Origin of the sequence: Helicobacter himalayensis, from assembly GCF_001602095.1 — a bacterium.
GTDB lineage: Bacteria > Campylobacterota > Campylobacteria > Campylobacterales > Helicobacteraceae > Helicobacter_F > Helicobacter_F himalayensis.
The window spans coordinates 1,553,878-1,611,548 of sequence record NZ_CP014991.1; the positions used below are offsets into that span (position 1 = coordinate 1,553,878).

Here is a 57,671-nt window from a genome sequence, read left to right on the forward strand (position 1 = left end):
AATGATATTTCACCACCATATCTTTTAGGATTTTATTTAACGCGTGCCCGATGTGTAAATGTCCGTTTGCATAAGGCGGACCATCGTGGAGGTTAAAGCTTATTTTAGCGCTTGCATTGCGCGCCTTTATATCTTTGTAGAGATGATTTGCCTGCCATTGTGCATAGAGTTTTGGCTCATTTTGTGTGAGATTCCCACGCATAGGAAAAGGCGTATTTGGTAAAATAAGAGTGTCTTTGTAATCCATCGCACTACCTTTAAAAAAGTGATGATTGTTTAGATGTTGCTGTTTTAAGTGCGTGCGATTATAGCAAAAGAAAGTTTAAAGCTTATGGTCTTAATGTCTATGTTTTAGACGTAGATGAACTTTTAGAAAATTTTATTTTTAATCTGTGCGATAATGCGACTAAACACAATCACAAAGGTGGCTTTGTTAAAGTGAAACAAGAATTTTGGGCAAAAATGTAGAACTCCGCATTAAGGATAATGGCATAAGAATCCCCAAAGAATTACAAGAGTGCATACCTGAATGCTTCTTTTGCGTAGATAAAAATCATAGTAAATGGCGGAAGCGGGCTGAAGTTTTCTATTGCAAAATCCGTTTTAAAATCGCACAATGCCACTATAAGCGTCAAGAGCGACATAAGCAAGGGGAGTGAATTTTACACACATTTCACTCCAAAAGCCCCGCATAAAATTAAGGATTAATCAAAAGTGCTTGGCGGATTGGTGGATTAAGCAAAAACAAATTACTCAAATCCACAAAAGGAATACTACTATCCACATCACAAGGGCGTATCCCTATGCCTCTACCACTTGGAAGCGTAGGATTATTAAACACAGTCATACACTCATTTTTTTCAAGCACGAAGGAGCGGATTTGCACTGCTGGAGTGGTTGTTGGGATAATCGTATAAAGGGTTTCGTATTTTTTAGATTCCAAATCCTTTTGACAAGATTTACGCGTAAAAAACCCACTCTCATCAATCGCCAAACAAGTATCTTGCGTTCCAAGCTGGACAAACTGCACAGCCCCTAAATGAAAATCCTTAAAAGGGTCATCTCTTAGCATATCATCGGTTAAAGGAATATCACGCAATACCCAATTCCTATCCTCTCCAAATCCTACAATATCCCCAGAATACGCACTTCTTATAGAAACAGGCGGTGTGAATTCCTCAAGATCTGGAATCTCAGGACCTTCCCCATAAACATTAAGCACCAGTAATAAAGCTATAAATAATCTTTGCATAATATTCCTCTCCTAAAATTTACCAAAACGCACAGGAAAATGGTCTGAAGATAAATGTGAGCGCACACTAGTAGCCATTAATAATGCAGTAATAGCAGGTGGGGCAAAACGCGCTCTTGCATCTGGGGAACTTCTTCCAACCACAGCATAATCTAGAATCCTATTTGCACCTGTTCCGCTAAAATGTGTCGCAGAGTTTTGCGTAACAATATGCGTGTGATTTGTAATCCTTGTATCAAGCCCTGCCAATAAGCTCGCAGGGTCACGGTTAAAATCCCCAGCAATTATCCAATTAAGATTCGTGCGGTTAAGAAAATTATCATGCACAGCTGTAACTAAAGCCGTGGCATCTCCTCCACCACTTGCAAGAGCATGGATATTAAAAAACGCATCATTTCCGACTCTAATCCCAATAACAGGACGCGAAACATTTGGTGCAACCGTATTTTGAGAGATGACAAAAACCTCGTCAGCCTGACTTCCGCTTACAATGGCTAGATTCACCCTTCTAGCCCCAACATCAATATTTGCATAATAAATATAAACCATTCTTGGTCTTGAACGCGTCCCCAAATCCCAGATGTATTCTTGTATGGGCGTTCCACCGGGCTGTATAGCTCTACCAGTAGGTCTAGCACTTGCTGGAACGCTTCCTGCTTCTTGCACCATTAAAATATCCACAGGATTATCTCCTGTGATAAGCTGCCTAACACTAACATTCCATTTATTTTCTGTGCTTGCTGAAGAACCTTGCAGATTCCAAGTCCCAATAATATAATCCTCAATCTTCCCAAAAAGTAGGACAAAACTTAAAAGCATTAACATAAAAATTTTCATCACGAGCCCTTAATTATTCTCTATGCTAAAGACTAGCCCCGCATTAACAGGAGGCGCGATAATAAACCATTGTTGGTCGCTATTTAGCGTATTTGAGCGCACACAATCTGTTAAAAAAATACTAAAAAATCTTGTTGCTTGATTGTTTGGTGTTTGCAAACACTGCTTGGTTGCGACATTTTGAATTTGCACGGCTTGATTATCAAAAAGATTAAAAGTCCATAATTGACTAGGATCGTCCATATTGCAATAAGAGTGAATCACTCCATTTTTATACGCGCTCAAACAAGTGTTTTGTTTGATATTTTGGATAGCAACACTTCCATTTGCTTTAGTAAAAATCCGCCAAATCCTAGCCTCACCAAAGTCAAGACTATCTATCAGGGAATAGCCCCAAACCCAATTCCCGACATTTAATGCCCAAAGCGTTAGTACGCCACCTTCTGGACTCATAATAGACAAAGAATCAGAAGCTACACCACTAAGTCCGCTACTTCCTAACAAAGGCATTCTTGTATATTGTTTGTATTTTTGTTGCCCTTTTGCTTTGGTGCTTGGAGGCATTAATTTTTGAGATAAATCAGGTCCTTGCACTAAGCTTACTCGCTTTTGAGCATCAGCTTTTTTAGATTTAACAGGTGGGGTTGGGTATTTGCCAATCCCTAAATCTAAGCTTTTTGCACAGCCCACAAACAATAACACCATTAAAAGGATAAAAACCTTATACATAAAAAACCCCTTAATATAGTTTAGTAAATTTTTAGCTTTATTAGTCTTAAAGTTTCGTAAAAAAGGCTTGAAAGTTTAAAGGTAGTAAATTTGCTATAGATTTTTAAAAACATTGAAAAGAGTATGAAACTAGCTTACGTTACAAGCATTTTAAAGGATAAAAATTTATCTTTAAGCTTTGAAAATATTTTATCTGAGAAGTAAGATTTTTATAAAATATCCTTTAAAAAATCTTTCAATACTTCATAAATTTCTTGTTTTCTTTGCTCTATATCTTCTTTATCCCAATTGTGTTTTTCTCTCAGGCTAAGTTCTTTTGCTTCTTGGAATTTGAATTTTTTATATTCTATTTTGTTGCCGATTTGTTCTAAATATTCTTTGTGTGTTTCTTTATCCTAGCCATCAAAGTTAGCATTTTGCCATGGTTTTGGTAAAATATGCTCCACTTCAAGTTTTAAATCATTGGTTTCTTTAAACCCATTATAAAATATAAGCATATAAAAATAAAATATATTTCAGTTTCTTTGTATCATTTTACTTAAACATAGTATAAAAACTTTCAAATATCAAATATAGGGAATGTGTATTTTTTATTATGCTTTGTAAATATCATTCAGAATATCTGCATTGATTTTAAAAACCCTCTCCAAAATGAGTTTTGTTCCTGTTTGTCTGTTTAGAAATGGTAAAATAATGAGTTTGAGTCAAATTCCTTGCCCTTAAAATATTGTTTATTTTTCCACACCAAACAACTAACAAAAGATTTCCAACTTGCATAAAGAAATTTATCTAAAATAGTATCATTGTCGTCTATATCAAGATATTTTTCATCTTCTTTTGTGAAAAACACCACAATGCTAGATATGGTAGTATCATGTTAGCTGCCTCAGCTTTGGCAATATACGTCAATTGTGTGAATAAAAAATCTAAGCTATTGATTTTTCATTTTCTTCTTTAGCTTCTAATTCTTTCCAACACTGCGCGAATTCTTCGAGATTTTCCTCTAGAGTTTAAAAGCATTAAATATAGTATCGCGGATGTTTGACTATCACAAACTATAAGCAAAATAAAAAAAACATTGCTCTCGCTTCTTGTTGATAAACATTTTGCAAAAATTCTCCCAATCAAGCGTTCTGTCTTGTTTAAATTCTGAAAGTTCGTTATAAAAGAAAAGGTAATTTTTTACATAATTGTTTTTAAGTAAAGTTTTGTTATTTTCAAGCTCGATTGAGTCAATTTTTTCACCGAGCAAAACCTTTAAATTTTCTGAATCTCTCTGTAATTACTTTACTTTGAAGGTGGGGATTTTCAAATAAGAAATTTTCCTCATCAATATCATATTCCCATAGACATTTTCCAAAGCCTTCAAAATAACTCCGCTTTGCCATTTGTTTTTCATTTTTAAAGCTTTCGTAAAAAGCTCTAAAGAGTAGGCTTAAGGTTGTAGGTCTTTGTTGTCATCGATAATATCTAAGGTGTTTTTATCACCTTTACTTCTGTAAGCAACGATAGAACCTAAAAAGTATTCTTCAAGTTCTCCGAATTTCTATTGTCAAAAACTCTTATAATATCATCCCACAAATCCTCACGCTCTTTAGTCCCCCAATGATAAGGTCTTTGATATTGAGGGATTACAAAGCTATACCCTCCACTTAATAATTGAGTGACAAACTGTTTCTGCGAATCAAATTACATTAACTCTCCTTATATTTATTTTAAAGCCTGCACCATATCAAAAAAACAAATCAAGGGTTTTAAGCCCATATTTTGACTTAGAATTTCACAAAAGCCTTATAATTTTACTCGCTAAAACTCCTTTATCAAAGGGCAAAACAAAAAGATTCATTTTTAAACAAGACATTAGAACAATTAAGTCTTGTCTCTTCGAAAATTACTAAATCAAGCTTTTACTTGCTTGCTTCATTCTCACTTTACTTTCCACGCAATAAAGCCTCTATCCTTTGTTTTTCCTTACTTTGAGTAGTGTTTAGCCGTAAAAGAGGGATATGGTATTTTTCTAAAATACTATCTTTAATTTTATCTCTTTTGCTTTGTTTTTCTTCTTTATGATAGTTATAACCATCTACCTCAATACAAGCAACCAAGCCTTTATCAAAGCGGTTGTAAATCACAAAATCAATATGACTTAAAGGATTGAGCGCGAATTTTCTCTCTATTTCATTGAGTTTTTGTGTGTTGTTTAAGATTCTAGCCAAAGGGATATGAGTAACAAAATCTAAATGCGAAAATTCTGCTTTTGTAAAAATTTCATTGAGTAAAGCCGCTATAAGCTTTTCACTCTCATATACTAAATTAAAATCTTTAGCCTTAAGATGTTTTTTTAAATACGCCATTCTAGCCTTTGCATTTTCTTTATAAAGTAAGTCAAAGATTGATTGTATCTGGCTTTTAGAGATTTGAAAATTATGATATTGTATGAATTTTGCTAAATCACTTAGATGATTTTGACTTTGGAGCAAATCTTGTGAAATCACAAGTTTAAAATACCTTTTAGCACGGCTTACAGCTACATTTAAAATCTGTGCATCATTAAGAAAATCATTGATTTTATTATCCACAGCACTAAAGATTATAGTTTCCTTTTCTCTGCCTTGAAATTTATGTATGGTGTCGATTTCAAGTTGTGGCTCTGAGTTTTGAAGGGCATTTTTTTGCTCATTATAAGGGGTAATAATCCCAATATCTGTTGTTTGTTTTTTAAGTGTAGGGAGAATTTCTCTTTGTATGATTTCTATTTCTCTTAGATTAAACTTAGCCCTTGCGTGATTTCCTGAAGTTGTGATAAGCTCTAAAACATCTTTTTCATTTTTATCTTTTGAACGGATTATAAGCTCATTGTTATAAAATTTTTGATTGCAAAAGCTTATGATTTTAGGATGGCAACGATAATGCTCTTTTAGCAAAACCACAGGGCATTCTTTAAAAGTTTGCAAAGCAGAGCTAAGAAAATTATGCCTTAAATAATCATAATTTAATGCGGGCTTATACTGCTCATTTAACTCAAGAATTTTTAGCCTATGTTCATTTGTAATCACATTTCCAAGCTGCTTTTCATCGCCTACTATGAGGGCATTTTTTGCACAAGAAAGGCTTAAAATCCCTGTGAGTATATCCACGCAAGAAGCCTCATCGATAATAAGCCAATCAAATTCACAATTTAAAGTGTTTTTAATAGAATGCGTCGTGCTTAGCACTATGGGATATTGCTTTAAGAATGCTTTGGGGTCTTTTTGCATATCCTCCAAGCTAAAATGCCTTTTTGAAACATTTGCTTTTAAATGTGAATAAAGAAAATTTTCTAAGTAAATCAGCGATTCTTCTTTAAATTTTAAAAGCATATCTTCACTTTTTAAAAGCTCTAATCTTTTTTGAATCTGCTTATTAGCCCTATAAAGCTCCAAAATTTTAAAGCGATAATACAAATAATCTAAATGTTTTAAAATTTCGAGTTTTTCTTGTTTATAAAACGCAAAATCCCCTACACCCACCCAAAAAATCAAACGACATTTATCCCAAAAGCTTAGTTTTTGCTTGTGTTCTAAACACATTTTTTCTTTTAAGATTCTTTTAGAATGCAAATTTTTGCGTCTTTTGAAATTTAGAGCCTTAAAACTTGCTTTAAAATACCTAAATTCAAGCTTAAAGCTTGATAAAAGGTTTTGATTTTGCGCCTTTTGATTTTCTAAATCAAAGATAGTATTGACGCTTTGGCTAAGCACTTGCAATGCTTTTTCTTCCAAGCTATTTTTGAATCTAAAGGCAGGAGAAATAAGCTTTTGATTTTGTATGAATTTTTCTTTATTTTCTCTGCTTCCTAAAAACGCACACAAACAATCAAAACCATAGCTTTCTAATTTATCTAAGATATTTTTTAACGCAGCATTATTGTTTGAAACTACGGCTATGCTTTGTTTATGCAAGAGGACATTTGCGATGACATTTAAAATACTTTGTGTTTTACCCGTACCCGGCGGTCCTTTGATAATGCTTATTTGATGAGTCATCGCATTTTGCACGGCTTTGTATTGACTTTCATTAGAGCCAAAAGGGAAAATCAAAGGCTTTTTTAAACTCCTTTTTCTAGTAGCTTTTGGATAAAGATAAAATTCTAAAGCATTTAAATGGGTAATCTTTTGCAAAGCTCTTTGCAGTAAGGATTCTTCATTGGTATTTTTAAGAGAAACGATTTTTGCAATAGCCTTAAAATAATCCATATCTATTTTTGTATCACGAAATACAAGCTCTTTAGTCAAAACAAGCAAGCTTTCATTTTTGAAAAAAACCTTGCTATAGGTATCAAAACACAAAATTTTTTGCGCCCCAAAAAGCTTTGACTTCTCAAAATCAACCTGCATACTTATATCTCTAGCTTGTGAATGAAAATAAAAAATTTCCTTTGTGTAACTATAAATTTTAGGATTTTGATAAAACTGAACCAAAAGCTTAAAATCTTTAAATTCAAAGCTTTGGATTTGCTTTGTTTTATCTTGCTTTTTAAGCAGAATCAAATATTTTTGTTCATTCATTCTTGCCCTTTTGCAAGCAATTTAAGCAAGAAAAAACTTAAAAACTTCTTATCATTGTGCTTGTAAATAGCTTTTAAGGATTATAGTTTTTTGGCTTTCTAAAAGTTTGCAAGTGGAATCTAAATTTGTGATTTTGGATTCTACGAGGCTTGATTTCTAAAAAATATCCACCTTTCACAAAGTTCCTTAAAATTCCTAAATAGCCTACTTTTGCTCACTCGCACAAAAGAAGCTTTCCAAATTTCCGCACGCTTAGCTTCGCTATAAAGGCATTTTGGCACAAAAACAGGCACAATGGCGCAAAAAAGAACGCATTTAAAAAAAGGTGTGGAAAATCCTTTGGACTGGTATGATGAGTCTGGGCTTATGGGTGTTAAACTTGAACTTATACTTAAGGGAGAGGAGCAAGAGTTTTTAGACAATGGAGCTTGGATATATAAATATAAAGACATTAGAGAAGCAATACAAAAAGCTTTAAACATAACGCCTAATAAAGACTTTGGAACAAATTATGCAGAATATTATCACGATGGAAAAAATGCAGTTGAAAAACTCCTAGCAGAAGCAAAGGACTTTAAAGAAAGAGGGCAAAAAGGAGAATTTAGCGGGCAAGTTTATGGTGCGTTTTATCGCAAAGACTTAGAAGAGTTAAGCGGAAATGGAGATATTAGCCTTGTTTGGGGAGATTCTAACTTTGGATTAAAGCATATTTTAGACAAACACGAGGGAGAGTTTAAAGACCTACCTACGCAATTAAATAAGATTGTAGAAAGAGGAGAGTTAGAAAAAGGGCAAGATAACAAATACACAATTAAAACACTAGAGCATACTTTAGTTTTAGGAAGCAGAGACGGAGAATTTATTATAACTGCTTATAAAGATAGGAGAAACAAGAAGTTAGGAAATCACCAGACCGTTGTCAGTGGTGATTTCACAGATGAACCGCTAGGCAATAGCCATCTTCCACCAAACCTAACCAACACTTTACCACTTTTTGCTTTAAATGAAGTTAAACCTAAACCCAAAACAACAAGGGAGATTTTAAACGAACATAAAGAGCAAGGCTTAAGCGCAAAAGAAACATTAAAAAAGATAAAAGAAAATAAAGAGTTAAGGGAGAAAGCAGAAAAAACCGCGCAAGATTTAACACCAACCCACGAAACAAGCGCACAAGCATAAAATAAAGCCCAAGAGCTTGAAGCAAAAATACAGGCTTTGCGTAATGAAATGGACAAAAATTTTAAAAAAAGACAAGTTGAGAAGTTTAATAAAAATAAAGCAGAAGTAGATAAATTAGAAAAAGAGCTAGAAGCCTTAAAGTTAGGAAGCTTAAAAGATGAAACCTTTACAGACCAAAAGGGACAAGAGCATATTTTAAGTAAAGACGCACAAGAGCTATGGCTAAAAACCTTTAAACTTGATAGCTTAGAACAGGATTTTATCCCATTCCATAACGAAAGAATAAAAAAGGCTTTAGGAGGTAAGGAGTTTAGACTAACCAAAGGCAGTTTATATAAAATTGTAGAGAAAAACCACGAACAATACATAGAGCAAATTAAAGAAACACTAGAAGAACCCGACGCAATAATAAAAGATATTGATAATATGTTTATTTTTGCAAAAGAGTTAGATAATAAATTGTATTTTACTAGCGTAAATTTAGAGACTAAAGATTATTTTATAAGTATTTCTAATGCACCCAAAAAAGAAAGTGTTTTAAAAAATAAGCTTGAAGCAGGTGCGAAAATTGTTTATCGATCTCCAAACGCCAAGACAATTTTTTACACTGAAACGCTTTTACAGGCTAACAAATCTTTAGCCAACGAGACCGACAAAGGCAGTTTATCAATTGAACAATTAAAAGAATATGAAAAATTAGCGCAAATAAATCCAAAAGAGCTACAAGAAAATTTCAATATAGCTAAAATCATAAAGCATACTGAGACAGAAAACCCCCAAGAGCAAGAATCCTTAAAAAAGGAATTGCTAGAATCTAGCAACACACTTAAAAAGATGTTAGATTTTATAGAACTAACAATAAAAGATAAAATAGACGCAATAGAATATGCAACTTATCCACAAAGTGAAATGGAAGCAAAAATACAAGAGCTAAGAGCTAGAGGTATAGGTGAAAAATACCTAGAATCCCAAGCAAGAGCAGAGCTAGAGAACGAATATTATGGGTTAGAGTTAGCACAGCTTAGGAAAAAAGAATCTGAGTTAAGAAAAGCGCAATTTTTTGAAAATTTGGAAATTATACTAAGCCCAAAATTTAAAGAAAAGGGTGAATTGGGACAAGCAAACTATTATGACTTGATAAAAAGAAAAATGAACATAGCCTTTAAGATTCTAAACAATGAAAGCAAACTTGCAAAACAAGAAAAGAACCTTACTTACAAGCTTAATACAAAAGAGGGCGAAAAAGTAGTGAGAAAGATTTTCAATGATTATAAGCCCGATTTGGAACAAAGGGAACTTTTTGAAAAAGTTTTACCAATGGCACAAAAGCTAGAAGTTACTTTTATCCACGCTTTGCATAATGGAGACAAAACTGCTAGCGGACTTTATGAAGTGCATAGTAATACCGCAAGGCTAAAACATAACCATACAAATGCACAAGAAAAAGGCAGAACCCTTTTACACGAGCTTATCCACTCTACATCATCAAGGGCTTTATTACTTTATGAAAGAAATCCAAGCGTGCTAAATGATATGCAAAAAACCGCAATTAAAATATCAAGGCGATTTATAAAGAGCTTACAGAAAAAACAGAGGAATTAGGATTTAAAAAGAGGATTATGGATTAAGAAACGAACACGAGCTATTAGCTGAGCTTAGCAACAGGGAATTTAGAGAAAAACTTAAAAAGGTCGGTGTGTTTGAAAAGCTTATAGAGAATGTTTTAAGGATAGTTTTAAGTGTAAAAGACTTCATAAGTGCGAAAAAGGCAACACTTACGAAGAATTAAAAAAAGAATCTTTTTGACTTGATAGACAACACAGAAAACAAACAATTTGAAAATTTTAGTGGGAATTTAAGTTTAAGCTTAAAGTAATATCCCCTTTTTTTTGTTATATTGAGCGCGAAATATCTCTTTTAGATTCTTCGCTGCGCTCAGAATGACAAAGGGAGGCTCAGAATGATAAAAAAGGTTCGCCCAAAGGCGCAAGTAATAACAATGGAAGCTTAAAAGCTAATGACAAGGTAGATAGGTTAAAGCTAATGCAAAAGCTCTCTTAGCACATATCCTTTACACTAATTTGCATTGTTTTCTTAGCCATTTTTTGCGCTTGTGTTTGTGTAGGCGCTTTAGTTTCTTCGCTTTGTTCAGTTTGACAAGGTGGCTCAGTTTGAGAGGCAAGCTGTGCCTCTTGTTTCATTTGCTCTTGCATTTGTCCCATAACCTCGCTTTGAGATTCTAGCTTTTAGCTCTCTTTTTGTAGTTTTTGTATTTGTGCTTGAAGTTTTGCTATTTCTAGCTCTTGCATTTTCTGCGTTATCGGCGCGTTTGCTTTGCTTTGTTCCTCTTATGCTTTATCCGCATTTGCTAAAACTTCCTCGATGTCTTCTATAATCTGCGAGTCTGTGTCTTTTAACATTAAAGGAAGAAGTTGCGTAACAATATCAGGGCGGATACCCGAGATAGTTTTAAAAATCTCACTCCAATGCACGAATCGTTCCTCTCGCCCTTGCTGCTTAAGTTGGGATTTAAAAGTCAAGTCAAAAGCACTCAACTTTATTTTATTACCTGCATTAGTATTAATGCTAAAGTATCATTCCACTTTCTTTTTATCTACCATTCTAAACATCTGCGGTTTTGTGAAATAGTGCTGATAAAGCTTAATACTTTTTCATAAAGTAGCCTATCTGCGGTATCCGCGCTATTTACATAATACTGCAAGCCCAAAAGCCCACTTTCTCGCCTTTGTGCGATAGCGATTCCACTTTGTCTATTTGTCGCCATTGCCAAAGCTTCGTCATTAAGCCCGCTTAGGATTTTTGCCATATTTTTCTTTTGCTCGCTCTTTTGGCTTAGGGCTGCAATATCTGCGTGGTGTTGCACAAATTGAATTTTATTCTCTTGTAATGCTCCACTTCTAACACCTACAACCGCAGCTTCTTTGTATCCGCTTAAAGCGCGTTCATTAGCAAAGCTGTCATTAGTTAGCATTGTGTTAAGTTCGTAGAGTGAGAGCATTTTTGTCCTTTTAATAGAAGTTAAAAAGTGGATTAAACACAAAAAAAGAAAAAATGCTAATGTCCTTGTTGTTTTTTGCAATCTTTACATTTTCTGCTTTTGTGATAATGTGCTTAGTGGGGAGAAAAAAACAAGATTCTAACCAAAAAGACGACCACTCAAATATCGCATCGAGCAGTTGCCTTAACTATGATAAACATTGTCATTCTGAGCCTTGAGGGCGAAGAATCTAAAAAGGGGATATTTCGCTTGCGCTCAATATGACAAAAACATTTAAAGTTGCCCATTACAAAGCATTTTAAAGCTTACTTTCATAAATTCCTCCGCCTTGAAGTTTGTATTCATATAAAAATTTAATATGTCTTTTGAAATGCCTCCATAGCTTCTTGGCTTGTAATTGTAAGTGTTATTAAGTATCCCTATGGCTTCATCTTTGCTCATTTTTTTGCGATATATCATTTCTCCATAACTCGCGCATTTTTTTCTGAAAAAATCCCATAAGGCATAAAGAAAACTTCTCTATCATTAAGCTACACTTTCTCACTATACGCAAACCTAGCATCGCCTATCTCAAATCGTTCTATCTGCTCTTGTGTGCAATCGCTTTTCCAAAGCATTTCATGCGGGAGTGAATCCCGCTTCGGCTCCGCTTGCGCGTTCATACTCGGCGTTTTTTGGTTGATTAGAATCTAAGATTCTCAAGCTAAAATTTACGCCGAGGGAGACTCGGCTTTAGGTTTGGAATATGTATTAAATCTAAGGGGTTAGACTATACTCTTAAAACACATAACCAAAAATCACAGAAACACGGTAGTATGGGACTTGGAAGTCTTTTGTTTTAATATCACTATTAAGCGCGTTGAAATTCTCGCTTGTTGGTGTTCTTGTGGTGTTTGTGAGGTTACCCATTATATAGCGCACACCCATACTAAAGGTATTATTAAGCCGCCAACCTACACCGCCACCATAGATGATTCCTTGATATGCAGTATCTGCACTCCAATCATTTTCTACTTCGCTTTTGTAAAATGTATCAGTGATTGAGTGATACGCATAGCCCCCCATTGCCTGTGCATAAAACGAGCCAGCTTGCACACCTATGACGACAGGCACTTGCACACCCCAACCTCTAAATCCTGTCTCACCCAACAAACCGCGCCCATTTGGAAGCTGGCTGGAAGGATTTGCAAAAATATTGCTATCACCGCGTGCTTGCAAATAAATAGGTGCAGTGATTTCTAAGCCAACATAAGGATGCAAACCTCGCGCGCTACGAATCGCCATAATATAGCTAGAATAGCCGATGTCAGCGGAATTTAAAATCGTGCTTCCGAGCTTTGAATACGAATACCCCAAATGCCCTTCATTATAAAACACCCAAGTTGCAGAATTCGCCTTTGTGCTTGCTTTGATAACCCTACCATTGCCAAAATTTGACAAAAGTGAGCTTTCATAACCTTTGTATTGCTGGAAATAATTGTTGTTGCTCGCTGCACTTAGATTCCCAACACAAAGCGCACTAAGCACACCGGCAAAAGCAAGTTTTTTTAAAAATTGTGCTTTCATTTTCAAACTCCTTCTTTGAAACTAAAAATTTAGAATCTCGCATTATACTACGAGAAACCCTAAAATCGTCCCAAACCCAAAAACTCTTTAAAATTCTGCAAAAAATACGCGCCAAAAAAGCTATAATTACACAGAATCAACACCGCAAAATAGAGAATCTAAGGACAGCTAGTAATGTTTTTTCGCTTTATCACGCAATATTATTTGAAGTATTTTTTAATCGTGTTTCTCGCACTCGAACTCTTTTTTGTGGGAATTGACACGCTGAAATATGTTGATGATTTGCCAGATTCTGCAAACCTTTTTATCCTTTTTTTGTTTTATGATAGCGTGTATGCGATGAGCTACACATTGCCTATTTCACTGGTGTTAAGCTCGATTATGTTTTTCATCACTTTTTTGAAAAGCAACCAACTCACCGCACTTTTGGCGCTTGGATTCTCTCGTTTTAGCATTTTAAAGCCAATTTTACTTGTGGCGACTTTGGTGACATGTTTGCATATCGGGCTAAATTGCACACCTTTTGCCTACGCACAAGAAAGCGCAGAATCTATCATCAATAATCAAGCCGTGCTTAATGTCCGTCAAGATGTGCTTTTAAAATTTAATGATAAATACATCTTTATGGGAAAAATTTTCCCACTCGAAAATGGCGGTGCGCGGGCTGAGAATATTAAAATTTTTGAGCTAGAAAACAGGGAATTAAGAAGCTATTACACCGCTAAAAGTGCGTTTTTTACAAATGATTCTTGGAGGCTAGAAAATGCTGTATTTTTGGATATTAATAAAAATTTGCAACTTGGCAAACCAGCGCTTAAACGCGAGGAATTAACGCATTTAGAAGTGCTAAATGGATTTCGCCCAAAGGTGCTTGATACTTTTTCGCAAGATAAGCCCACCGTTTCAATCGTTGATGCAATTGACACACTCAAAATCTCTCTGCAACAAGGCACAAGCTCGACTAAAATGCGCGCGATTCTCTATGGACTAATGATTGTGCCTTTCTTTGTGCCATTAAGCATTCTAATCATCGCTTCTTTTATCCCATCTCTGGCGCGTTATGGGAATCTCGCGCTTATTAGTTTTGCCTGTATTGTGGGTGCATTGATCGTGTGGGGGCTGTTTTTCTCTTTTTCAGAATTAAGCATTAGCGGTTTATTACAACCAGAAGCAGGTGTGCTTAGTCCATTTTTATTGCTTTTTTTCGTCAGCCTTTATTTCCTGCGTAAAATCAACACAAAGTTTATCTAGCTCTAAAATTTCTTTAATTCTTGCAAAGTTTAATATTTCTTTTACTCAAAACTAGGCATAATAATCAAAAATTTAAAATAAGGGTATAGATATGGAAGAGAGAGTTTTCACCTTTGCAGGTTTGCTGTATTCGCACACATTTGAGGAGTTTTTTTCTCATCAGGATTTCGTCATCGGGCTTTATACGCTTTTAATCACTTTGTTAATTCTGCTCTTTGCTAAACTTGCCACAAGTAAGATGCAACTCGTACCTAGCGGGATTCAGAATGTGTATGAGACATTGCTTAGTGGCGTGATAAGTTTTTCAAAAGACATTGTGGGTGAGGAAGTCGCAAGGAAGTATTTTCCGCTTGCTGGGACGATTGGTTTTATGGTGCTTTTTGCTAACTTGATTGGTATTATCCCCGGATTTGAAGCACCATCTTCAAGCCTTAGTTTTACGCTTGTGCTAGCGCTTGTGGTGTTTTTTTATTACCATTTTGAAGGCATTAGAGCGCAGGGCGTGTTTAGCTATTTCAAGCATTTTGCTGGTCCGGTGTGGTGGCTTACTCCGTTAATGTTGCCAGTTGAGATTATTTCGCATTTTTCGCGCATTATCTCGCTTTCATTTCGTTTGTTTGGGAATATCAAGGGCGATGATATGTTTTTGCTTATTATCCTAATGCTCGCACCTTGGGTTGTGCCAGCCGTGCCATTTGCAATTCTTACTTTTATGGCGTTTTTGCAAGCCTTTGTTTTTATGATCCTTACTTATGTTTATTTGCATGGTGCTGTGGTGGTAGATTCTGACCACTAGGCATTTGCAGTCTTATCTCATCACCCCAAACCCTACGCGCGCATATTTGCGCGATTTTCCACAGATTCTCTCTACTTTCAAGCCAAATCTTGCAATGTTTCGGTTAGATTCCCACAATTTAGAGAATCTAGATTCTGAAATTTTCCCTCTTGGGCTTGAATTTGCAAAGCTTTGCAAAAAAAATGGGGTTTTAAGCTTTCTTAATCTCCCAAATATCACGCAGATTTTTCAAGACACACAAACACAAGAGAAGCTTTTCGCTTACTTTGATGGCGTGCATTTAAAAGGCATACAAAGAGATTTATTGCCCATTTTGCGTGATTTGCCAAAAGATTTTAATCTAGGCTTTAGCGCACATAGCATCACAGAGTTAGAATCCGCACTCACGCTTGGAGCGCAATATTGCACACTTAGCCCCATTTTTTCCACACCAAATAAGGGCGCACCACTAGGAATAAAAACACTTTTAAGCTTAGATTCTACGCTTTTGTCGCGTATTTTTGCACTTGGTGGGATAGACACGCCACAAAAACGCACAGAGTTAGAATCCGCACTCAAAGCTAACTTTGATAATGTATGCAATTTGCGAGGTTTCGCCTCAATCCGCTATTTTTTAAATCTGCAAAATATCTAGATTCGCAAAAGCTTTCGCCCAAAAAACCCTAATGCCTAAGAATATCAACGCCCTTTGGCACAACAAAGACGAACACAGAATCTGCTATTTTTGGATTTACCTTGATATTTTCCAATATGATGATTGTCGTATTTTCCAAGCTATCACTATATTCTATGCGTTTTGGCAAGCCTTTAGAATCTAGATAAATATCATACGCAATGTCATCAATTTTAGCCCTCAAGTGCTTTTTACCCTCAACTTCCTCTGCCTTACTAAGAATCTCAAAAAAATCCTGCTGCGTGCTAAGATTTTGAATATGGACTTGTTGCAGTGCTGGCTCATAGACGATGAGTTCTTTATTATTGACAAAAACCTCTTTTTGCATTGGCGGCTCATAGCTCCACTTTGCCTTATTTGGCGCTTTTGCCTGCAATTTGCCACTATAATTCAAAGTCATCTCTTCTTGCGTACTTACCATCTGCACGAAATCTGCCTCCAAACTCTTAAGATTTTTTAGCTCAAATTCCGCCCCAAAGCCAAAAACCAAAAAGCCCGAAAATACAAAAATACACACCCTCATCACGCGCTTCATTGAAATATTTGTCCCAAAATTCATTTTACAATTTCTCCAAAGATTTTCATACCAAAATCCCAAAATCTTAAGTAAAAAATGTAAATATGTTCAAACTTAGGCGCGGTTTCAGACAAAAGGCTTTAATAAAATATGCTAAAATCACCACTCTAATTCAAGCAACGACCACCTAACTTAAAACCAGCGAGGAAACAATGCTAAAAATGATACTTAATAAAATTTTAGGCTCACGAAATACCAAAATGCTTAAAATCTATCAAAAACGCGTAAATGCCATAAACGCGCTAGAATCTAGCCTACAACCTTTAAGCGATGAGGAATTACAAGCAAAATTTCAATCACTCAAAAATGCCGTGCAAAATGAAGGAAAAAGCCTAGATTCTGTGCTAGACGAAAGCTTTGCAATCACACGCGAGGCGAGCAAAAGGGTGCTAGGAATGAGACATTTTGATGTCCAGCTCATTGGCGGTATGGTATTACACGAAGGGAAAATTGCTGAAATGCGCACAGGTGAGGGAAAAACACTTGTGGCAACCTTAGCGGTCGCGCTCAATGCGCTAAGTGGCAAGAGCGTGCATGTGATAACGGTGAATGACTATCTAGCGAACCGCGATGGCACCGAGCTTACACCTCTTTATAATTTTTTGGGCTTAAGCGTTGGTATTATCACTTCAGATTTGCGTGATGATGAACTCAAGCTTAGTGCATACGCAAGCAATGTCGTGTATGGCACGAATAATGAATTTGGCTTTGACTACCTGCGCGATAATATGAAATACGACCTCGCGCAAAAGGTGCAAAAGCACCATTTTTTCGCCATTGTTGATGAGGTGGATTCTATCCTTATTGACGAGGCGCGCACGCCTTTGATTATTTCAGCCCCTGTAAATCGCACTATGCAAAATTACCAGCTTGCAAATTCTGTGGCGCAGAAGCTCAAAGCAGAATCTGATTTTAATATTGATGAAAAAAACCGCGTGATTTTGCTTACAGAAGAAGGCATTAAAAATGCCGAGCTGCTTTTTAAGGTTGATAATCTTTACAGCATTGAAAATGCCGCGCTATCCCACCATCTAGACCAAGCACTCAAGGCAAATTACCTCTTTTTGAAAGATAAAGATTATGTGGTGCGTGAGGGTGAAGTGGTGATTGTCGATGAATTTACAGGGCGACTAAGTGAGGGCAGGCGTTTTAGCGAGGGCTTACATCAAGCTATTGAAGCCAAAGAAAATGTCGCGATTAAAGAAGAATCCCAAACACTTGCGGATATTACTTTCCAAAATTACTTCCGCTTATATGGTAAGCTTGCCGGAATGACTGGCACAGCGCAAACTGAGGCAAGCGAATTTTTGCAAATTTATAACCTTGATGTCGTCTCAATCCCCACAAATGTCCCAATCAAGCGCAATGATTTAAACGACTTAATTTATAAAAGCGAGAGAGAAAAATTTAATGCTGTTGTGACAAAAATCATCGAGCTTTACAAAAGCACACAGCCGGTGCTTGTGGGGACTGCTAGCATTGAAAAAAGCGAAGTATTGCACGAACTGCTAAAAAAAGCCAGAATCCCGCATAATGTGCTTAATGCAAAACAACATGCCAAAGAAGCTGAAATCATCAAAGACGCGGGCAAAAAAGGCTCGGTTACAATCGCTACAAATATGGCTGGACGCGGCGTGGATATTAAAATTGATGATGAAGTGCGCGCTCTTGGTGGGTTGTATATCATCGGCACAGAGCGCCACGAAAGCCGCCGCATTGATAATCAATTGCGCGGGCGTGCCGGTAGGCAGGGCGATCCGGGCGTTAGTCAATTTTATTTAAGCTTAGAAGATTCTTTGCTTAGAATCTTTGGGAGTGATAAGCTAAAAAATATTATGGAGCGCTTGGGGCTTAAAGATGGCGAGTACATAGAATCGAGCCTTGTAACGCACTCAGTCGAAAACGCGCAAAAAAAGGTGGAAAGTCTGCATTTTGAATCTCGCAAGCATTTGCTTGAATATGATGATGTCGCAAACGAGCAAAGAAAGGCGATTTATCGCTTGCGCGATGATTTATTAAATGCGGAATTTGATATGAGCGAAAAAATCACGCAAAACCGCACCACCACACTTAGCCACTTGCTAGAGCGCGCGCAGATTTTCCCAAATGAAGATAGCGCAAATTTTGATTTAAACACACTGCGAGCAATTTTAAAAGAGGAGTTAGGCATTGCCTCTGTGCAAAATTTAGAAGGTTTAGAATACGAAGAATTGCAAGAAACACTCAATGCCAAAATCACGCAGGAATATGAAGCTAAAATGGCACTTTTAAGCAAAGAGCAACGTAATGAAATCGAGCGCATCATCTATCTGCAAGTGCTTGATAACTCGTGGCGCGAGCATCTCTACACGATGGACAATCTCAAAACTGGCATTGGCTTGCGTGGCTATAACCAAAAAGATCCGCTTGTAGAATACAAAAAAGAGAGTTACAACCTCTTTTTAGAGTTTGTTGAAAATCTCAAAATTGATACCACTAAAACCCTGCAAATTGTGCGCTTGAAATCTCAAGAGGATGAGAAACAAGCCGCGCAAAAGGTGCTAGATTCTCTAGAATCTAGCGAAGAGAATTTTTCATTCAACAAAGATGAAAGCGCGATAAACGCACCAAAAGCAAAAATCTCGCGCAATGATCCTTGTCCGTGCGGAAGTGGTAAAAAATACAAACTTTGCCACGGCAAAAGTGGTCCCAAAAAAGGATTGCTAGCTTAAAGTATGTAGTTTGATTATGTCCTATTCAAGCGGTCAAATCACCCTACACTCCGCCTCACCATATTCCCACGCGTATATTTCACCTCGTTTGATTGGTGAGATTGTAGGATTCTTGCCTTAGCTATCGCGCACATACTCAACATTTTCTAGTTGATAAGATTGCTAAATTCTGTCGCGTTGTTGGGAGATTTAAAATCTAAAGCACAAGAGCGGAAGAAGCGGAAGCGCAATTCTAGTGATTTTTGGCTTTGATAGCTTAAATTAAGCAGAATCTAGCTAAAATCGCAACTCTTAAAAATTCTGCTTTTGGGAGCTTTATAAATGGATATTATTAAAACCTTATTACCCCCCCCCCTATTAGGAATTTAGCAAATAAATTTCATCTTAAAAAGTCTTTCTCGCAATTTCTGCAGTTTCTTCACTCAAAACAATTTCTCTTGATTCTTTGTTTGATTGTTTTTATCTTTGCGCTTTTTTTGCGTTTGTATTTTGCTTATAAAAAAGATACCTTTCATATTGACGAAAGTCTTTCGGTTGCGATTAGTGCGAATAGTGGCTATATGTGGGGCAAGCCTTTACCAAATGGAGAGTTTTTTGGTAAAGAATTGAAGGGTATAGCATATTGGCACGATAGAAGTTTTGCTGATGCGATTTCTGATATTAAGGGTTTGTGGAAAAATAATCAGTGGGACCTTGACCACCCAAATTTATATTACATACTTTATAGATTATGGCATATTGGCGTGCAAACCGGCGATTTTGAATGGATCAAGCAACGTGGAATTGGATTAAATCTAGTCTTTTTTGCTTATGGTTTTATTTTTGCCTTTTTCCTTGCCCGCAGACTTTTTGGCTTTAATTTCTTGATTCCATTATTTTTAGCTCTTGCTTTTTTTAATTCAGCAAGTGTTTCAAATACTATTTTCATTCGAGAATATGCCTTGCAAGAAGCTTTGGCTCTTTTATTTGTCCTTAATCTCTTGTTGTTTTTTCAGAATCCAAGGCGAGGTTTTTGGTTTCTAGTTTATTTTGCTTTCTGCACAGCACTTTTTCTGCTTTCTGGTTATTTTACATTGTTTTTTGTCCTGCCATGTGTCATAGTTCTGCTATGTGTACATTTTAGAAATGGCTTAAAAATTATTTTTGCAACTGCATTAAGTTTTGGATTCTGTAAAATTTTTTATCAAAGTTATTTTCTAGGTTTAGACCAAGGAGGACGCTCTAAACAAGCCTTAGACAAACTCCAGTTACAAGTATTTTTTGAAAATCTCCAAAAATCTTTTGATGCCTTAATAGATATTCTACACACGCACCTGATAAATATTTTTATACTTGTGCTTTTAATTTTTTTATGTTCTCTTTTGCTATGCAAATACAAAACACTCAAAAAATACCTAAATCGTAACCTTGCTTTCACATTGGGTGTTTTTATTTTTAGTATTCTTTGGATTTGCGGAATTTTATATCTCGCTCCTTATAAAACCTTGCGCTATATTATGCCCATATTCCCTTTTTTGTTTTTGGGTATATGTGTTGGGATTTTACTACTTTCTTATAGAATCCCAAAAATAAGTGTATTGTTATCTTTATGCTTTGTTGGCTCACTTTTTTATCATTACAAACTTGATACGCTTAAAAAATCTCTGCCAGATTCAATTTTTAGTCAAGTAAAAACACCTGTTGTGATTCATTTGCCAAATTGGAATTGGCAGTGGGCATACTTTTTGTATCAGCTCAATGACTTACAACTCTACACAATAGAATCTGACAAAAACAAACTTAAAACAGCTATTGCAGACAAATCAAGATTTTATTTCATAAGTTCTAATGGACTACCTTTAGAAAATATAGAAATCATCGAGCAAAAAAGTGTTAGTAATGGAATCGATATTTTCTTGTTGCAAAACAAAAATACTACACAATAGGCAAAACCTATTACTTTAGAATCCAGTGAAACTTGCAAAAAGTGTTTAAAAATGGGTATTAAAAACTAGCCTTAGGCTAGTTTTAGGTAGGCTCGAGATTATCTGTCTTTGAGTTTTAGTGCGCTGATAAGCTTTGCATAGCGCTCGTACTGCGTGCGTTTGAGATATGCAAGAAGCGATTTTCTCTGCCCTACGAGCTTAAGTAGTCCTAAGCGACTTGAATGATCCTTTGGATTTGCTTTCAAATGCTCTGTTAAATCAGCGATACGTTGCGTCAAAAGCGCCACTTGCACTTCTGATGAACCCGTATCCTTAGAATCTCTTGCAAAATTTGCAATAATCTCTTTCTTTTTCGCCATATCTAAAGCCATAATGACCTCCTTGTAATGGTATAAGATTTTTAAGTGTCATCTAGCTTAGACTTAGCTTTCAAAGCCAAACAACACAAAAAGGACGCGATTTTACACAAAAAACGCGCAAAAAGCAAGCACTTGCTTCTTTTGCCCCACAGAAATAGCCTCCAAGAACATAAAAAACTTAAATAATCGCCCAAAGCTACTTAGCCACATATATTTATCGAGCATCGATTTTATCCTGTGAGAATCCCGAAAGATTGCTATGTTATTCTTACTTTGTTTCTTTGTTAAGCTATAATTATGAGAATTTTAAAACAAGCTAAGGGGAAAATCCTATGATGGTGAGCAATACGAGATTAGAAACACTTGATGCGATTTTAGAGCGGTTGCGTGGGGATATTAAAAAAAATGGTTTAAAAAATTCTAAGCAACGCGAGGAAATCATCACCGTTCTTTATAAAAGTGGCACACACTTAAGCCCAGAAGAAATCACAAACCAAATCCGCACGCACGACAAGAATGCTAGCATTTCATCAGTGTATAGAATCTTAAGCTTTTTGGAAAAAGAAGGATTTATCACAGCCCTTGAAGCCGATAAAAGTGGCAGACGCTATGAAATCGCTGCAAAAGAGCATCACGATCACATCATTTGCCTAAATTGCGGAGATATTATTGAGTTTGTCAATCCACAAATTGAAGAAATACAAATCAAAATCTGCCAAGAAATCGGTGCAAAGCTCATCAGCCACGATATGCGCCTTTTTGTCAAATGCTCAAAATGCCAAGGACAAGGGCTATAAAATCTCTTATGATTTTTTATTGCTTGTGCGAAATTGCCCATACAAATTCACACTTACAATCTACTTTCCACAAACACCAAACTACAATCCCGCTTTTTAAAGTCATTGCAAGCATTAGCAAAGAGATTCTAAAAAAGTCAAATAAATTTCTAGATTCTTAAAAAACACGAAGTGCTCTGATAGAATCTTGTAGCCTTACCATTTTTTAAAAAATGATGTGTGTAGTGCGCAAAAGCGGAATGCACTTCTGCGCGGATAATGTCAATCAACAAAAACACTAGCCCTGCGTGCGCAGGATTTTTATACTTGTATGCAGAGAATCTACAAGAGATTCTATATCTTCTAAAGTATGTGTGTAATGCAAACTCACACGTACCCAGCCGGGACGTTTTTGCGGATTGCGGTATAAGTCATTTAAAAGTTTAAATTGAGAATCTGCGTCCTTTTCGCATACCAAATGCTCTAAATCCATCAAATAATGCCCATAACCTCCAGCACACGAACAGCCTGCGCGCGTTTGGATTCCAAATTTTTCACTCAAAATCCTGCTAAGACTTGTAGGCGATACACACGCGACATTAAAGCTAATAATTCCTAGATTTTCACTCGCGTGCGCACTTTTCCAATCTCCATAAAGGCTAAGTGCAGGGATTGATTTAAGCTCGTTAAGTAAGATTTGTGTGAGTACCTTTTTGCGCCGTGCAATGAATGCAAAGCCCACCTCATTGCGCAACTGATACGCCAAACTTGCGCGCAAAAGCCCTAAAATCGGTGGTGTGCCAGCCTCCTCTCTATGTGTTACATCATTAATATACATATGCCCCTTATCGCTCACATACTCCACCACGCCCCCACCGCTAAAGCTAGGCTTTGCAGAATCTAAAAAACTCTTGCGCAACGCCAGCACGCCACACGCGCCAATCCCGCCAAGCAGCTTATGAGGCGCAAGAAAAAGCGCATCAAAACATTCTTTTGGGATATTAAAATACGGCGAGCTACTCGCAGCATCAAATGCAAGTGGTGCATTTGTGGCAGATTCTCTAAAAAGCTTTGCGATTTCTTTAAATGGTGTGCAAATCCCACTCACATTTGATGCAAGGCAAAATGCACCAATCACGCGCGCGCTAGATTCTGCATTAAGAGTTTGCAATTTTTTAGCTAAATCATCTAAGTTAAAGCGCCCATTGGAATCCAAACCTATCTTTTCAATCTCACAAAGCCCCTCACGCAGGGAAAGTTCATTCGAATGATGTTCATATGAGCTTATAAAAACTTTTGCAAGTTTTGCCTTCTCTTGCGTGCTTAAATTACGCAAAAGCCCGCTATTTTGCAGAATCTCAAGTGTTTTTGGCGGGATATAAAGCCCGAGCAATTCTTGAAACTTCCTAATCGCCCCACTCGCCCCACTCCCGCACGCAATAAGCGCAAACTCACTATCTAAACCTAAACTCGCACTAAGCCTTGCGCGCGCCTCCTCATACAGCGCTGAAGTGAGCTTTGCGTGCGTAGCGAAAAAGGAATGCGTATTTGCATAAAAAGGTAGAATCTCATTTATACGCTTCTCAATAAGCCAAAAACCAAGCCCACTTGCCGTCCAGTCAAAATAGTGCGCACCCTTCTCTAAAATAATATTCTCACGCAAAAGCTCTAAAACCTCGCGCTCGCTAGCATTTTCATTTATAAAAGGCGCAAAAAATTTCTCAAGAATTGGTGCAATTTGCAAACATTTCCCTTTTTCATAACTTAATCGCGCTCGATAATGTAAGGCACACCACGCACGCCACTTGCACTAATTTCTTTAGTGTATTGCATAACTTGATTTGTCTTAGAGCTAAAGCCGATGTTATCTCGTTCTTTGTTGTAGTATTTTTTTAGCAAAATAAGATTCTTGGCTTCATCATTGCTTTTTTCTTCCAAAATCTTTGCAGCCTTATGCACGGAACTTAAATCCAAAAATCCCACGACAATCATCTCAACATTTCCAGATTCCAAACGCTCATCAAGATGTTCTAGCTCCGAATGGCAATAAGGACAATTTGCATCAGAGACAATATAGAAAGTTTTATGATTTTTCACATGTGGCTTTGCCTTGAAGGTGATAACAGCCTCTTTGTGTTTGGAAAAAATCTCTAAAATTTTGGATTCTATCCTTTCTCTTTTTTCTTGTTGAAATTGTGAGCGCACACTTTCTAGCTTTTGGGAAAACTCCTTATCATCACTCCACACATCACTTGCAGGCATTATCACCGCGCCATTATTTGTCACCAGCAGCGGCATTCTCTCACCTTGCTTCTCCTCTTGCACGATAACAAAATCTAGCCCATTGCCTAGATTTTGCACCTCTAGCACCTCAACATTTACACCACGTTCTTTGAAAATATCCTCTATTCGCTTACTTTGCGCACTAGATTCTTGAAATTGTGATTGCAAAGCTTGGATAATGCCACTCTCTCCAAACGCCAAACTCATACAAAACGCGCATATTGTTAGAATCTTCACTCCCCTGCTCCTTGCAAATTTGGGCTTAATTATATACTAGAATAAAAAAGTTTCTGGAACTTGCTAAAAAACTTTTATAAAATTTAGCGTATAGCCATTATTTGGGGTTACACCAACGCTTAGAGCGATATTTTTAGAATCTAACTTTGAAGCAAACAAATATGAAAGTCCATAGCCTAAAAGCGCGCCAGCGATGACTTGCGTGGTGGTGTGGCGCTGGGCATAGATTCTTGAAATGCCTGTAAGTGTAGAAAGCACACCTAAAGGAAGTGCACTCCTCCACCCATAGTGCTTGTGCGCAAAGCCCACACTTGAAAAGCTAAAAGAAGTATGCCCACTTGGGAATCCATCAAAACTCCCATTGTTTGGACGCTGCGAAATGCGTGCAAGACCCTCATCGCTGCGAGAAAGTATCACAAAACCCTGCTTTATCGCGTGCGTGGTTAGCAATGTCGCGCCAGCGCCAAGTGCCTGCTCTTTCACCCCTTGCATATCATCGATATAATAGCTATATGCCATCATCATAAATGGAAGCACCTGCATTCCATCGCCAAAATATTCAAAACCACTTTTTGCGTGTGAAATATGCGGAAATAGCGCGCAAAGCAGAATCAAGCAATATTTTTTCATTTACTGCGCTATGTTTTCTAAAATCGTGAGATTAAGCGGGGCTAGGAATGGGAAATGCGCGCCGATTAAGCGCGTGTCTTTATAAAGTTCTAGCATATCGCGCCTTGTCTGCGCTGCTTGGAGTTTATCAATATCATAACTCACAAAAATACCCGGCTCAAGACATTGCAACTCAGAAAGATTCACCAAATCCGCGATAAAGAGAATCTTTTGCTCACCTTTTTGAAACAAAATCATACTATGCCCTTGCGTAAGGATTATATGCGCTATATCCTTTGGCGTGAGCTTGAAATTTTGCAACACATTTTCTAGCGCAAAAAAAGTCTCTTTGTAGCCCGTATCCACGAGCGCCTCCTCAAAAAAAATTAATCCCTAAAAATCCCACGAGTAGTAAAATCTCACAATATGCGAGGTGTTTTTGGGTTCATAGAGCGCCACACTTTTGCCGGTGTAATCTGTAAGTGCAGTGAGATTTGAACCCTCCAAACTCCAAAACTCATACATTATACCAAAAGAGTTTTTCTCGCCAACTTTATTGAAAAAAGAAAATCCTATTTTTGCGACTCCCCCAAAGCCTTTTGTCTGTGTGATATTAAGTGCACCGCTAAAGCCATAGATATAGACATTTGTGTAGTGATTTCCAAATAAAAAAATGTAGCTAAGCATACAATCAAAGTATCAGAATCTGACGTGTAAGAATATATAAGAATCTGCTACGTTGGGGCTTTGTGGCGCATAGATATGGCTTAATACAAACTCTTTACTAAGCTTATAACTTAGTAGAACCAAGTTCAAAGCCAATGCCACTAGGGATTGCGCTTGCGTTGCTATTTGCGTGATAAAAGTAGCCTGAATTGAAACTTGCCTCGCCATAGAATCCGCTTTTAGCTTCCAAGCCAAAACCTTGCGCACAGAGCAAAAATGCGCATAACAAGAGCTTTTTAAAATGCCTTTTCAACACAACTTTGCTTAGGGGAAATTTCGAGCACTCTACCAAATGTTTTTAAATAACTGCACCTATTTAATGGCAACTCGTAGCAGCAACATAGCCATAAGAAAGAATGCGCTCTACATCTTTTTTAGGCGTCTCACCCTGCGTGGTAAGATAATCGCCCAGCACTACGGCATTTATCCCGCATTCAAACAATGCCTTTTGCTCCTCACCAAAAATATGCTCCCTTCCGCCTGCTATCATCAAACGCGTATTTGGCAAAAACTCGCGCGCTAGCACCACACATTCTAGCGCCTCTTCTTTGGTGAGCTTTTGCGCGGAAAGTGGCAAGTTTGGATTTGCGATAAAAAAATTTATCGGACTTGAATGCGGAGTGAGAATCTGCAAGGTTTTTAGCATATCAATCCTATCGCTCCAGCTCTCCCCTAGCCCAAAAATCCCGCCACTACAAAGCCCAAGCTCAGCTTTTAGTGTATTTTCGCAGGTTTCAAAACGCTCATTCCAAGTGTGCGTACTACACACTTGCGGGAAAAAGTTCTTTGAAGTCTCTAAATTGTGGTTGTAGCTATCCACGCCATTTTTTTTGAGATATTTTAGAGAATCTAAATCCGCACGCCCACAGCACGCGATAATATGTAAGCCTAAATCTGCTTCTTTTATCGCACTTGCGGCTTTTGCGATATATTCGCATTTATGAGAATCTAGCCCGCGCCCAGAAGTCACTAGACAAAATCCAAGCGCGCCATATTCTTTTAATGTCCTTGCTTCTTGTAAGATTCTTTCAATCGGTTTGTTTTTATAAGTTGCAATTTGCGTGTTGTATTTCGCACTTTGCGTGCAATATTTGCAGTCCTCCGCGCAATTTCCAGAAGTCACATTACAAATACTGCAAAGAAAAATTTCATTTTGAGCACTCACTTTTTTTCTCCTATTTTTTTAAAACTTATCGTTGTGTTATTTTTATATTATGTGCTTAGTTACCACGAGAGGGGGCTATAAGATTTTGTATCTTATTTGCCACAAGCATAGCGTTTTTGCCATCATTTTCATTTGGTGCTTTTGGGCTACTTTTGCCACTGCGACACATATTTGCAAAATCTAGCAATTCCAAAAGTAGCGCTTCTTGCGGGCGCACTTCGATAGATTCACTCCGACTTGAAATTGAGATATTATGCAAATGTTGCTCAATAGTTTGCTTATTTACAAGCACTTCTTTGCTTAAAAGATTGCAATCCACATACATATCTTCGCAAGTTACGCTTATTTGGCGGATTCTCTTCTCTGTAACGCGTGAGGCTGTGATGGTGCTAAATGCGCCATTTGCGTGCGTTATCATCGCGCGCGCGTATTCTATCATACCATTTATCACCACGCCGTGAGCTTCTATCTTTTCAGCAGCCCCGTTAAAAAGCAAACTCAAATCAATATCGTGTATCATCAAATCCATCACTACATCAACATCTGTGATGCGGTTGCTCATCTTATTTGTGCGTGTCAAATCGATATTAAAAATTCGCTTTGAGTTTTTTAGCAATTCTTGCAACGCACAAATCGCAGGATTATAGCGCTCGATAAAGCCCACTTGGATATTGAGATTCTTTGTTTTTGCAGCATTGACGATAATTTCAGTCGTATCAAGCGTATCGGTTAGGGGCTTTTCGACAAAGATATTTTTGATATGGCTACTCACTTTTTGAATATAGTCAAAATGCGTAAATGTCGGCGTCACGATAATCACGCCATCGCTTGCCTTAAGCGCGTCCTCTAGCTCACTATCGCCTTTAAGTGCGTAGATTCCAAACTCTTTGGCAGTTCTTTGCAAAAGCTCAACATTTGCGTCATAGATAAAGCTTACTTCGACATTTTTTAGCATATCGAGATTTCGCAAGTGGTTTTGCCCCATCTTGCCAATGCCTAGCAAACCGATTTTTACAAGTTTATTTTCCATAAGAAATTGCCTTTCTAAAGTTTGTGAATTTGAGAATCTAACGTTTCTATAATGTAGTCTTGCTCCTCGTGCGTGAGAAACGCGCTAAAAGGAAGCGAGAAAATTTCGCTTGAGATTTTCTCGCTGATTGGGAAATCGCCGAGTTTATAATCAAGATAGCGCAAAGATTCTTGTAAATGCAGTGGGATAGGATAATGCACGGCTGTTGGGATACCTTTAGCGTTGAGCGCATTGAGGAAAGTTTCTCTTTTTTGCGCGCGATTTTTGAGTGCAGTTTCATCAAGTGGCGCGCTTTGGTTAAAATCTTTGGAATCTACCAAACGCAAGGAATACTGCGCATACACACTCACGCAGTTATTTGGCACAAAAGGCAAAATAAGGCGCGGATTAGAATCTGCACTTTGCGCGGAAATGCTGCTTTGCGCGGGCGGGCTTTTTTGCGTGGATTCCAAGAAAGCAGATTCTGGCAAGTTTAGAGGCGCAAAGCCTTCATTATAACGCTTTGCTAGAATCTGGCGCGTAGCAAGTTCAGATTCAAAATATTTGAGTTTTGCATTCAATACCGCACACTGCAAGGAATCTAGCCTCGCATTAAGCCCGATATATTTATGTACATAGCGCCCAATTTGCCCGTGATTAAGGATTGAAGCGATTTTAGAATCTAGCTCTTTATCATTGCAAAATATCGCCCCGCCATCGCCATAACACCCAAGCGGTTTTGAAGGAAAAAAGCTTGTCACGCCAATACTCACAACACCTTCCTTACCTAAATTGCAACTTTTGCGCCCTTTATAAAGCGCACCAAAGCTCTGGCACGCATCTTCAATTACTGCGAGATTATGCGTTTTAGCGATTTCATTAATCCTGTCCATATCCGCTGGCAAGCCATACAAGCTTACAGGGATTATGGCTTTGGTTTGTGGCGTGATTGCTTCTTCGATTTTTTTTGGGTCAATATTATAAGTGCGCTCATCAATATCCACAAACACCGGCTTTGCGCCAAGTAGTGCTATCATCTCGGCTGTGGCGATAAAAGTAAAAGGCGTTGTAATCACCTCATCACCGCGTGTGATACCAAGTGCCATAAGTGCCACCAATAAAGAATCTGTCCCACTAGAAATCGCCCTTGCATACGTACTTCCTACAAACTTCGCAAGATTAGATTCTAGCTCTTGCACACTTTTGCCTAAAATATAACTGCTAGATTCTAAAACTTCCACCATATGAGAATCTATATCCGCTTTATAGGCGCTGTATTGGGCTTTGAGATTGATAAACTCAATGCGCTTCGTATTCATTTCATAAGCCTTTTTGTTTAGATTTTCAAGCAAATTCTACCAAAAAAGTATTAAAGTTTTTCGCGACTTTCCGATTTAACTTTCAACCTATCGCAAGGACGCGAAGGAATAACTACAAGGAGTAACACATGGCTTTCCAAGTCAATACAAACATCAATGCACTTAACTCACATGTGCAAGGGGTTTTCACACAAAACAACTTAAAGAGTTCTTTGGAAAAATTAAGCTCAGGTTTAAGAATCAACAAAGCAGCAGATGACGCATCAGGTATGACGATTGCTGATAGTTTGAGAAGTCAAGCTAGCGCATTAGGACAAGCAATCAGAAACACAAATGATGGTATGGGTATTATCCAAATTGCCGATAAAGCAATGGATGAGCAACTTAAAATCCTTGATACAATCAAGGTAAAAGCCGTGCAAGCAGCACAAGATGGACAAACAACACAATCTCGTCAAGCAATCCAAGCTGACATTAAAAGACTTATTGAGGGGCTTGATAATATTGGTAACACAACCACTTACAACGGACAAGCATTGCTTTCTGGTGCATTCTCTAATAAAGAATTCCAGGTGGGTGCGTATTCTAACCAAACTATTAAAGCATCTATTGGCTCAACAACTTCTGATAAAATCGGTCAAGTGCGTATTGAAACAGGTCAGAATGTAACCGCAACAGGTGAAGTGAAAATGAAATTCATCAATGTTGATGGTGTCAATGATGTCGAGCTAGAATCTGTAAAAATCTCTACTTCAGCAGGCACAGGTTTAGGAAACCTTGCAGAAGTTATTAACAAAAACTCTGATAAAACAGGTGTCCGCGCACAAGCAAATGTTATCACCACTTCAGATGAGGCAATTAAAGCTGGGTCACTTGGTGGCGTGGTATTGAATGGCATAACAATTGGTGATATTATCGACATTAGAGATAATGACAGCGATGGGCGCTTGGTGCAAGCAATCAATGCTGCTACTCAAGATACAGGTGTGGAAGCCTACACAGACAATCTTGGTCGCTTAAATCTACGTAGCACAGATGGACGCGGTATTAGCTTTGTCTCAACAGGTGCGGTAAATCAACCCGGTGCAGGACAACAAGGAGGACAAGGACAAAATCAAGGTGCGCTTGCTATTGAGAAAGTTAATGGCGGACAAGATATTACAGGGCAAGTTGATGCAAACGGCGCAGTAACAGGTGGCTCTATGAATCTTGGTCGTCTTTCACTTGTGCGCACAGATGCAAGAGATATTCTCGTGAGTGGCACTGGTATAAGCGCCACAGGTTATAAAGAAGATCAAAATGTGGCTGAAACCACAGTTAATCTCCGTGAAGTTACAGGCTCTTTTGGCGCAGATGTCCGCTCTGCTGCTGGTGGTAACTTCAATCAAGTATTTGCAGATGAAGAAAGAGGTCTTGGTGCTGGTGTAACAAGCTTACGTGGTGCGATGGTGGTAATGGACATTGCAGAATCTGCTACAAAAATCCTTGATAAAATACGCGCTGACTTAGGTTCTGTCCAAGGACAAATGGTAAGCACAGTAAATAACATTAGTGTTACTCAAGTTAATGTCAAAGCCGCTGAATCTCAAATCCGCGAAGTGGATTTTGCAGCTGAAAGCACAGAATTTAGTAAGCTTAATATCCTTGCTCAATCTGGTAGCTACGCGCTTTCACAAGCAAACGCAGTGCAACAAAATATCCTAAGACTTCTTAACTAATCTTAAAAGTCTTAAAAAAGCTAGGGAAAAACCCCTAGCTTCTCTCACAAATACGCTCGCAAAACAAACTCCCAAGTGAATCCCTTTTTCTTAACAACTTTTGAAAGCAAAAAATTTTAAAAGTAGATTCTCGCGCCACTTTGAATTGAAAGTGTGGAAGTGTAATCATTTGGCACAAGATTATATTCCAAAGTTGTGAAAAGCCCTAGATTATGGATAAGATTGACTGACGCGCTCAAAGTAACATAATGTCCAAAAGTGCGCAAACCATAAGCCCTAAATTTATATTCTGTATTAAATTTCAAACGTGCATCATTTGAAAGCGAAAACCCAAGCACATTTGCGAGCAAAAAATCTGCTTTATTTTTGGCATTAAAATAAAAAGTTGGCTCAAAGAGATAGTAGGCATACGAATTGCGCCCAATATTTTTTGACACGCCCCCACCAAAGGATGCATAAGCGCGCAAATGTGGAGTTAAAAACTGCCTTGAAGCACCCAAATCCATTCTGTAAGAAAATGGTGTGAAAAATTTGCTCACACCCGCAAATGAACCAATAGACAACAAAGTGGCTTGATGGATTTGTAAAATTTGATTGTTTTTAGAATCTAACCCCGCATAGGCTAAGACTTTTAAAAATTCAATTTGCGCACCTTTCAAATACCCCAAATCATTATCCGTAATATCGTGGTAAGTCAAGCGAAAATCAAGCCCCAGCGCATTTGTAGCATTACGCGCATTATGAGAATTAAATCCTGTGTGATAAAAATACATCGGACTTAAACGCAAGCCTTGATTTGCCTTTAGCGGTGAGCTAGGCAAGGGCGGCTCTAGTGCAGTGCTTGCACCTAGATTACTACGCTCTAGCGCGCTTTTATGCGCAATATCGGTGTATTGCTCCTTTTCAAGCTTGCCTTTCATATACCAATACTCACTCATTTCAATGCTAGATTCCAAAATAAATTGCTTTTGACTAAGAGATAACACAGAATCTTGCGCTATGGTTTCAGGCTCAATTTTCCCTAATGCTATTTTCTTTGCCTTTCTCACATCACCAAAACTCATATAGCGTTCATACTCAAGCAGTTTGGTGCGCTTGCTAGGGCGAAAAGTCTCTTTTTCAATCAATCCCGCCTCATTAATAATATGCAGTGTTTCAGGTGGATTGACTTGATAAACAAATTTTTTGCGTAAATTTAGGCTTGGGCGCGCGACTTCAAGCAACCACAACATATTATACGAGCAGTTTTCATCAAAAAAATAATACCACGCCCACACATCACCAAGCTCCCAAATATGCCGATACATTTGCGCGATTTCCTCAATTGTAAGGTTTAAGTCAAACTCCCAAATATCGCGATTTTCAGAATCCCGATATTCTTTAATCTTGTCATAATAAGGCAAAATCGAGTAACGCCCCTCATAAAAGCCCAACAAGCCTTTATATGCAAACGCAAGACCATTTTCACTTTTCTCATCAGCAGCGGCTTGATAATTGATTGCAAAAGAGAGTAAGCGCGAGTTAAACCCGGAATTTAGCAGTAAAAATGTATGCCCAAACATCGAAGCAGGCGAGTTGATATGTGCGGAAGGAAAAATAAGCGTGGCACTTTTTGGATTGACATAATCGCGCATTTGGTGGAATTCCTCGCATTCTACTTGCGGAAGATTCTCAAAATTCAAAACAGAATTCAGATAAAAAAAGCGCGCTGGAAAGCGACAAATCGCGTGATAATCTTGCTTTTTTGCTGAACGACGTGGTAGTGAAGTAACCGCAGAATCCAAAAGCGCATTTGTTTTTGAAACTTTTTCTTCAAAATCCTTTGGCACTTCTACCAAATCTATTGGCGTATAAAATGCCTTGATAGTAGCGATAAGCTCAGATTCTGCGTCCTTTTTGCCATTTGGTGCATAAAAAAATTCTAGCGAATCAATCTCGCTCTCCCACCTCCCAAAATGGAGCAAATCGCGCCATTGCTTAGAATCTGCAAGCTTAAGCGCAAGGGCTTTGTTGATTGAAAAATCTATTCCATTAATGGTATCCTCTCGCAAGAGTGAATCCCGCTTCGCCTCCGCTACGCGCTCATACTCCACGTTTTTTGGTTGATAAGATTTTGGGGTTTTATCGCGTTGGTTTATGTTTTGAGAATCTGCCAGCAGTGGGATAATGGAACAAAGAAAAAAGAATTGGGAAAATTTCATCATTGTTTAAAAGCAGTGTGTAAAAGCCCCCATTTTGCAAATAAGGGCTTTTAAAAAAATTAAAGTGTAGCTACGCCACCTAGCACATCAGCCATTTGAGCGTCTTTGCTTGCGTAAAGTTTGTTGTAGTTTTCTTGTAATGCTACTTTGAAGCCTTCTTTATCTTCGATTTTTAGAAGCTCTACTAAAGTATCAAGCGACTCGCCTTTGCCTTGCGCAATTTCTTTAGAAAGTTGGTCCATATTTGAAGCCACAAATTCTTGTGTGCGTGTATCCATTACGATACCTTCATATTTACAACCAAGCGTTCCTGAAGTGATACCAAAAGTTTGATTGAAAAAAAGAGTTGTGTTTGTTGTAAATTGTAAAACATTCCAAACAAGCCCTTTTTTGTCAATCAAGTATGACCCAAGACCACAACCTACTTTGAGTTTGCCGCAGCCAATGCGCCACTTACCAATGTGCCTGCTAGAGCTAAGCTTACTAGAACCTTTTTCATTGTCCTACTCCTACAAAAAGATTTTTTGAAAGCTTAAAAACTTTCGGGCGTGATTGTGCCAATTCTTTACTTAAAAATAAATTTTAATGTCATATTTGCTAGTGAGGATGAAATCCTTTGGATTACACGAGGATAGCGAAGAATCCAAAAACTAGATATTTCGGCTTTTGCTACGCAAAAACCTCAATATGACAAAGCCCTCTTTTATCATTCTAAAACCTCCCTTTCTCATTCTGAGCCTTTAGACGAAGAATCTAAAGTCACCAAATCGCGTGCAGAATCTAAGATTTTATCGCCTTGTTTGACAATGTTATAATCTCAAACATCGCATTGCATTTGCCAAAGCTATCAACGCCACGCCCACATCGGCAAAAACCGCCTCCCAAATATTTGCCAAGCCAAAAAGCCCAAGCACGATAAACACACCTTTGAGCGCAAGTGCGAAAATGATATTTTGATAAATGATAATTTTTGTCTTCTTGGCGATTTTTATGCTTTTTAAAAGCGTATTAAGAGAATCATTTAGCAAAATCACATCAGCATTTTGATGACTTATATCGCTTCCACCGCCCATAGCAATTCCAACATCAGCGAGTGCCAAAGTGGGCGCATCATTGATTCCATCACCTACAAAGGCAACTTTACCTTTACTTTGAGCGCGCGCTTTTAATTCAGAAAAAATCCTTGACTTATCCTGCGGTAGCAAGGAATGATAATATTCACAACCAAGCTTTCTTGCCGCCATTTCGCAGGGATACTCTCCATCGCCACTTAACATCACGCATTCTATCCCCATATTTTTAAGCTCGCATAACGCTTCTATCGCGTCATTTTTGAGCTCATCAGCGATTAAAATATAACCCAAATAGTTTTTATCCACGCTAATATGTATCACGCTTCCTTCCACATGGCAGGTATTATGCAAGATATTAAATTTATGCAAAATCTTATCATTTCCTGCAATTATCTCGTGACTATCACACACAGCGCGCACACCAAGCCCAGAAAGCTCCTCATACTCGCTCATATGATGTGTGTGGGAAAGCTCCTCATACACGCTTTTAATAGATTGCGCGATGGGGTGATTTGAGAGATTATGCGCGCATAGGGCGTAATGCAAAACATCATTTTTACTATAACCTTGAGCAGGAATAATATCAATCACTTTAAAAACACCCTTTGTGAGCGTGCCGGTTTTATCAAACGCAATGAGAGAAAGCTTGCTTAGTGCTTCAAGGTAGTTTGAACCTTTTAAAAGCGCACCATTTTTGCTCGCTGCACTTAGTCCCCCAAAGTAGCCAATCGGCACAGATACCACAAGCGCGCAAGGACAACTTACCATCAACACCACAAGCGCGCGGTGAATACACTCTTCAAAAGATTTCTCAAACACAAGTGGCGGGATAATCGCAATAAGCACAGCAAGCGCAAGCACGATAGGCGTGTAATAGCGCGCGAAAGTAGTGATGAAATTTTCTGTATAAGATTTTTGCGAGGAAGCATTTGTGATAAGCTCGGTAATTTTAGCGATTTGACTTTTTTCAAAAGGGCGTAAGATTCTAAGCCTTATCGCACTTCCTAGCGCAATAGAGCCAGAAAGCACTTCAGAATCCTTACTAAAATCACAAGGTAGAGATTCCCCGCTAATTGCCGCGCAGTTAAAACTCGCGCTAGATTCTAAAAGCGTGCTATCACAAGGTAGCATTTCCCCCGCATACAACACGATTTCATCGCCTACTTTTAGCTCCTTTGGGTCAATGTCTATGGTCTGCTCACCATCAATTTTATGCGCAATGGTTGTCTGGTCTAAAGTAGCGGCGTTTATCGTATCTTTTGACTTTTTCACACTCACATCTTGCAGATATTCCCCCGCAGAAAAAAACAGCATAATACTTACCGCCTCTTCCCACTCACCAATGCAAAATGCCGCAATGGACGCGCTTAACATAAGCACATTTTCATCAAAAAACTCTTTTTTCTTAAAGCTCCGCAACGTACCAAAAAACACATTACGCCCGCTTATGAGGTAGATTCCAACCCAAAAAATACGAAAAAATATTTCATAATTCTGCGCGCCTTCAATATAATGAAACACCCAAAGTGACACCAAAAACAACGTCACTAAGACAAGAAGCAAGAAAAATTGCTTATTAAAAAAATAGGTCTTCTCTTTTTTCGCGCTCAAAGTTACATCTGGCTCTAAACGCGCGATAAGTGCTTTTATAGATTCTATATCATCGCAATCAATTTGCAAGGTATTAAGCGCAAAAGAAAGCTTTACTTCGCGCACACCGGGTGCATTTTTTAACTCTTTTTCAATCTTTGCAGCACAAGAGGCGCAATCTAGGTTTTTAATAAAAAATGTCTGCATAAATCTGTCCTTATAAACCAAATCCCATAAAATCCATAAATCCCATAGAATCTTGCAATTTCGCAACATTGCAATCCTACCAATTTTGTGCGCAAATGGTGGCAAGGTTAGTGAGTTTCTCACTTTCTCTTAAAAGTCAGAATAACTCTTAAGAAGCCTCGCATTATATAATTTTTGGGTAAAATCGTGCATTGCTTTTCCCTAAGATTAAAAGCTAAGATATTTCGCTTTTGCTGGTGCAATCCGCAAGGATTTCACCCTCACTAGCAAATATGACAAAAATAAGGCTTGTCATTCTAAACCCCTCCTTTGTCGTTCTGAGCGTAGCGAAGAATCTAAAAAAGAATCTCAAGCCACAAAACCGCGTTGCAGAATCTTAGAATCCAATCAACCAAAAAACGCCAAGTATGAGCGCGGAGTGGAGCTTATAAGGGCTTTGCTCTTGTAAGTGATATATTTTAAGGAATAGAGGCGGAGGCGAAGCGGGATTCACTCTCGCGAGGCGATACAATTTAGGGAGTAATCTAAAGGTAGCATAGGGGTAGCTAGGGGACAAAGAGTGGGAGTGAAAAATTTGTGTTTTAAAAAGCCTAGATCCCTTATAGATATTCTTTGCAAAAGTGAGAATTTCGCTTGCCCTTAGCTTGCTTGCCTAGCGAAATAAGGCAAGCAAGTTTGTGAGATTTTCTAAGAGATTTTATTGCGCTCTTTTAAAAATCTTTAGCCTTACTTTCTTGGTCTGCTTTAGATTCTTTATTTTCTTTAGCTACTTTGAGCTCTTTTTGTTTAGAATCTTTTCCGCTTTTTGCAAGCTCTTTTTTTGACTCTTTTTGCTCTTTGGCTTGAAGTTTTTTGTCTTTTTTCTTTTGGGATTTCTCAGCCTTTTTGTGTTCTTTAAACTGCCTTAGAATCTCCTGTGTTGGGTCATCGTTGTGGTGTTGGTATTCAGAATACTGCCACACAATATGCGGGTCAGGCAAAAGACACACGCGCGTTTGATCCTTTTCTTCATAATCAATTTTGCTTAGCAAATCACGCGCGATATTGAGTCTTGCGCGCTTTTTATCATTTGTATTTACCAAAACCCACGGACAAAAATGCGTATGTGTGCGTGCAAACATTTTTTCAAATGCTTCAGTGTATTCATTCCACAGGCTTAGCGATTTATCATCAATCGAACTTAGCTTCCACATACGAAGTGGGTCAGTTTTGCGACGCAAGATTCTGCGTTTTTGCTCATCTTTCCCCACATCAAGGAAATATTTGAAAATCATCGTCCCACTTGCGATAAGCATATGCTCCAAATTTGCCACCTGCGTGATAAACTCCTTATACTGCTCTTGTGAGCAAAAGCCCATCACGCGTTCTACGCCCGCGCGGTTATACCAGCTACGATCATAAAAGACAATTTCCCCACCGCTTGGTAATGTTGAAATGTAACGTTTGAAATACCATTCTGTGCGTTCTACATCGCTTGGCTTAGGAAGGGCTACGGTGCGACAACCACGAGGATTTAAATGCTCTTTTAATGCCTTGATTGTACCACCTTTTCCTGCTGCATCGCGCCCTTCAAAAAGTATGGCGATTTTTTTATTATGCTTTTTCACCCAATTTTGCAGTTTGCATAATTCAATATGAAGTTTTTGTAATTCTTGCTCATAGAAACTCTCTTTCATACGACCATTTTTAGCTTTATATACTTCTTTTAAATCAAGCTCGTTCTCTGGGCGGATAACCAACTGCTTTTCCTTAGACATGCTCACTCCTTGTAGTTCAAATAAATTGATATGGTATCATTTAACAAAAAGTTGCTACTTAAAATAGCTTTCAAAATTAGAAGTTTGTTGTGCGGAGGTAAAAAATGAAACAATTTAAGCGCGAGATAAATTTGCTTTTATTGGGTGTGGATTCTCAAAGTGCAAAAATTCTGCTTGAAAAGCAAGCACAGCATTTTGGCGTGATACTGGAGGAGAAAGATTCTCTACTTTGCGTTCGTGAAAATAAAAACACCGCACACAATGGCTTGTGCGCTGAATTGAAAGAATTTTGCGCGGAAGTCGTGGCGCTTTTTGGCTCAAAGGCACTTTTTGGAGAGAGTCTGCCACAAATCGCGCTTAACCTCTTAAAAGCTAAAAATCTCAAACTTACCACTGCTGAAAGCTGTACTGGTGGGCTTTTGGCGTATCAATTTACCAAACTTAGTGGCGCATCAGAAGTTTTTTGTGGAGGCGTGATAAGCTATGCAAACGCGATAAAACAAAAGTGGCTTAAGGTGGATTCTCAAAGTTTGGAGACTTTTGGCGCGGTGAGCGAATCTGTCGTGGGGCAAATGACTAAAGGCGCATTAGAGCTAAGTGGCGCGGATATTGCGCTTGCGACAAGTGGGATTGCAGGACCACTAGGAGGAAGTGCGCAAAAGCCTGTGGGACTTGTCTTTATAAGTGTGCAGGCAAAAAATAAAGGCGCAAAGGTTGAACGCTATTGCTTTAAAGGCACGCGCACAAGTATCCAAAAGCAGGCGTGTGAGAGCGCACTTCTTATGCTAATAAGAGAGATTTTAGAATCTATTCCCTAAATTGTATCGCCTCGCAGGAGTGAATCCCGCTTCGGCTCATATACATACTCGGTGTTTTTTGGTTGATGAGAATCTACATTCTATCAAGTTGTTTGGTGTTTTTAGATTCTCTCTACAAAAACGTTATAATTTCTTTTAAAAATTCTAGGAGAAGCGATGCGGTCCCGTCAAATAGCGTGGGTATTTTTGCTCTTAGCCATAGCTTTGGAAGTGAGTGGCGTAAGTATGCTAAAGGCTTTGCAAAATCCACTATATGGGAAAATCACAATGATTATATTTGTGAATTTCTCCTACTTTTTTATGGCATTAGCACTGCGTCAAATTGCACTTGGCGTGGCATACAGCGTGTGGGAAATACTAGGACTTGTAGGCGTGCTAGCAATTAGCTTTTTATTTTTCAATCCACATTTAAGCACACAGCAATATTTTGGTATTGTCGTTGGCTTTGTGGGCATTATTTGCATTATCGCTGGCGAAGAGCATTAAAGATTGGGGGATAAATGGGTTTTTTGATGATTATATTTTCTGGAATCTTAGATGTGCTAGCAAATCTTTGCTTGCAAAAATCTAATGGATTTAAGAATCTTATTTGGGGCATTAGCGCGCTTGTGCTTGTAGATGTGGCGTTTTTACTCTTAGCGTATGCAGTGAGTCTTGGCATTGCATTGCCTATTGCTTACACGTTATGGGGTGCTATTGGGATTCTAGGTTCAGTGCTTGGGGGCTATATATTTTTTAAGCAAAAGCTAAAGCCTATCGGCTATGTAGGCGTGGGGCTTGTAATAAGCGCAGTTTTATTGTTAAATCTCTAATTTCAGAATCTTGCTTACTGCTTTTTGCATCATCAAGGGCTACTTTGCTAATTACAGGGATAAAAAGCCCAAAAGTCTATCATTGTTTAATGCCCAACAAGGTTTCTATCATTCTATCAATGGTTGTTATCACTTTAGCATTTGCTGCATAGCCACCTTGGAATTTGATAAGATTTACCATCTCCTCATCAATGCTTACTTGAGAAATCGCCAAATGCTCCTTTTTCACCGCCGCTAAAACAGAATCTTTAGTCTCTTTTGTGCGCTGCGTAGATTCTGTTTGCGTAGCCACGCGCCCTGTGAGCGTTTGAAAAAACTCCGTGATACGCATATTTTTCTTCTCAAATTTATTGACATAAAAATCCACATTCTCATATTGAAGCTGCTGCATCATATTTGCCACTTCAAAATTCCCATTCACAGGGGCAAGCCACGGACGGATAAGAGTAGAATCTTTTTCATATTCTCGATTAAGCGCAATATCTCTTGCATTCGAGCCTTCAAAAAATTTATTAAGCCCAAATGCGCCTGTGAAATTACTACCATTATCTTTAATCGCTATATACAGCCCCTTTGAAGGGTCTTTTGCTTGGATTACAAACTCCCTTGAAACATTATCAAAAGACGCCTCAAAATAGTCATCAACATCATTAAGCGGATTATTGTCTTTATTGTCATCGGTGTTAGCGTTTATGGCATTGACGACATCGTTCATTGAAGTGATGCGATTTATCTCAATAGTCTTTCGCACCATCTCCTCGCCTATGGTGTTATAAACAATAATATCAAAGCTCCCTTCTTTAATATTATAATTCGTATCGCTCAAAGCCGTTGTGCGCCACACATCAAGCTTATCGCTCTTAACGACTTTTGAAGCACTTTGCGCATAAATGGCGTTTGTCGCTTCGATAAAGCCTTTTGAAAACACATCAAGCTGGTTGATATAATCTTGTATTTTCCCAATTGGTGTACCTTCCACCCCCGAGCTATACAGCGCGATGAGTGAGCCAGCTTTGCCCTGATTGATTTTTTCTGTGATTTCAATAGTTTTAAAATCATCGCCTTGAAAATACACACGATTAAGATTCTGTGCGTTATTTTCTTTATTTAAAATGATAGGGTGATACATCGCGCCATCTACAATATTAAATCCATGTCCGATATTTAGCACATATTCATCATCAAAATCCGCGCGCATAGGGTGGATTGCATAATCGCTTCTTAGGTGGTTTTTAAACACATTTGCGCCGATAAGTGCTTGAAGGTTAAACTCCAGCTCATCGCGTCTATCGCGCAATTCATTTGCTTGCTTGAGCTCTAAGCCATCTTCCATTTCTTTGAGTTTTTTATTGATTTCTGCAATTTCTTTGGCATTTTGATTGACTTCTTTTACCACGACTTCTAGCTCATCACTTGCCTTTTTTTGCAGGATTTCAAGTCGTCTGCGCGTGTCTGCGATATTTTGGGTAAGCGTTCTGGCATCTTTTGCTAAGACTTGCTTTTGAGCTGGGTCACTAGAATTTTTGGCTAAATCCTTCCACGAGTTAAAATACTGCTCTAAATCATTGTAGATTCCCACACCATCGATTTCTGGGAAAAACGCACTTGCTTCACGCAAAAAAGTAAAATGTGTATCATAAAACTGCGCTTCCTCATTTGCCTTGCGATAGCGCGAGAATACAAATTCATCGTGGATTCTAGCGATTGTCTCGATGCTTACACCACGCCCAAGATTGTAGTCTTGGTGGTATATTGGGCGCTCTGGGCGCACGACTACTTTTTGTCTGCTGTAAAATTCATCGCTTGCATTTGAGATATTATTTCCCGTTACATCTACCATCACCTGATGAGCTTGCAAGCCGGTGTAGGAGGTGTTAAGAGAAGAGAGAATTCCGCCCATTTACCTTTTCCTTAAGCTTTGGTTTGTAAAAGCTGACTTGATGCCCTGCTCTTACCATAACCATTTTCCTCGTGTGGCACAAGACGCATAAGCAAAGAAGTGTAAAATTCTGAAACCGCATATACACTTTGCGCATACGCACTATTAAGCCTTTTAAGCTCTTTGAGCGCATTACGCATAGAATCTAGCCCCGTATCGACTTCTGGTGAAAGCAAATCAGCAAGCTCTTTTTGCGGATTATCTTGTAAAAGCTGGTGCATTTCTTGCTGCATAAGGGATTTTTTTTGTTCAAAAGATTTAATAAGTGCATTTTTTGTCTCATTGCGCGCGAAAATCGCCTCATTATTAGCGACTTGTATATCGGCAATGTCATCTTGAGTGAGTTTGATAAGCTCTTGCAAATCTGTCGTTGCACCATGTAAATATTGCTCTAACATATTTCCTCCAAGCACCCCTACCACAGAGTTTGCAGGCTCTTATATACGGAAGGGATAGTTTTTAAATGTTAAGCAAGTCTTGTGCCATTTTCCTTGAAGTTTTATCCATATCAAGCTTATAACTACCATTTGCTATCTGCTCTTTGATTTGGCTTACTTTATCAGCACTTGCGTTTGCTACATTTGCAAGTGTGTTGTTCTCACTAGTTTCAGCATTTTGCGCATATGCGCGTTGTAAATCTTTATTGCCTTGCAGTGAGTTTGTCGCTGCGAAATTTGCATTTATGCCTGTAATCATCTTTTTGTCCTTTTTTATGGATTTAAATGCTTTTTAGATTTTTGCTAAACAAGTTCAAATCGGCTAAAACTCTTTTTCTTAAAGCTTTAATTGATATATTTGTTTAGCTCTTTTTTAAAGTCGCCAACACTCGTTGTTTTGCTGTTTTGCGCACCTTCAAAAAGTGAAGCTTTAGAATCTCTATAAGTATAAACCCCAAGCAACGCCAACGCATACAAAAATAAAAAAAAGCTTACACAGGGCACAAGCCAATTTTTAAGCCCTTTTTCCATTTATCGCCCTTTAATCTCACGAGATTTTATAGCCATTGTAAAATGCTCTCTTTAAGCTGGCTTACCCCAAGATTTGTATTTTGGCTTATTTTTTTCTCAAATAGCGCCGAAATCTCTGGGTGCAACGCCACATTTTCGTGCCCAAGCTTTTTGCATTCCGCAAGGATAGAATTAATGGCTTCTTTATCATCTAAGATTGCAAAGCCCTTAGAATCTTTAGAATCTTGCGTGCTAGAACCTCTTTTGAGTGCCTTTGCCACAATGGGTGCAAATTTACTCCATTCCGCAGTCGAGCAAAGCACAAATTTTGTCCTTTTAGATTCACACTCTTGCGCACTCATAAACTCCTTATACGCCTTGATGCCACAGGCAGTGTGAGGGTCAATTAGCATTCCGTGCAAAAACGCCTCTTTTATCAACACCTCACACTCGCCATCATCACAAAAACTCGCGCCAAACTCATTCTGCAACAACGCCAATTCGCTAGATGTAAGCGCATAGATTCCCTCTTTTTCAAGCCCCTGCATACATTCCCTCGTGCGTTCTGCACCAAAAAGCTCAAACAATACTCGTTCCACATTTGAACTCTTCAAAATATCCATCGCTGGGGAATCTGACTTGATTAGCGCACGATTGCGGATATTATAGATTCCCGTGGTTATAAACTCATAGAGAATCTTATTTGGATTTGATGCGCTTATAAGCTTAGCAAAAGGAATTCCAAGCTTTTTGGCATAAAATGCGCCCAAAATATTGCCAAAATTCCCACTCGGCACAATCGCATTCACGCCTTCACCAAGCGCGATTTCACCACTTCTTACAAGCTCGCAGTAATTCCAAATATGATAGATTATCTGAAAAACCACGCGCCCAATATTTACAGAATTTGCCGCACTAAGATGCAAGCCTTTTGCCTGCAATGCGCTTTTAAATGCCTCATCTTTCAAAAGATTTTTTAACGCATTTTGCGCAGTATCAAAATCCCCTTCAATGCCTATGACTTTAAGATTCTCACTTTTTTGCGTCACCATTTGCAAACGTTGCACATCTGAAGTGCCATTTTGTGGATATAAGCACACAACCTTGACATTTTGAGAATCTGCAAACGCCTCCAAAGTCGCTGGTCCCGTATCGCCACTTGTCGCGCATAAAATAAGATACTCACGCTTATTATCTTTTGCCAAACTATTAATAATGCTTCCAAAAGGCTGCAACGCCATATCCTTAAAAGCGCGCGTAGGTCCGTGATAAAGCTCTGAAATAAACAAGTAATCATCATATTTTTTTAGCGTAAGCGGAGCATTTGTAGCGGTAAAAGTATCAAATTTTTCATAATTTTTTAGCGCAGATTCTAATAATCCTTCATTAATGCCTAAATCTAGCAGTTCAAAAATGCGTTTGCAAAGTGCTTTGTAAGAAAGTGTTGTCAAATGCGTTAGCTCGCTAGAATCTATCTTTGGCACAAAACCTAGCGTAAAAAGTCCGCCAAAGCTTGCTGATGGGCTTAATAACGCCTGCAAAAATTCTGTATTTGCAACTTCGCCTTCTCCTCGAGTTTGCAGTAATTTTGTCATATTTTTTACCCTTTTTTGGAATAATAACGCGCTCAAAGCCTTTGCTTTTGTAAAAGGCTCAAATTCTACCATAAAAGGATTATTCTCATGAAAAAACTCTTTAAATTCACACTAGGCATTATGTTTGCTTTGACAATGGGCGTATTTTTTAGCGCGTGTGGCGAAGATTCTAAAAAACAAGAAGTTAGCGCACTTGAGCGTATTAAACAGCGTCAAGAGGTGTTTATCGGTGTATTTGGCGATAAGCCACCATTTGGCTATATTGATTCTCAAGGGGAAAATGCAGGCTTTGATGTGATTCTTGCAAAGCGCATTACAAAGGATTTGCTAGGTGATGAAAAGAAGGCAAAATTCATCGTTGTAGAAGCGGCAAATCGCGTGGAATTTTTGCGCTCAAACAAAGTGGATATTATCATGGCAAACTTCACAAAAACGCCTGAACGCGAAAAAGTCGTAGATTTTGCAAAGCCTTATATGAAAGTCTCTTTGGGCGTAGTAAGCAAAAATGGCGCAATAGAAGATATCAAGGAGCTTGAAGACAAAACTTTAATTGTCAATAAAGGCACGACAGCGGATTTTTACTTTAGCAAAAATTTCCCGAATCTAAAGATTCTCAAATTCGAGCAAAACACGGAGGCTTTTAGCGCGTTAAAAGACGGCAGAGGCGATGCGCTCGCGCACGACAACACCTTGCTTTTTGCGTGGGCGAAGGAAAATCCAAGCTTTAAAGTTGGCATTAAAGAGCTAGGCGAAAATGATGTCATCGCGCCAGCGGTAAAAAAGGACAATAAAGAATTGTTGGAATGGCTAGATTCTGAAATTTCTGCGCTTATTGAAGAGGGTTTTTTGCTCCAAGCGTATGAAAGCACACTCGCACCTGCATATAGCGATGAAATCCACGCGAGCGATGTGGTGTTCTAAACCCCTTAAACTACTTTTGTGCGTGCTTTAAATCACGCACAAGCTCAACTTTGCAAAAATTGCATACAATTTAAGGGATTTCAGAATCTATTCCTTATGAGTGTATCACCTTCACGGGAGTGAATTCCGCTCAACTCTACTTGCGCGTTCATACTTGGCGTTTTTTGGAGGCTTGAGTATTTGTGGATTCTATCAAGCTGTTTGGAGATTTTAGAATCCCTTATCGATTATCAATTTTTTCTGGATACAAATCGTGGTTTAAAAGCCTATGTTGCGCCATTTGCTCATATTTTGTATTTGGGATTCCATAATTAGCATACGGATCAATGCTAATGCCCCCGCGCGGAGTAAATTTCCCCCAAACTTCTAAATATTTTGGCTTCATAAGCTTAATCAAATCCTTAGCAATAATATTTATACAATCCTCGTGGAAACCCCCGTGGTTGCGGAATGAGAAGAGATAAAGCTTAAGCGATTTGGATTCCACCATTTTAAGCGCTGGAATATAGCTAATATAAATACTAGCGAAGTCTGGCTGTCCTGTGATGGGGCAAAGCGAGGTAAATTCTGGACAATTAAATTTCACAAAATAATCTACTTCAGAGTGCTTGTTTTCAAAAGTTTCAAGTATTTGCGGGCTGTAAGTTTGCGGATAGCTCACATTTTTTGCGCCTAACAAAGAGAGGGAATCTTGGATTCTGTGACGTTGGTTGGAACTTTTAGAATCTGGCATATATGCTCCTTATATATTTTATAGGATTTTGATATGGGCAAGGATTTTTCTTGCTTTCAATCTATTTTTGCGCTTTTTTTCTGCAAGATTCTGTGCTTGCTTCACAGCTTCTATTTCGTGCGTGAGGTAGGAAAGCGATTCATTAGCGATATTGTTTTGCAAAAAAAGTTTTTGTAAAAATTCCTCAAAGCAAAATGCGCGATTTAGCAACTCTCTAATATTTTCAAGGCTTGGCTCAAAAAGTGGGAATTTTTCATTCTTGCTAAAGTTACGCACACCACGCCAAATAAGAGAATCTAGCTCCGCGCACACAAAGCTAATGGCATTGCTAAAATTTGTATGCAAAAGTGTTTCAAGCGCGGAAGTTTTAGCACTAAGTTTTGTTTGGGCGTGTAAAAAAATATGCGAAGTTTGCGCGCTAAAATTTTTCATCAAATCCATTAAATCCTGCCCTAGATTTTCTTGCAACCTCTCATTGTGCGCCATTTCACACTCCAAAAACGCGCTTATGAAAAGCTTTTCTAATTCCCTAAAAGTAATCTTTTTTGCCTCTCTAAAAAACTCGCTTTGAGAATCAAAGCTGCGTAAAATCGTATCTTTTGGCAGTATGGAAACTTCCTTTGCAACAAAAAAAGATTTTTTTATCCCAAAGGAATTTTTCTTATCTCTCAAAAAATCTATATTTTCCTTGACAATCCCCGCAAAAATCGCGCGAGAGAGGCTATCAAGCAAAGAATCTGCGAGATTATACACTCTCAGACACTCTTCTTGCGCCTTTTTTGCAAGTGGATTTTGAAATGCAAAAAGCGCAATTTGAGAATCTAAAAACGCTTCATAATTACACAACGCGTAATTTTTCCCACGCAAAGAAGTTACAGAATCTAAAAGCAGTATTTTGAGTGCATTTAGAATGCTTTCCTTACGCGCATTTTCGCGCAGTGGGATAAGCGAATTGTTGATAAAGTCCAAAATACTTTGTATATTAGAATCTGCAAATTTTTGAGCTTGCTTTTTGCAATCTTGCGTGCGCTTAGATTCAAGCGCATCTTTTGCAGAAATCGCTATAAACTCGCTAAAAATCCCTCTAAACGCGCTCTTTGCGTATTCAAGGCTTATCTGCACTTCAGATTCATTTTTGAGTCTATCTTTTTGATTAAGCACGCAAAGCGCCTTTGTGTTGTATTTTTTAATATGCGTGTTTAAAATTTCTTTCTCGCTTAATTTGCCGACATTATCAATAAGACTTAGCCAAATAACCCCATCAACTTCCTCTAGCAAGGCGTTTGTCGTGTCTGTGTCGTTTTGATTTTGTGAATTAAAGCCCGGCGTGTCAAAAAAGCTCATTTCTTTGAGAATTTCTAATGGAGCAAAAACCTTGTAAGAGGCGATTTTCTCATTTTCTTGTGGGGAAATTTGCTCCAAAACTTCCAAACTTTCAAATGCATTTGAGCCATCTTTGTATAAAATCTCTAGGCACAAATGCTTACCGTAGCCTATTTCACACACTTTTGAGGTGAGGGGGATAATCCCACTTGGCAAAAATTCCTCCCCAAAAAGTGCGTTTAAAAAAGTACTTTTTCCGCTCGAAAACTGCCCAATCACTGCGATTTTAAGCTTAGAATCAACTTTTGCTTGCAAACGCGCTAAAATCTGCGCGCTTTTTGTATCCAGCAATTCCAAACCTGCCAAAAGATTTTGCGTCTGCAAAATAAGTGCCTGCAATTCCTGTGCGTGCGCGTCAAAATGCGTATCGTGTGCGCTGGGATTCTGAAATTCTTGCATATTTAGCGCAGAATCTAAATTTTGGGTATTTTTTAAAACACTTAGTTCAGCAATAAATTTTTCCAAAATACCCATTTACATCTCCAAAAATGCCCGCAGAGAATCTAGCTTGTGGCTAATGTTTGAAAGATTTTCTTGCAACGCGTTCATCTCTTTTTCTAAATTTTTATTTTTCCCCTCCTCGCGCCTTGCAAGTGTTTGATTTAAAAGCGCATTTGTATGCGCGATTTGCTCCTCATACGCTTTATAGGCATTTTGCGCGATAGAATCAAAAAAGGCAAGATTTTCACTCTTTATCTGCACGCTTTTTTCAAAAATGATTTTTTCAAATTCTGCAAAAACTTCCCCAAAAGCTTTTTGTATAGGTGCTTGAAATTCCCTTGCTTTCACATATTTTGCAATTTGTGCGCTTAAATTTTTGGCAAAAAGTGCTACTTGAGAATCTTTAGCATAAAAGCTAAAAGTTGGCGCGTTTAAGAGTTCAGATTCCCCCACAAAACCCTCATTTTGAAGCTCTTTAAGTGTTTGAGAAATTTTGGTGTTAAGATGAAATTTAAATCCACGTGTGGTATCTGTAAAAATATCTTTTAATCCAATAAGCAGAGAATCTTGCAAAAGATCCGCCTCAAACGCGCGCTTTTGCTCCCTATCATAAGTAATATTGCCACAAATGCGCTCGCACAATCGCTCCCTTTGGCTTTGTAAATCTGCATTGATGGCATTTTGCATTGTGTTAAAAGCATTTTTTAGCTCCTCAAACTTTGCTAAAATCGCCTCTTTTGCGCTCTTTGCCTGTGAGTGTAAGGAATCGTTTTGCGCTTTAATCTCTGAAATTTTTTCTTGCAATTGGGAATCTGAAACAAAAAGTAGGCTGGATTCTAGCTCCAAATCCGCTTTTTTGCCCCTTACAAGCTTTTGTAATGCTTTTATCGCAAGATAAAGCATATCGCGCAATTTTAGGCTATTTTCCCCAAAAAGCAAAGCCTGCAAATACTGCTCAATTTCTAAAATTCCTGTCTTTTCTAGCACAACTTTTGGCGTGCGTGCGCTATCATTTATTCTATGCAAAAGTGCATCGTGCCCACAAAGCGGGATAAAAGTAATGCGTGAAAGCATTTCTGAAACATCAATTTTTGCCGAAAGTTTAGTAATTTGTGCGCGCAGGCTTTGCTTTGTGTAATTAAGACTTTGCTCTAATTCTTTTTGACTAATCAAATCCGCGTGTGTGAGCACCACAAGCAAACGCGAAATATTGCGCTCACTTAAAGTCTCTAAAATAAAATCAATATCTGTCTGTGTAGCCGCACAGCTGGCATTCATCAAATGTATAAGCAAATCACAATGCACCAAATAGCTTTTTGTAATCTCCTCTCTCTTTGTGATGGGGTCATCAAGACCGGGTGTATCAACAATAGAGACATTTTGCTCTAAAAATTTTAGGGGCAAGTTTAAGCGCACTTCACGCACGAGATTGCAAAATTTATCTTTATGATTAGCCGAAGTATAAGTGCTTAAAGATTCTAGAGAAATCTCCTCAACACGCGCTGGTTGGGTGCAATAGCCCTCAAGATTTGTGCCAAAAAGTTCTTGTGTCTCCTTAATAAATTGCCTAATATCCACATCTTTTTGCGCGCATAAATCCTCCCACTCCTCCTTGCTCCAAAAGCGCACTTGAGCGCTTTTTTGCGCACCATATTGCAAAATTGTGAGATTTGCAGTTTCTGGGATTGTGGAAGTGCTTAAAATCTCCTCCCCCAAAAGTGCGTTTAAAAAAGTGCTTTTCCCCGCGCTCAAAACCCCGCTCACACCGATACTAAAATGCCCATTTATGAGATTTTGCATTGTGAATTCTGTGGCTTGAGTGATTTGTGTGTCTTCAAATTGCGTGTTTGTGAAAAATGCCTGAATCTCCTTTGTGATACCAAAAAACTGCTCTTTTATCTCACTTGGCTGCAAAAAATTTTCTTGCAAAAGATTTTTGATTTTTTCCTGCATTGTGATGATATGCGTGCTTTCACAAATTTTGGCGTTTTGGATTTTTTTTAGCGCGGAATTTATTGCTAAAAGCGCGTAAGATTCCAATTTTGGCAAGACTTCTTGGCTGCACTTTGCAATACGCGTAAGATTTTGCGCACTAAGTATTTCTCCTAGCTCACAAAAAAGCTCTTGTATCACTTCGCTTTGCAAATACTGCGCGCTTACATCTTGGCTAAAAGCTAATATTATAGCGATTTGCTCGCTTTGACAGGATAAAATTTTTGTGAAAATCTCTTGATTTTGAGGATTGTGAAGTGTTTGGCTCATTTGGCTAGTTTGTTTGAGAGAGGATTTCTAAACGTCGCTCAATCACGCTTAATTGGTATTGCAAAAAATTTAGTACCATTTCAAATTGCTTATTTGATTGCAAATCCTGTCCATTAAACCCTTCAAACAGCACGAGCAAGCGCTCTTGGAGGAGTGAAAGGAATTGCACCTCATCATTGAGTGCTTCTTTGCGCTTTGGCTCATTGATGACTGAAAGCACAGATGGCGCAAACTCGCTTGGGGCTTTTGACACACCGCTTTGGCGATTAAGTGCGCACTTTGGCGTAAATGAAACGAGTGGTTGGCTAGAATCTCGATTGTTGAATGTCTCAAAACTCTGGCACGTGGAATCTAAGGGCGCATTTTCTTTAGATTTACCAACTTCTTGGATTTCACTAGATTCTTGCAGGCTTTGCGTAGATTCAAGCGAGCTAATTGTCTCCAAAATAATATCTTTTAGTTCCATTGTAACAACCATTGTTGGAATTTTTTATTTTGATAAGAATCTGCAATATTTGCAAAAACTTCAAGCCATTGCACATTTGCTTTGCCTTCGTACTTCTTGCCTTTGCGCCCTTTTAGTCGCTCAACACCAAGCCTTGCCTCCTCATTATTTGGATTTGCGTTCAAAATATACTCATAGATTTGCAAGGCGTCTTCTTTCAATCCTTGATTCTCATAAATTGTTGCAAGAGTGATTGTTTTAATACTGCTCAACGCGCGATTCCTTTAGGTAGTTTGTGGCTTTTACTAAGGGCACAATTCTAACAAAAATTCCTTAAAACTTAGTCAAAAATTTTAGAGCCCAAAGTCAAAGAAACCAAACTCTATAACCACATTTTAAGCCGCTGTAATATACAATCCGCCGAATCCAAAACCTTTAAAAATCCACTCCACACAAAAAAAGGATATTTATGCCTAAACGTAGCGACATACACACCATTTTACTTATCGGCTCTGGTCCAATTGTTATCGGGCAAGCTTGCGAGTTTGACTATTCAGGAACGCAAGCAGCTAAAACCTTAAAAAGCCTCGGCTATCGCGTGGTGCTTATCAACTCAAACCCAGCTACCATTATGACAGACCCAGACTTCGCACACCGCACTTATATCGAGCCTATCACTGAAGAAGTTATAGTAAATATCATAAGACAAGAGAAAGTCGATGCGATTTTACCCACTATGGGCGGACAAACCGCGCTCAATGTCGCAATGAGTATGTATGAAAAAGGAATGCTTGAGGGTATAGAATTTCTAGGCGCAAAGCCAAATGCAATAAAAAAAGGTGAAGATAGGCAGGCATTTAAGGAAGCGATGTTAAAAATTGGTATGGACTTGCCAAAATCCCGCTATGCCTACAATGAGGATGAGGCACTAGAAGCGGCAAAAGAGATAGGATTCCCGCTTATTATCCGTGCGAGCTACACTCTCGCAGGTGGAGGCAGTGGTGTGGCGTATAATATCGAGGAGTTTCGAGCGCTTGCAAAAGCCGGGCTTGAAGCCTCGCCCATTAATGAAATCCTCATTGAAGAATCGCTCCTTGGGTGGAAAGAATTTGAAATGGAGGTTATCCGCGACAAATTTGACAACTGCATTATCGTGTGTAGCATTGAAAATCTCGACCCTATGGGCGTGCATACGGGAGATTCTATCACTATCGCGCCAGCACTCACTTTGACTGACAAAGAATACCAACGTATGCGCGATGCAAGTTTTAAGATTTTGCGCGAAATCGGCGTGGATACGGGTGGTAGCAATGTGCAGTTTGCCATAAATCCGCAAAATGGCAGAATGACCGTGATTGAGATGAATCCCCGCGTATCGCGTAGCTCGGCACTTGCTTCTAAAGCCACAGGCTACCCCATAGCCAAAGTTGCGACACTGCTTGCGGTTGGATTCTCGCTTGATGAGATTAAAAATGATATAACAGGCACGCCTGCAAGCTTTGAGCCTAGCATTGATTATGTCGTTACCAAAATCCCGCGTTTCACTTTTGAAAAATTCCCCAACGCAGATTCCACACTCACTACCTCGATGAAGTCCATTGGCGAGGTTATGGGGATTGGGGTAAATTTCGCGCAAAGCTTACAAAAGGCACTTTGTAGCTTAGAAGTGGGTTTGAGCGGGTTTGAAAGTATCAATCAAGATATTGAAACTATCAAAAAAGAAATCCGCCGTCCAAATGCAAATAGGATTCTCTACATTGCAGAGGGTTTTAGACAAGGGCTAAGCCTAGAGGAAATCCACGAACTAAGCGCGATTGATAGATGGTTTTTGCACCAAATACAAGAAATCATCACTATGGAATCACATATAAGCGAGGAGATTCTCAAAAATAAGGCACAAATGCTGGCTTTCAAACAAAAAGGCTTTAGCGACAAAATGCTTGCAAATCTGCTAAATAAGGCATATAAGCTTGATTTACGCGAGGGCGATGTCACAAATGCGCGCGAGGAACTAGGAATAATCTATGCGTATAATGAAGTGGATACCTGCGCAGCGGAGTTCCCAAGCCTCACGCCGTATCTGTATTCTAAAATTGTAGATAAGCAAAGTGTGCTTAATGCGATAGATTCTGAAATTTCTAACTCAGAATCTAATCAAGCACGCAAAAAAAATCTATCTTGTGATAATGTGGAATCTCTCAAAGAATCTTATCACTCAAAGAAAAACGCACAAGAGGCGGATTTTAAAAAGGTGTTGATTATCGGGGGAGGACCAAACCGAATCGGACAGGGCATAGAGTTTGATTATTGTTGCGTCCATGCTTCCTTTGCCCTGCGCGATTTAGGCGTGCAAAGCATTATGTATAACTGCAACCCAGAAACCGTAAGCACGGATTATGACACTAGTGACACATTATATTTTGAGCCAATCGATTTAGAACATGTCCGCTCTGTGATAAAAAAAGAGAATCCAGATGGAATCATCGTGCATTTTGGCGGACAAACACCGCTCAAGCTTTCAAAAGCACTCAGTCTTATGGGTGCAAAAATCATTGGCACAAGCGCAAAAGTCATCGATAAAGCCGAAGATAGAGAAAAATTTGCCGCATTTGTGGAGGAAAATAACCTCTTGCAGCCAAAAAATGCTATCGCGCACACAAAGCAAGAGGCGTTGGATTTAGGCAAGGTGCTTGGATTCCCAATTTTGGTGCGTCCGAGCTATGTGCTAGGTGGGCGTGCAATGCGCATTGTGGATAATGAAGAAGAATTACGCGTGTATATGGAGGAGGCGGTAAAGGTGAGCGAGGATTCCCCTGTTTTGCTTGATAAATTTCTAGATTCTGCGCTAGAGCTTGATGTGGATTGTATCAGTGATGGGGAGCGCGTGTATATTGGCGGGATTATGCAGCATATCGAGGAAGCGGGAATCCACAGTGGCGATAGTGCGAGCTGTCTGCCGCCTTTTGGGCTAGATTCTAAGATGATTAAAAATATCGAAGAGCTAAGCGCTAAAATCGCGCTAAAACTCGGTGTAATAGGGCTTATGAATGTGCAGTATGCGATTTATCAAAATGAAATCTATCTCATCGAAGTAAATCCGCGCGCAAGCCGCACCGTGCCTTTTGTCTCAAAAGCCACGGGAATCCCGCTTGCAAAGGTTGCGACACGCGTGATGTGGCAAGGAGATTTGAGAGAGGCACTAGAATTTTATGATAATTACAAAAATGTAGATTTTAGCGGAGAAATCTATAAGCACAAAAAACTAAAAAGCGTTGCGATTAAAGAATCTATTTTTCCTTTTAGCAAGCTAAGTGGCGCAGATATGAGTTTAGGACCAGAGATGAAAAGCACAGGTGAGGTTATGGGGATTTCTGATAATGTCGGCATAAGCTTTGCAAAATCCCAGCTGGCTTGTAAAAATACTATTCCTTGTAGTGGGGAAGTATTCCTATCCTTAAATGATAAAGATAAGCCAGCGGGTGTAAATCTTGCAAAAAAATTAAGCGCGCTTGGCTTTAGTATTTGCTGCACTAGCGGGACTTACAAGGCACTAAATGAGGCAAAAATACAAACAAAGCTTGTGCTAAAAATCTCTGAAGGTCGCCCAAATATCACGGATTTGATGACAAATGGGCAAATCGCTATGGCAATAAACACAAGTGATAGCAAGTCAAATCGTGGCGATACCGCGCTTATCCGTGCGCAGATTCTGCGTGATAATATCCCTTATTTCACAACACTAAGTGCCGCAAATATGGTGGTTCTAGCCCTCGAAGCGATGAAAAAACGCGATATTAATAAGGCTGTGGCACTGCAGGAGTATTTGTAAGGAAATTATTTAATTGTAAAGAAAGGAAAAAAATGAAACTAGATATAAAAGAAACTCTATTAAAGCAATATCTAACAAGCGATTCAAAGATAGATAAAAAGAGGTGGGATAAATTAATTAATGACGATTGGAAAAAGTTAGATAATGGTAAATATGAGGAGCAAGAAAAAGCGCTAAAAGAAATTTTTAAGAATCCCTCTCATGAAAATGTTGCTCAAGTCCTAATAAAAATTGCTATCTTAAATGACTTCTACAGCACAAATATTTTTTATACTTTTGAAATGGCTAAACATATAATGAATATTCATAAAAACGAAATTAATATTAAGAAGGCTTTAGAAGATGGAAATGTGGATTTGGTAGAACGAATAGCCAATATAAAAATAGAAAACAAAGAGGGGAAATTAAAGAAATATTGCTTTTATTCTTTTGCTAGCAAATATTGCTCGCATCATAATGAGGAGAAATTTCCCATATATGATAATCTTGTAAGCAAGGTATTATTAGCTTTTAATAAATATTGGAACTTTAGGAAAGGGCTTAAAATTGAAGAAAAAGACCTAAGAGACTACAAAATATTTAAGGCTGTTTTGGAGGATTTTAAAACACATCACAATCTTTCATATAGTTTTAAAGAACTTGATAAATGCCTTTGGCAAATAGGTAAAAAAGAAGCGGACGAACAAAGAGAAAGAGAAAAGAAAGCTAAAAAGCAACAAAAAGAATCCCAAAAAGTAGGCTAATGTGTTAGATTCTCATAAAAAAGCAGAATCTAACACCTCGCAACCAAAGAAATCCCCCTCTTATTCCTTTTTTAAGCTCCTTGCAAAACATCTTTGGCAATCCTACAAAGATGCGAACAAAGCTATAAACACCACAAGCACTTTGAGCGTGCGACTTTTGGAGAAAAAGTCTCATTGGATTTTTTTCATACTTGGCTGCCTGTGTGTTTTTGGGGCTTTTTTATCTTTAGAATACCGCAATTACGCACGCTATATGGATTCTATGCAGAATCCAACCACGTTAAACGCGCAGGTTTTGGCACAATACACAAAGCTAGATAAAAACAACAAACCCTATTTTGTGCTAAAGCTCCGCGTGCAAGATGGCGCGATACTCTACACCACTTCAAAAGAGGATTTAAAGGATATTACGCATTCCTTTGTGGAGGTGTATGGCAAAAGCGCGGAATGTGGATTCTGGCAGTATTTGCAATCCTGCTTTTTTATCACTTTTTCTTTAAGTTTAGAATCCACAAAGGATTTTCGCACGCCTTTGCGTGAATTTATTAAGGCACAACATACAGATTCTGAATTGAGCGCGCTTTATTTGACGCTCTATTTAGCGGATTTTTTACCAAAACCTTTGCGTGAAGTGAGCAACAAACTTGGAATTGCGCATTTAATCGCCATTAGCGGATTTCATCTTGGTGTGCTAAGTGCGTGCATCGCCTTTGTGCTAAATCTCTGCTACAAGCCACTGCATCACTATTTCCCCTATCGCAACCGCTTTTTTGACATTAGCACACTCACGCTTCTTGTGCTTTTTGGCTATCTTTTGCTTATTTATCTAAGCCCTTCATTCCTACGTGCTTGGGCGATGAGCGCACTTGCGCTGTTTTTTGTGTATAAAGGCGTGCGGGTAGTGAGTTTTGAATTTCTCTTTATTGTAGTGATTATTTGTGTGAGCTTTTTTCCGCGCTTAATTTTTAGCGTAGGATTTTTCCTCTCTTGTATGGGCGTGTTTTACATCTACTTATTTTTGCGCTATTTTCGCCCCTTAGCGCGCTCAAAACTCTATAATCTCACGCTTACACCACTATTTTTTAATACAAGCATATTTTTACATATGCTTATTATCGTGCATTTTTTCTTTCCTTATTTTAGCACCTACACGATTAGTGCCATTCCTTTGAGTATCGCTTTTGTACCATTTTTTCCACTTAGTATTTTGGCGCATTGTTTTTCACTTGGCGGGATTTTTGATTCCTTGCTAGCAAAACTTTTTAGCTTAGAAATATTTTCTATTGAAGTTTTTACACCCGAATGGCTTTTTGGAATCTATCTTATTTTAAGTGCGCTTAGCGTGCGGTTTTTGAGTGCATATATTGGACTTTTTGCACTTAGTTCGGGATTTTTTGGATTCTTGATTTATAGCCTGTGTGTGGCGTAGGAAAGGACATTTTTTAAATCAAAAACAATATTCTTTTGAGAATCTTTAAGCAAGTCTCGTATATCAAACTTTAAAAACTCGTTGTGCGCGTTAATTAGCATAATAATATCAAACTTTTTCCCCTCCACACTTTTAAGCGTGGAAAAACCAAACATTGCTTTTGCGCTTTCCCTATCGATAAGTGGATCATACACCTTGACTTTAAAGCCGTTTTTTTTGAGCTTTTTACGCAAGGTTGGGATTTTTGAGTTTCGCATATCGGGGCAATTTTCCTTAAATGATAATCCCAAGATAAGCACGCGCGCATTTTTTGGAAAATCTAGCTCTTTGCTTAAATGCGTGATTTTTTGCGCCAAAAATTTTGACATAGCGTTATTGACATTCCGCGCGGAATCAAGAATCTTAGATTTATAAGAAAAACGTTTTAGGATAAACGCCAAATAATACGGATCAACGCTTATGCAATGCCCGCCCACAAGACCGGGATTAAAGGGTAGAAAATTCCACTTTGTTTTTGCCGCATTCAATACCTCACTAGCACTTAAGCCCAACCTATCACACATTATCGCCACTTCATTGATAAAGGCGATATTTAAATCTCTCTGGGCGTTTTCAATCAATTTCGCCATTTCCGCCACTTCAATACTAGGCGCAAGATAAGTATCCGTAACACTTTCATACAGGTTTTTTAAGCGCTTTTGCACAGCTTTGGTGTTGGTGGCGATAAGCTTTGTGGTGTTTTCTAGTGTGTGTTTAGAATCTGCTGGATTTATGCGCTCTGGGGAATAAGCGATGAAAAAATCCCTGCCCTCTTTAAGTGTAGTATTTTCACGTAGAATCTGCGCGCACTCCCCACTTGTGCAAAATGGATAGGTTGTAGATTCAAACACGACAAGATCATTTTTTTTTAGCACCTTTCCCACAAGTTCGCTTGCGTGAAATAAAAATGAAAGATTTGGACTCTTATCTTTATGAATTGGTGTAGGCACGGCGATGATAAAGACTTCGGCTTTTTTTAACTCTTGTGGATTGTGGGTAAAATGCAGATTTTTATCTTGCAGAAAGCTCGTATTTGTATTGCGTTCAAACCCACTTTGAAGCTCTTTTATACGCTTTTTGTCAATGTCAAAGGCGATGACAAAATGACTTTTCGCAAATGCGCGTGCGAGCGGATAACCCACATAGCCAAGCCCCAAAACCGCGATATTAGCCAAGCTCGACCACCACGCCATTTCTTAGCTCATAGATACTTTTATCAAAACTATCAATCGCCCTCTTTTGAG

The 57,671-nt window shown here is 38.5% G+C and carries 55 protein-coding genes and 1 pseudogene (2 of these 56 only partly in view); 17 read left to right on the forward strand and 39 right to left on the reverse strand.

Annotated elements, in window-relative coordinates:
* The 6 genes and pseudogenes from ileS to A3217_RS07455 form a co-directional block, all read right to left on the reverse strand.
* Window positions 1–247, reverse strand: the 5' portion of a protein-coding gene (ileS, locus tag A3217_RS07430; RefSeq protein WP_066389257.1) for an isoleucine--tRNA ligase. Its footprint begins 2,561 nt before the window's first position; the window shows 247 of its 2,808 coding nt (coding positions 1–247); the start codon lies at window positions 245–247; its stop codon lies beyond the left edge, outside the window.
* A 450-nt stretch (window positions 248–697) separates the two neighbouring features.
* Complete coding sequence (locus A3217_RS07435) at window positions 698–1,252, reverse strand: RICIN domain-containing protein (RefSeq protein ID WP_066389259.1); 555 nt, start codon at window positions 1,250–1,252, stop codon at window positions 698–700.
* Window positions 1,253–1,264: 12 nt separating this feature from the next.
* Window positions 1,265–2,089 carry a cytolethal distending toxin subunit B family protein gene (locus A3217_RS07440; protein WP_066389260.1) on the reverse strand — a complete coding sequence of 275 codons (825 nt, stop codon included), beginning with the start codon at window positions 2,087–2,089 and terminating at the stop codon, window positions 1,265–1,267.
* 9 nt (window positions 2,090–2,098) lie between these two features.
* Window positions 2,099–2,818 (reverse strand): RICIN domain-containing protein, encoded by a 720-nt coding sequence (locus A3217_RS07445; protein ID WP_066389261.1) that lies wholly within the window; start codon window positions 2,816–2,818, stop codon window positions 2,099–2,101.
* A gap of 1,515 nt (window positions 2,819–4,333) precedes the next feature.
* Window positions 4,334–4,471 (reverse strand): annotated as a pseudogene (locus tag A3217_RS09705) (GmrSD restriction endonuclease domain-containing protein); the annotation flags it as partial.
* Window positions 4,472–4,749: 278 nt separating this feature from the next.
* A complete protein-coding gene (locus A3217_RS07455) occupies window positions 4,750–7,365 on the reverse strand; it encodes an AAA domain-containing protein (protein WP_066389263.1) in 2,616 nt (871 codons plus the stop codon).
* A gap of 294 nt (window positions 7,366–7,659) precedes the next feature.
* Here A3217_RS07455 and A3217_RS07460 point away from each other — a divergent pair, with 294 nt between their 5' ends.
* Both A3217_RS07460 and A3217_RS07465 read left to right on the forward strand, forming a co-directional pair.
* The gene (locus A3217_RS07460) at window positions 7,660–8,544 is read left to right on the forward strand and encodes a putative barnase/colicin E5 family endoribonuclease (RefSeq protein WP_066389264.1); all 885 of its coding nucleotides are present in this window, start codon (window positions 7,660–7,662) and stop codon (window positions 8,542–8,544) included.
* A 48-nt stretch (window positions 8,545–8,592) separates the two neighbouring features.
* Window positions 8,593–10,146, forward strand: a complete 1,554-nt coding sequence (locus A3217_RS07465) for a PBECR2 nuclease fold domain-containing protein (protein WP_066389266.1) — start codon at window positions 8,593–8,595, stop codon at window positions 10,144–10,146.
* A 455-nt stretch (window positions 10,147–10,601) separates the two neighbouring features.
* Here the strand turns inward: A3217_RS07465 and A3217_RS09475 are convergent, their stop codons facing one another.
* The 6 genes from A3217_RS09475 to A3217_RS07480 all read right to left on the reverse strand — a co-directional run bounded on the left by A3217_RS09475 (window position 10,602) and on the right by A3217_RS07480 (window position 13,129).
* Window positions 10,602–10,766 carry a hypothetical protein gene (locus A3217_RS09475; RefSeq protein ID WP_231860225.1) on the reverse strand — a complete coding sequence of 55 codons (165 nt, stop codon included), beginning with the start codon at window positions 10,764–10,766 and terminating at the stop codon, window positions 10,602–10,604.
* A 126-nt stretch (window positions 10,767–10,892) separates the two neighbouring features.
* Window positions 10,893–11,099: a portal protein gene (locus A3217_RS09480; RefSeq protein ID WP_231860226.1), complete on the reverse strand. Its 207-nt coding sequence runs from the start codon at window positions 11,097–11,099 to the stop codon at window positions 10,893–10,895.
* Between the two features lie 59 nt (window positions 11,100–11,158).
* Window positions 11,159–11,563 (reverse strand): portal protein, encoded by a 405-nt coding sequence (locus A3217_RS09485; protein ID WP_231860227.1) that lies wholly within the window; start codon window positions 11,561–11,563, stop codon window positions 11,159–11,161.
* A gap of 273 nt (window positions 11,564–11,836) precedes the next feature.
* Window positions 11,837–12,022 (reverse strand): hypothetical protein, encoded by a 186-nt coding sequence (locus A3217_RS07475; RefSeq protein ID WP_066389267.1) that lies wholly within the window; start codon window positions 12,020–12,022, stop codon window positions 11,837–11,839.
* A gap of 71 nt (window positions 12,023–12,093) precedes the next feature.
* Complete coding sequence (locus A3217_RS09560) at window positions 12,094–12,225, reverse strand: hypothetical protein (RefSeq protein ID WP_257722269.1); 132 nt, start codon at window positions 12,223–12,225, stop codon at window positions 12,094–12,096.
* A 115-nt stretch (window positions 12,226–12,340) separates the two neighbouring features.
* Window positions 12,341–13,129: a hypothetical protein gene (locus A3217_RS07480; RefSeq protein WP_066389268.1), complete on the reverse strand. Its 789-nt coding sequence runs from the start codon at window positions 13,127–13,129 to the stop codon at window positions 12,341–12,343.
* Between the two features lie 174 nt (window positions 13,130–13,303).
* Here A3217_RS07480 and A3217_RS07485 point away from each other — a divergent pair, with 174 nt between their 5' ends.
* From A3217_RS07485 to A3217_RS07495, 3 genes are all read left to right on the forward strand, one after another.
* The gene (locus A3217_RS07485; protein WP_066389269.1) at window positions 13,304–14,380 is read left to right on the forward strand and encodes an LptF/LptG family permease; all 1,077 of its coding nucleotides are present in this window, start codon (window positions 13,304–13,306) and stop codon (window positions 14,378–14,380) included.
* A gap of 91 nt (window positions 14,381–14,471) precedes the next feature.
* A complete protein-coding gene (locus A3217_RS07490; RefSeq protein ID WP_066389270.1) occupies window positions 14,472–15,176 on the forward strand; it encodes a F0F1 ATP synthase subunit A in 705 nt (234 codons plus the stop codon).
* A gap of 4 nt (window positions 15,177–15,180) precedes the next feature.
* Window positions 15,181–15,810: a thiamine phosphate synthase gene (locus A3217_RS07495; RefSeq protein WP_066389272.1), complete on the forward strand. Its 630-nt coding sequence runs from the start codon at window positions 15,181–15,183 to the stop codon at window positions 15,808–15,810.
* Between the two features lie 28 nt (window positions 15,811–15,838).
* Here A3217_RS07495 and lolA read toward each other — a convergent pair whose 3' ends face one another.
* Window positions 15,839–16,408 (reverse strand): LolA-like outer membrane lipoprotein chaperone, encoded by a 570-nt coding sequence (gene lolA, locus A3217_RS07500; RefSeq protein ID WP_066389273.1) that lies wholly within the window; start codon window positions 16,406–16,408, stop codon window positions 15,839–15,841.
* A 170-nt stretch (window positions 16,409–16,578) separates the two neighbouring features.
* Here lolA and secA point away from each other — a divergent pair, with 170 nt between their 5' ends.
* The gene (gene secA, locus A3217_RS07505) at window positions 16,579–19,137 is read left to right on the forward strand and encodes a preprotein translocase subunit SecA (protein ID WP_066389274.1); all 2,559 of its coding nucleotides are present in this window, start codon (window positions 16,579–16,581) and stop codon (window positions 19,135–19,137) included.
* Between the two features lie 449 nt (window positions 19,138–19,586).
* A complete protein-coding gene (locus A3217_RS07510) occupies window positions 19,587–21,062 on the forward strand; it encodes a hypothetical protein (RefSeq protein WP_156471892.1) in 1,476 nt (491 codons plus the stop codon).
* A gap of 98 nt (window positions 21,063–21,160) precedes the next feature.
* Here A3217_RS07510 and rpsO read toward each other — a convergent pair whose 3' ends face one another.
* Complete coding sequence (rpsO, locus tag A3217_RS07515) at window positions 21,161–21,433, reverse strand: 30S ribosomal protein S15 (protein WP_066389276.1); 273 nt, start codon at window positions 21,431–21,433, stop codon at window positions 21,161–21,163.
* 323 nt (window positions 21,434–21,756) lie between these two features.
* Here rpsO and fur point away from each other — a divergent pair, with 323 nt between their 5' ends.
* Entirely contained in the window at window positions 21,757–22,218 is a 462-nt protein-coding gene (gene fur / locus A3217_RS07520) for a ferric iron uptake transcriptional regulator (protein WP_066389800.1), read from the forward strand.
* 8 nt (window positions 22,219–22,226) lie between these two features.
* Window positions 22,227–22,379, forward strand: coding sequence for a hypothetical protein (locus A3217_RS09100; protein ID WP_156471893.1), 153 nt, complete (start codon window positions 22,227–22,229; stop codon window positions 22,377–22,379).
* A 116-nt stretch (window positions 22,380–22,495) separates the two neighbouring features.
* Here A3217_RS09100 and A3217_RS07525 read toward each other — a convergent pair whose 3' ends face one another.
* The 9 genes from A3217_RS07525 to A3217_RS07565 all read right to left on the reverse strand — a co-directional run bounded on the left by A3217_RS07525 (window position 22,496) and on the right by A3217_RS07565 (window position 29,545).
* Window positions 22,496–23,941: an aminotransferase class V-fold PLP-dependent enzyme gene (locus A3217_RS07525; protein WP_066389277.1), complete on the reverse strand. Its 1,446-nt coding sequence runs from the start codon at window positions 23,939–23,941 to the stop codon at window positions 22,496–22,498.
* A gap of 20 nt (window positions 23,942–23,961) precedes the next feature.
* The gene (locus A3217_RS07530; RefSeq protein WP_066389278.1) at window positions 23,962–24,717 is read right to left on the reverse strand and encodes a hypothetical protein; all 756 of its coding nucleotides are present in this window, start codon (window positions 24,715–24,717) and stop codon (window positions 23,962–23,964) included.
* 63 nt (window positions 24,718–24,780) lie between these two features.
* Window positions 24,781–25,347: a phosphatase PAP2 family protein gene (locus tag A3217_RS07535; protein ID WP_066389282.1), complete on the reverse strand. Its 567-nt coding sequence runs from the start codon at window positions 25,345–25,347 to the stop codon at window positions 24,781–24,783.
* Window positions 25,348–25,692, reverse strand: a complete 345-nt coding sequence (locus A3217_RS07540; protein WP_066389283.1) for an MBL fold metallo-hydrolase — start codon at window positions 25,690–25,692, stop codon at window positions 25,348–25,350. It abuts the gene before it with no gap.
* Between the two features lie 27 nt (window positions 25,693–25,719).
* Entirely contained in the window at window positions 25,720–26,013 is a 294-nt protein-coding gene (locus tag A3217_RS07545; RefSeq protein WP_066389284.1) for a hypothetical protein, read from the reverse strand.
* Between the two features lie 103 nt (window positions 26,014–26,116).
* A complete protein-coding gene (locus A3217_RS09565; protein WP_257722270.1) occupies window positions 26,117–26,242 on the reverse strand; it encodes a hypothetical protein in 126 nt (41 codons plus the stop codon).
* A gap of 126 nt (window positions 26,243–26,368) precedes the next feature.
* Complete coding sequence (locus tag A3217_RS07555; protein WP_066389286.1) at window positions 26,369–27,217, reverse strand: biotin synthase; 849 nt, start codon at window positions 27,215–27,217, stop codon at window positions 26,369–26,371.
* Between the two features lie 55 nt (window positions 27,218–27,272).
* A complete protein-coding gene (locus A3217_RS07560; RefSeq protein ID WP_066389288.1) occupies window positions 27,273–28,247 on the reverse strand; it encodes a Gfo/Idh/MocA family protein in 975 nt (324 codons plus the stop codon).
* Window positions 28,248–28,261: 14 nt separating this feature from the next.
* Window positions 28,262–29,545, reverse strand: coding sequence for a DegT/DnrJ/EryC1/StrS family aminotransferase (locus tag A3217_RS07565; protein ID WP_066389289.1), 1,284 nt, complete (start codon window positions 29,543–29,545; stop codon window positions 28,262–28,264).
* Between the two features lie 128 nt (window positions 29,546–29,673).
* Here A3217_RS07565 and A3217_RS07570 point away from each other — a divergent pair, with 128 nt between their 5' ends.
* Window positions 29,674–31,263 (forward strand): flagellin A, encoded by a 1,590-nt coding sequence (locus A3217_RS07570; protein WP_066389291.1) that lies wholly within the window; start codon window positions 29,674–29,676, stop codon window positions 31,261–31,263.
* Window positions 31,264–31,379: 116 nt separating this feature from the next.
* Here the strand turns inward: A3217_RS07570 and A3217_RS07575 are convergent, their stop codons facing one another.
* The 4 genes from A3217_RS07575 to ppk2 form a co-directional block, all read right to left on the reverse strand.
* Window positions 31,380–33,467, reverse strand: a complete 2,088-nt coding sequence (locus tag A3217_RS07575) for an Lnb N-terminal periplasmic domain-containing protein (protein WP_156471894.1) — start codon at window positions 33,465–33,467, stop codon at window positions 31,380–31,382.
* 56 nt (window positions 33,468–33,523) lie between these two features.
* On the reverse strand, window positions 33,524–33,865 hold the full coding sequence (locus A3217_RS07580; protein ID WP_231860228.1) for a DUF3015 family protein: 342 nt from the start codon (window positions 33,863–33,865) through the stop codon (window positions 33,524–33,526).
* 408 nt (window positions 33,866–34,273) lie between these two features.
* Window positions 34,274–36,334 carry a heavy metal translocating P-type ATPase gene (locus A3217_RS07585; RefSeq protein WP_066389293.1) on the reverse strand — a complete coding sequence of 687 codons (2,061 nt, stop codon included), beginning with the start codon at window positions 36,332–36,334 and terminating at the stop codon, window positions 34,274–34,276.
* Window positions 36,335–37,044: 710 nt separating this feature from the next.
* On the reverse strand, window positions 37,045–38,091 hold the full coding sequence (ppk2, locus tag A3217_RS07590; RefSeq protein ID WP_066389299.1) for a polyphosphate kinase 2: 1,047 nt from the start codon (window positions 38,089–38,091) through the stop codon (window positions 37,045–37,047).
* Between the two features lie 104 nt (window positions 38,092–38,195).
* Between ppk2 and A3217_RS07595 the strand changes: the two genes are divergently transcribed.
* From A3217_RS07595 to A3217_RS07605, 3 genes are all read left to right on the forward strand, one after another.
* The gene (locus A3217_RS07595) at window positions 38,196–38,909 is read left to right on the forward strand and encodes a CinA family protein (protein ID WP_082807918.1); all 714 of its coding nucleotides are present in this window, start codon (window positions 38,196–38,198) and stop codon (window positions 38,907–38,909) included.
* A gap of 156 nt (window positions 38,910–39,065) precedes the next feature.
* Window positions 39,066–39,395: a DMT family transporter gene (locus A3217_RS07600; protein WP_066389302.1), complete on the forward strand. Its 330-nt coding sequence runs from the start codon at window positions 39,066–39,068 to the stop codon at window positions 39,393–39,395.
* A gap of 14 nt (window positions 39,396–39,409) precedes the next feature.
* Complete coding sequence (locus A3217_RS07605) at window positions 39,410–39,721, forward strand: DMT family transporter (protein WP_066389304.1); 312 nt, start codon at window positions 39,410–39,412, stop codon at window positions 39,719–39,721.
* 79 nt (window positions 39,722–39,800) lie between these two features.
* Here A3217_RS07605 and flgK read toward each other — a convergent pair whose 3' ends face one another.
* The 5 genes from flgK to thrC all read right to left on the reverse strand — a co-directional run bounded on the left by flgK (window position 39,801) and on the right by thrC (window position 44,202).
* Window positions 39,801–41,621, reverse strand: a complete 1,821-nt coding sequence (gene flgK / locus A3217_RS07610) for a flagellar hook-associated protein FlgK (protein WP_066389305.1) — start codon at window positions 41,619–41,621, stop codon at window positions 39,801–39,803.
* Window positions 41,622–41,632: 11 nt separating this feature from the next.
* A complete protein-coding gene (locus tag A3217_RS07615; RefSeq protein ID WP_066389306.1) occupies window positions 41,633–42,058 on the reverse strand; it encodes a hypothetical protein in 426 nt (141 codons plus the stop codon).
* 61 nt (window positions 42,059–42,119) lie between these two features.
* Window positions 42,120–42,356 carry a flagellar biosynthesis anti-sigma factor FlgM gene (locus A3217_RS07620; RefSeq protein ID WP_066389308.1) on the reverse strand — a complete coding sequence of 79 codons (237 nt, stop codon included), beginning with the start codon at window positions 42,354–42,356 and terminating at the stop codon, window positions 42,120–42,122.
* Window positions 42,357–42,442: 86 nt separating this feature from the next.
* A complete protein-coding gene (locus tag A3217_RS07625) occupies window positions 42,443–42,628 on the reverse strand; it encodes a hypothetical protein (RefSeq protein WP_066389309.1) in 186 nt (61 codons plus the stop codon).
* A gap of 26 nt (window positions 42,629–42,654) precedes the next feature.
* The gene (thrC, locus tag A3217_RS07630) at window positions 42,655–44,202 is read right to left on the reverse strand and encodes a threonine synthase (protein ID WP_066389803.1); all 1,548 of its coding nucleotides are present in this window, start codon (window positions 44,200–44,202) and stop codon (window positions 42,655–42,657) included.
* Between the two features lie 87 nt (window positions 44,203–44,289).
* Between thrC and A3217_RS07635 the strand changes: the two genes are divergently transcribed.
* The gene (locus A3217_RS07635) at window positions 44,290–45,123 is read left to right on the forward strand and encodes a cysteine ABC transporter substrate-binding protein (protein WP_066389310.1); all 834 of its coding nucleotides are present in this window, start codon (window positions 44,290–44,292) and stop codon (window positions 45,121–45,123) included.
* A gap of 220 nt (window positions 45,124–45,343) precedes the next feature.
* Here A3217_RS07635 and queF read toward each other — a convergent pair whose 3' ends face one another.
* The 5 genes from queF to A3217_RS07660 are packed head-to-tail and all read right to left on the reverse strand — an operon-like array spanning window position 45,344 to window position 50,659.
* Window positions 45,344–45,856 carry a preQ(1) synthase gene (queF, locus tag A3217_RS07640; RefSeq protein ID WP_066389311.1) on the reverse strand — a complete coding sequence of 171 codons (513 nt, stop codon included), beginning with the start codon at window positions 45,854–45,856 and terminating at the stop codon, window positions 45,344–45,346.
* Window positions 45,857–45,874: 18 nt separating this feature from the next.
* Window positions 45,875–47,713 carry a dynamin family protein gene (locus A3217_RS07645; protein ID WP_066389312.1) on the reverse strand — a complete coding sequence of 613 codons (1,839 nt, stop codon included), beginning with the start codon at window positions 47,711–47,713 and terminating at the stop codon, window positions 45,875–45,877.
* Window positions 47,714–49,942: a dynamin family protein gene (locus A3217_RS07650; RefSeq protein ID WP_066389313.1), complete on the reverse strand. Its 2,229-nt coding sequence runs from the start codon at window positions 49,940–49,942 to the stop codon at window positions 47,714–47,716.
* Between the two features lie 4 nt (window positions 49,943–49,946).
* The gene (locus A3217_RS07655; protein WP_066389315.1) at window positions 49,947–50,408 is read right to left on the reverse strand and encodes a CiaD-like domain-containing protein; all 462 of its coding nucleotides are present in this window, start codon (window positions 50,406–50,408) and stop codon (window positions 49,947–49,949) included.
* Complete coding sequence (locus A3217_RS07660; protein WP_066389317.1) at window positions 50,399–50,659, reverse strand: hypothetical protein; 261 nt, start codon at window positions 50,657–50,659, stop codon at window positions 50,399–50,401. The genes A3217_RS07655 and A3217_RS07660 overlap by 10 nt, the downstream gene beginning before the upstream one ends.
* 197 nt (window positions 50,660–50,856) lie before the next feature.
* On the opposite strand from A3217_RS07660, the gene carB reads away from it, so the two are divergent.
* The 3 genes from carB to A3217_RS07675 are packed head-to-tail and all read left to right on the forward strand — an operon-like array spanning window position 50,857 to window position 56,388.
* Entirely contained in the window at window positions 50,857–54,216 is a 3,360-nt protein-coding gene (carB, locus tag A3217_RS07665) for a carbamoyl-phosphate synthase large subunit (protein WP_066389318.1), read from the forward strand.
* 32 nt (window positions 54,217–54,248) lie between these two features.
* Window positions 54,249–54,959 carry a hypothetical protein gene (locus A3217_RS07670; protein WP_066389319.1) on the forward strand — a complete coding sequence of 237 codons (711 nt, stop codon included), beginning with the start codon at window positions 54,249–54,251 and terminating at the stop codon, window positions 54,957–54,959.
* A 1-nt stretch (window position 54,960) separates the two neighbouring features.
* Entirely contained in the window at window positions 54,961–56,388 is a 1,428-nt protein-coding gene (locus tag A3217_RS07675; RefSeq protein ID WP_066389320.1) for a ComEC/Rec2 family competence protein, read from the forward strand.
* Here the strand turns inward: A3217_RS07675 and A3217_RS07680 are convergent.
* On the reverse strand, window positions 56,367–57,620 hold the full coding sequence (locus A3217_RS07680) for a nucleotide sugar dehydrogenase (RefSeq protein WP_082807919.1): 1,254 nt from the start codon (window positions 57,618–57,620) through the stop codon (window positions 56,367–56,369). The two genes, A3217_RS07675 and A3217_RS07680, sit on opposite strands and share 22 nt — an antisense overlap.
* A protein-coding gene (locus tag A3217_RS07685; protein WP_066389322.1) for an acyltransferase crosses the window boundary here: on the reverse strand, window positions 57,595–57,671 show its 3' end. The gene runs 496 nt beyond the window's last position; the window shows 77 of its 573 coding nt (coding positions 497–573); its start codon lies beyond the right edge, outside the window; it ends in the stop codon at window positions 57,595–57,597. Before A3217_RS07685 ends, A3217_RS07680 begins: the two co-directional genes overlap by 26 nt.

What these genes read in the sequence shown, in the direction of transcription:
- A3217_RS07435 (WP_066389259.1), bottom strand. Translation starts at nt 1,252, where the DNA reads ATGCAAAGATTATTTATAGCTTTATTACTGGTGCTTAATGTTTATGGG.
- A3217_RS07440 (WP_066389260.1), bottom strand. Translation starts at nt 2,089, where the DNA reads ATGAAAATTTTTATGTTAATGCTTTTAAGTTTTGTCCTACTTTTTGGG.
- A3217_RS07445 (WP_066389261.1), bottom strand. Translation starts at nt 2,818, where the DNA reads ATGTATAAGGTTTTTATCCTTTTAATGGTGTTATTGTTTGTGGGCTGT.
- A3217_RS07455 (WP_066389263.1), bottom strand. Translation starts at nt 7,365, where the DNA reads ATGAATGAACAAAAATATTTGATTCTGCTTAAAAAGCAAGATAAAACA.
- A3217_RS07460 (WP_066389264.1), top strand. Translation starts at nt 7,660, where the DNA reads ATGGCGCAAAAAAGAACGCATTTAAAAAAAGGTGTGGAAAATCCTTTG.
- A3217_RS07465 (WP_066389266.1), top strand. Translation starts at nt 8,593, where the DNA reads ATGGACAAAAATTTTAAAAAAAGACAAGTTGAGAAGTTTAATAAAAAT.
- A3217_RS09475 (WP_231860225.1), bottom strand. Translation starts at nt 10,766, where the DNA reads ATGGGACAAATGCAAGAGCAAATGAAACAAGAGGCACAGCTTGCCTCT.
- A3217_RS09485 (WP_231860227.1), bottom strand. Translation starts at nt 11,563, where the DNA reads ATGCTCTCACTCTACGAACTTAACACAATGCTAACTAATGACAGCTTT.
- A3217_RS07475 (WP_066389267.1), bottom strand. Translation starts at nt 12,022, where the DNA reads ATGATATATCGCAAAAAAATGAGCAAAGATGAAGCCATAGGGATACTT.
- A3217_RS09560 (WP_257722269.1), bottom strand. Translation starts at nt 12,225, where the DNA reads ATGAACGCGCAAGCGGAGCCGAAGCGGGATTCACTCCCGCATGAAATG.
- A3217_RS07480 (WP_066389268.1), bottom strand. Translation starts at nt 13,129, where the DNA reads ATGAAAGCACAATTTTTAAAAAAACTTGCTTTTGCCGGTGTGCTTAGT.
- A3217_RS07485 (WP_066389269.1), top strand. Translation starts at nt 13,304, where the DNA reads ATGTTTTTTCGCTTTATCACGCAATATTATTTGAAGTATTTTTTAATC.
- A3217_RS07490 (WP_066389270.1), top strand. Translation starts at nt 14,472, where the DNA reads ATGGAAGAGAGAGTTTTCACCTTTGCAGGTTTGCTGTATTCGCACACA.
- lolA (WP_066389273.1), bottom strand. Translation starts at nt 16,408, where the DNA reads ATGAATTTTGGGACAAATATTTCAATGAAGCGCGTGATGAGGGTGTGT.
- secA (WP_066389274.1), top strand. Translation starts at nt 16,579, where the DNA reads ATGCTAAAAATGATACTTAATAAAATTTTAGGCTCACGAAATACCAAA.
- rpsO (WP_066389276.1), bottom strand. Translation starts at nt 21,433, where the DNA reads ATGGCTTTAGATATGGCGAAAAAGAAAGAGATTATTGCAAATTTTGCA.
- fur (WP_066389800.1), top strand. Translation starts at nt 21,757, where the DNA reads ATGGTGAGCAATACGAGATTAGAAACACTTGATGCGATTTTAGAGCGG.
- A3217_RS09100 (WP_156471893.1), top strand. Translation starts at nt 22,227, where the DNA reads ATGATTTTTTATTGCTTGTGCGAAATTGCCCATACAAATTCACACTTA.
- A3217_RS07535 (WP_066389282.1), bottom strand. Translation starts at nt 25,347, where the DNA reads ATGAAAAAATATTGCTTGATTCTGCTTTGCGCGCTATTTCCGCATATT.
- A3217_RS07545 (WP_066389284.1), bottom strand. Translation starts at nt 26,013, where the DNA reads ATGCTTAGCTACATTTTTTTATTTGGAAATCACTACACAAATGTCTAT.
- A3217_RS07560 (WP_066389288.1), bottom strand. Translation starts at nt 28,247, where the DNA reads ATGGAAAATAAACTTGTAAAAATCGGTTTGCTAGGCATTGGCAAGATG.
- A3217_RS07565 (WP_066389289.1), bottom strand. Translation starts at nt 29,545, where the DNA reads ATGAATACGAAGCGCATTGAGTTTATCAATCTCAAAGCCCAATACAGC.
- A3217_RS07570 (WP_066389291.1), top strand. Translation starts at nt 29,674, where the DNA reads ATGGCTTTCCAAGTCAATACAAACATCAATGCACTTAACTCACATGTG.
- A3217_RS07575 (WP_156471894.1), bottom strand. Translation starts at nt 33,467, where the DNA reads ATGATGAAATTTTCCCAATTCTTTTTTCTTTGTTCCATTATCCCACTG.
- A3217_RS07585 (WP_066389293.1), bottom strand. Translation starts at nt 36,334, where the DNA reads ATGCAGACATTTTTTATTAAAAACCTAGATTGCGCCTCTTGTGCTGCA.
- ppk2 (WP_066389299.1), bottom strand. Translation starts at nt 38,091, where the DNA reads ATGTCTAAGGAAAAGCAGTTGGTTATCCGCCCAGAGAACGAGCTTGAT.
- A3217_RS07595 (WP_082807918.1), top strand. Translation starts at nt 38,196, where the DNA reads ATGAAACAATTTAAGCGCGAGATAAATTTGCTTTTATTGGGTGTGGAT.
- A3217_RS07600 (WP_066389302.1), top strand. Translation starts at nt 39,066, where the DNA reads ATGCGGTCCCGTCAAATAGCGTGGGTATTTTTGCTCTTAGCCATAGCT.
- A3217_RS07605 (WP_066389304.1), top strand. Translation starts at nt 39,410, where the DNA reads ATGGGTTTTTTGATGATTATATTTTCTGGAATCTTAGATGTGCTAGCA.
- flgK (WP_066389305.1), bottom strand. Translation starts at nt 41,621, where the DNA reads ATGGGCGGAATTCTCTCTTCTCTTAACACCTCCTACACCGGCTTGCAA.
- A3217_RS07615 (WP_066389306.1), bottom strand. Translation starts at nt 42,058, where the DNA reads ATGTTAGAGCAATATTTACATGGTGCAACGACAGATTTGCAAGAGCTT.
- A3217_RS07620 (WP_066389308.1), bottom strand. Translation starts at nt 42,356, where the DNA reads ATGATTACAGGCATAAATGCAAATTTCGCAGCGACAAACTCACTGCAA.
- A3217_RS07625 (WP_066389309.1), bottom strand. Translation starts at nt 42,628, where the DNA reads ATGGAAAAAGGGCTTAAAAATTGGCTTGTGCCCTGTGTAAGCTTTTTT.
- thrC (WP_066389803.1), bottom strand. Translation starts at nt 44,202, where the DNA reads ATGACAAAATTACTGCAAACTCGAGGAGAAGGCGAAGTTGCAAATACA.
- A3217_RS07635 (WP_066389310.1), top strand. Translation starts at nt 44,290, where the DNA reads ATGAAAAAACTCTTTAAATTCACACTAGGCATTATGTTTGCTTTGACA.
- queF (WP_066389311.1), bottom strand. Translation starts at nt 45,856, where the DNA reads ATGCCAGATTCTAAAAGTTCCAACCAACGTCACAGAATCCAAGATTCC.
- A3217_RS07645 (WP_066389312.1), bottom strand. Translation starts at nt 47,713, where the DNA reads ATGGGTATTTTGGAAAAATTTATTGCTGAACTAAGTGTTTTAAAAAAT.
- A3217_RS07650 (WP_066389313.1), bottom strand. Translation starts at nt 49,942, where the DNA reads ATGAGCCAAACACTTCACAATCCTCAAAATCAAGAGATTTTCACAAAA.
- A3217_RS07655 (WP_066389315.1), bottom strand. Translation starts at nt 50,408, where the DNA reads ATGGAACTAAAAGATATTATTTTGGAGACAATTAGCTCGCTTGAATCT.
- carB (WP_066389318.1), top strand. Translation starts at nt 50,857, where the DNA reads ATGCCTAAACGTAGCGACATACACACCATTTTACTTATCGGCTCTGGT.
- A3217_RS07670 (WP_066389319.1), top strand. Translation starts at nt 54,249, where the DNA reads ATGAAACTAGATATAAAAGAAACTCTATTAAAGCAATATCTAACAAGC.
- A3217_RS07680 (WP_082807919.1), bottom strand. Translation starts at nt 57,620, where the DNA reads ATGGCGTGGTGGTCGAGCTTGGCTAATATCGCGGTTTTGGGGCTTGGC.